The organism is Streptococcus atopicus (genome assembly GCF_049166725.1).
Classification (GTDB): Bacteria; Bacillota; Bacilli; order Lactobacillales; family Streptococcaceae; genus Streptococcus; species Streptococcus hominis.
This window is the reverse complement of sequence record NZ_JBMHFC010000009.1, coordinates 1-57,671: the sequence shown is the minus strand read 5'-3', so window position 1 is coordinate 57,671 and position 57,671 is coordinate 1. Positions and strand designations below refer to the sequence as shown.

General features: G+C 38.0%; 59 protein-coding genes and 5 pseudogenes (1 of these 64 running past the window's edge). 25 read left to right on the top strand and 39 right to left on the bottom strand.

Annotation, left to right across the window (positions count from 1 at the left end; all coding sequences use genetic code 11):
• From ACOMA9_RS07035 to ACOMA9_RS07010, 6 genes and pseudogenes are all read right to left on the bottom strand, one after another.
• Positions 1-203: the 5' portion of a hypothetical protein gene (locus tag ACOMA9_RS07035; protein WP_421425044.1), read on the bottom strand. The gene continues 220 nt to the left of window position 1, outside the view; only the first 203 of its 423 coding nucleotides appear in the window; the start codon lies at positions 201-203; the stop codon falls past the left edge of the window.
• Positions 204-552: 349 nt separating this feature from the next.
• A complete protein-coding gene (locus ACOMA9_RS07030; RefSeq protein ID WP_421425042.1) occupies positions 553-3,855 on the bottom strand; it encodes an Eco57I restriction-modification methylase domain-containing protein in 3,303 nt (1,100 codons plus the stop codon).
• Between the two features lie 44 nt (positions 3,856-3,899).
• Positions 3,900-4,016 carry a hypothetical protein gene (locus tag ACOMA9_RS07025; RefSeq protein WP_421425062.1) on the bottom strand — a complete coding sequence of 39 codons (117 nt, stop codon included), beginning with the start codon at positions 4,014-4,016 and terminating at the stop codon, positions 3,900-3,902.
• A pseudogene (locus ACOMA9_RS07020) lies at positions 4,002-4,500 on the bottom strand (Y-family DNA polymerase); the annotation flags it as partial. The pseudogene ACOMA9_RS07020 and the gene ACOMA9_RS07025, both read right to left, overlap by 15 nt.
• 2 nt (positions 4,501-4,502) lie before the next feature.
• Entirely contained in the window at positions 4,503-5,180 is a 678-nt protein-coding gene (locus tag ACOMA9_RS07015) for a helix-turn-helix domain-containing protein (protein WP_421425040.1), read from the bottom strand.
• A 2-nt stretch (positions 5,181-5,182) separates the two neighbouring features.
• A complete protein-coding gene (locus ACOMA9_RS07010) occupies positions 5,183-6,046 on the bottom strand; it encodes an ImmA/IrrE family metallo-endopeptidase (RefSeq protein ID WP_421425038.1) in 864 nt (287 codons plus the stop codon).
• A 191-nt stretch (positions 6,047-6,237) separates the two neighbouring features.
• On the opposite strand from ACOMA9_RS07010, the gene ACOMA9_RS07005 reads away from it, so the two are divergent.
• Positions 6,238-6,585 carry a hypothetical protein gene (locus ACOMA9_RS07005; RefSeq protein WP_421425036.1) on the top strand — a complete coding sequence of 116 codons (348 nt, stop codon included), beginning with the start codon at positions 6,238-6,240 and terminating at the stop codon, positions 6,583-6,585.
• A 33-nt stretch (positions 6,586-6,618) separates the two neighbouring features.
• Here the strand turns inward: ACOMA9_RS07005 and ACOMA9_RS07000 are convergent, their stop codons facing one another.
• Positions 6,619-7,848 carry a Shedu immune nuclease family protein gene (locus ACOMA9_RS07000; protein WP_421425034.1) on the bottom strand — a complete coding sequence of 410 codons (1,230 nt, stop codon included), beginning with the start codon at positions 7,846-7,848 and terminating at the stop codon, positions 6,619-6,621.
• A 7-nt stretch (positions 7,849-7,855) separates the two neighbouring features.
• Complete coding sequence (locus ACOMA9_RS06995; RefSeq protein WP_421425032.1) at positions 7,856-8,194, bottom strand: helix-turn-helix domain-containing protein; 339 nt, start codon at positions 8,192-8,194, stop codon at positions 7,856-7,858.
• 663 nt (positions 8,195-8,857) lie between these two features.
• Between ACOMA9_RS06995 and ACOMA9_RS06990 the strand changes: the two genes are divergently transcribed.
• From ACOMA9_RS06990 to ACOMA9_RS06975, 4 genes are read left to right on the top strand one after another with little or no spacing between them, the layout of a single operon-like run.
• The gene (locus tag ACOMA9_RS06990) at positions 8,858-9,040 is read left to right on the top strand and encodes a hypothetical protein (RefSeq protein WP_421425030.1); all 183 of its coding nucleotides are present in this window, start codon (positions 8,858-8,860) and stop codon (positions 9,038-9,040) included.
• Between the two features lie 34 nt (positions 9,041-9,074).
• Positions 9,075-9,371 (top strand): hypothetical protein, encoded by a 297-nt coding sequence (locus tag ACOMA9_RS06985; protein ID WP_049488286.1) that lies wholly within the window; start codon positions 9,075-9,077, stop codon positions 9,369-9,371.
• A gap of 21 nt (positions 9,372-9,392) precedes the next feature.
• The gene (locus tag ACOMA9_RS06980; protein WP_421425028.1) at positions 9,393-9,854 is read left to right on the top strand and encodes a conjugal transfer protein; all 462 of its coding nucleotides are present in this window, start codon (positions 9,393-9,395) and stop codon (positions 9,852-9,854) included.
• 13 nt (positions 9,855-9,867) lie between these two features.
• Positions 9,868-11,556 (top strand): FtsK/SpoIIIE domain-containing protein, encoded by a 1,689-nt coding sequence (locus ACOMA9_RS06975; protein ID WP_421425026.1) that lies wholly within the window; start codon positions 9,868-9,870, stop codon positions 11,554-11,556.
• Between the two features lie 305 nt (positions 11,557-11,861).
• Here ACOMA9_RS06975 and ACOMA9_RS06970 read toward each other — a convergent pair whose 3' ends face one another.
• The 4 genes and pseudogenes from ACOMA9_RS06970 to ACOMA9_RS06955 form a co-directional block, all read right to left on the bottom strand.
• Positions 11,862-12,230 carry an EXLDI protein gene (locus ACOMA9_RS06970; protein WP_421425023.1) on the bottom strand — a complete coding sequence of 123 codons (369 nt, stop codon included), beginning with the start codon at positions 12,228-12,230 and terminating at the stop codon, positions 11,862-11,864.
• Positions 12,231-12,256: 26 nt separating this feature from the next.
• On the bottom strand, positions 12,257-12,874 hold the full coding sequence (locus ACOMA9_RS06965; protein WP_049533341.1) for a DNA alkylation repair protein: 618 nt from the start codon (positions 12,872-12,874) through the stop codon (positions 12,257-12,259).
• A gap of 67 nt (positions 12,875-12,941) precedes the next feature.
• Positions 12,942-13,061 (bottom strand): annotated as a pseudogene (locus ACOMA9_RS06960) (type IIL restriction-modification enzyme MmeI); the annotation flags it as partial.
• A gap of 22 nt (positions 13,062-13,083) precedes the next feature.
• Positions 13,084-13,386, bottom strand: a complete 303-nt coding sequence (locus ACOMA9_RS06955) for a helix-turn-helix transcriptional regulator (RefSeq protein ID WP_421425020.1) — start codon at positions 13,384-13,386, stop codon at positions 13,084-13,086.
• A gap of 248 nt (positions 13,387-13,634) precedes the next feature.
• Here ACOMA9_RS06955 and ACOMA9_RS06950 point away from each other — a divergent pair, with 248 nt between their 5' ends.
• The 16 genes and pseudogenes from ACOMA9_RS06950 (at position 13,635) to ACOMA9_RS06875 (ending at position 27,566) form a co-directional block, all read left to right on the top strand.
• The gene (locus tag ACOMA9_RS06950) at positions 13,635-13,817 is read left to right on the top strand and encodes a hypothetical protein (RefSeq protein WP_000204837.1); all 183 of its coding nucleotides are present in this window, start codon (positions 13,635-13,637) and stop codon (positions 13,815-13,817) included.
• Between the two features lie 225 nt (positions 13,818-14,042).
• Complete coding sequence (locus ACOMA9_RS06945; RefSeq protein WP_421425019.1) at positions 14,043-15,035, top strand: replication initiation protein; 993 nt, start codon at positions 14,043-14,045, stop codon at positions 15,033-15,035.
• Positions 15,032-15,235: a DUF3173 family protein gene (locus tag ACOMA9_RS06940; RefSeq protein ID WP_000998327.1), complete on the top strand. Its 204-nt coding sequence runs from the start codon at positions 15,032-15,034 to the stop codon at positions 15,233-15,235. The genes ACOMA9_RS06945 and ACOMA9_RS06940 overlap by 4 nt, the downstream gene beginning before the upstream one ends.
• Positions 15,222-16,361 (top strand): tyrosine-type recombinase/integrase, encoded by a 1,140-nt coding sequence (locus ACOMA9_RS06935; protein WP_002273085.1) that lies wholly within the window; start codon positions 15,222-15,224, stop codon positions 16,359-16,361. Before ACOMA9_RS06940 ends, ACOMA9_RS06935 begins: the two co-directional genes overlap by 14 nt.
• A gap of 212 nt (positions 16,362-16,573) precedes the next feature.
• On the top strand, positions 16,574-17,806 hold the full coding sequence (locus ACOMA9_RS06930) for a replication initiation factor domain-containing protein (protein ID WP_421425016.1): 1,233 nt from the start codon (positions 16,574-16,576) through the stop codon (positions 17,804-17,806).
• 15 nt (positions 17,807-17,821) lie between these two features.
• Entirely contained in the window at positions 17,822-18,055 is a 234-nt protein-coding gene (locus ACOMA9_RS06925; RefSeq protein ID WP_421425014.1) for a hypothetical protein, read from the top strand.
• Between the two features lies 1 nt (position 18,056).
• Positions 18,057-18,614, top strand: coding sequence for a conjugal transfer protein (locus tag ACOMA9_RS06920; RefSeq protein WP_421425012.1), 558 nt, complete (start codon positions 18,057-18,059; stop codon positions 18,612-18,614).
• Positions 18,615-18,625: 11 nt separating this feature from the next.
• Positions 18,626-19,621: a conjugal transfer protein gene (locus ACOMA9_RS06915; RefSeq protein ID WP_421425011.1), complete on the top strand. Its 996-nt coding sequence runs from the start codon at positions 18,626-18,628 to the stop codon at positions 19,619-19,621.
• A gap of 11 nt (positions 19,622-19,632) precedes the next feature.
• The gene (locus ACOMA9_RS06910; protein WP_001091060.1) at positions 19,633-19,857 is read left to right on the top strand and encodes a TcpD family membrane protein; all 225 of its coding nucleotides are present in this window, start codon (positions 19,633-19,635) and stop codon (positions 19,855-19,857) included.
• Between the two features lie 2 nt (positions 19,858-19,859).
• Entirely contained in the window at positions 19,860-20,270 is a 411-nt protein-coding gene (locus ACOMA9_RS06905) for a conjugal transfer protein (protein ID WP_421425009.1), read from the top strand.
• Between the two features lie 12 nt (positions 20,271-20,282).
• Positions 20,283-22,787 (top strand): ATP-binding protein, encoded by a 2,505-nt coding sequence (locus ACOMA9_RS06900; RefSeq protein ID WP_421425007.1) that lies wholly within the window; start codon positions 20,283-20,285, stop codon positions 22,785-22,787.
• Positions 22,788-22,798: 11 nt separating this feature from the next.
• Positions 22,799-24,685 carry a conjugal transfer protein gene (locus ACOMA9_RS06895; RefSeq protein ID WP_421425005.1) on the top strand — a complete coding sequence of 629 codons (1,887 nt, stop codon included), beginning with the start codon at positions 22,799-22,801 and terminating at the stop codon, positions 24,683-24,685.
• Positions 24,663-24,887 carry a hypothetical protein gene (locus tag ACOMA9_RS06890; RefSeq protein WP_045593937.1) on the top strand — a complete coding sequence of 75 codons (225 nt, stop codon included), beginning with the start codon at positions 24,663-24,665 and terminating at the stop codon, positions 24,885-24,887. The genes ACOMA9_RS06895 and ACOMA9_RS06890 overlap by 23 nt, the downstream gene beginning before the upstream one ends.
• Positions 24,888-24,901: 14 nt before the next feature.
• On the top strand, positions 24,902-26,014 hold the full coding sequence (locus ACOMA9_RS06885; protein WP_421425003.1) for a CHAP domain-containing protein: 1,113 nt from the start codon (positions 24,902-24,904) through the stop codon (positions 26,012-26,014).
• Between the two features lie 12 nt (positions 26,015-26,026).
• Positions 26,027-26,299, top strand: coding sequence for an excisionase family DNA-binding protein (locus ACOMA9_RS06880; protein WP_421425001.1), 273 nt, complete (start codon positions 26,027-26,029; stop codon positions 26,297-26,299).
• Positions 26,300-26,309: 10 nt separating this feature from the next.
• Positions 26,310-27,566 (top strand): annotated as a pseudogene (locus ACOMA9_RS06875) (tyrosine-type recombinase/integrase).
• A gap of 70 nt (positions 27,567-27,636) precedes the next feature.
• Here the strand turns inward: ACOMA9_RS06875 and rpsI are convergent.
• The 12 genes from rpsI to pnp all read right to left on the bottom strand — a co-directional run bounded on the left by rpsI (position 27,637) and on the right by pnp (position 38,479).
• Positions 27,637-28,029: a 30S ribosomal protein S9 gene (gene rpsI, locus ACOMA9_RS06870; RefSeq protein WP_003035124.1), complete on the bottom strand. Its 393-nt coding sequence runs from the start codon at positions 28,027-28,029 to the stop codon at positions 27,637-27,639.
• Between the two features lie 19 nt (positions 28,030-28,048).
• Positions 28,049-28,495: a 50S ribosomal protein L13 gene (gene rplM / locus ACOMA9_RS06865; RefSeq protein ID WP_003026230.1), complete on the bottom strand. Its 447-nt coding sequence runs from the start codon at positions 28,493-28,495 to the stop codon at positions 28,049-28,051.
• Between the two features lie 181 nt (positions 28,496-28,676).
• Positions 28,677-29,546, bottom strand: coding sequence for a DegV family protein (locus tag ACOMA9_RS06860; RefSeq protein ID WP_330945379.1), 870 nt, complete (start codon positions 29,544-29,546; stop codon positions 28,677-28,679).
• Positions 29,536-30,060 (bottom strand): NYN domain-containing protein, encoded by a 525-nt coding sequence (locus tag ACOMA9_RS06855; RefSeq protein ID WP_421424999.1) that lies wholly within the window; start codon positions 30,058-30,060, stop codon positions 29,536-29,538. The genes ACOMA9_RS06860 and ACOMA9_RS06855 overlap by 11 nt, the downstream gene beginning before the upstream one ends.
• Entirely contained in the window at positions 30,057-30,785 is a 729-nt protein-coding gene (gene rlmB / locus ACOMA9_RS06850) for a 23S rRNA (guanosine(2251)-2'-O)-methyltransferase RlmB (protein WP_022525159.1), read from the bottom strand. The genes ACOMA9_RS06855 and rlmB overlap by 4 nt, the downstream gene beginning before the upstream one ends.
• 144 nt (positions 30,786-30,929) lie before the next feature.
• Positions 30,930-32,060 carry an ABC transporter ATP-binding protein gene (locus ACOMA9_RS06845; RefSeq protein ID WP_247906174.1) on the bottom strand — a complete coding sequence of 377 codons (1,131 nt, stop codon included), beginning with the start codon at positions 32,058-32,060 and terminating at the stop codon, positions 30,930-30,932.
• Between the two features lie 110 nt (positions 32,061-32,170).
• Positions 32,171-33,043 (bottom strand): helix-turn-helix domain-containing protein, encoded by an 873-nt coding sequence (locus ACOMA9_RS06840; protein WP_330945377.1) that lies wholly within the window; start codon positions 33,041-33,043, stop codon positions 32,171-32,173.
• Positions 33,030-33,434, bottom strand: coding sequence for a Mini-ribonuclease 3 (locus tag ACOMA9_RS06835; RefSeq protein WP_049514571.1), 405 nt, complete (start codon positions 33,432-33,434; stop codon positions 33,030-33,032). The genes ACOMA9_RS06840 and ACOMA9_RS06835 overlap by 14 nt, the downstream gene beginning before the upstream one ends.
• Positions 33,427-34,770, bottom strand: coding sequence for a cysteine--tRNA ligase (gene cysS / locus ACOMA9_RS06830; protein ID WP_330945376.1), 1,344 nt, complete (start codon positions 34,768-34,770; stop codon positions 33,427-33,429). The genes ACOMA9_RS06835 and cysS overlap by 8 nt, the downstream gene beginning before the upstream one ends.
• 83 nt (positions 34,771-34,853) lie before the next feature.
• The gene (locus ACOMA9_RS06825) at positions 34,854-35,621 is read right to left on the bottom strand and encodes a nucleoside phosphorylase (RefSeq protein ID WP_049533180.1); all 768 of its coding nucleotides are present in this window, start codon (positions 35,619-35,621) and stop codon (positions 34,854-34,856) included.
• A gap of 43 nt (positions 35,622-35,664) precedes the next feature.
• Entirely contained in the window at positions 35,665-36,249 is a 585-nt protein-coding gene (cysE, locus tag ACOMA9_RS06820) for a serine O-acetyltransferase (RefSeq protein WP_049533181.1), read from the bottom strand.
• A 49-nt stretch (positions 36,250-36,298) separates the two neighbouring features.
• Positions 36,299-38,479, bottom strand: a complete 2,181-nt coding sequence (gene pnp, locus ACOMA9_RS06815; RefSeq protein WP_421424996.1) for a polyribonucleotide nucleotidyltransferase — start codon at positions 38,477-38,479, stop codon at positions 36,299-36,301.
• Between the two features lie 448 nt (positions 38,480-38,927).
• Between pnp and pepF the strand changes: the two genes are divergently transcribed.
• Positions 38,928-40,727 (top strand): oligoendopeptidase F, encoded by a 1,800-nt coding sequence (gene pepF, locus ACOMA9_RS06810; RefSeq protein WP_421424993.1) that lies wholly within the window; start codon positions 38,928-38,930, stop codon positions 40,725-40,727.
• Positions 40,728-40,803: 76 nt separating this feature from the next.
• On the opposite strand, the gene ACOMA9_RS06805 is transcribed toward pepF, so the two are convergent.
• From ACOMA9_RS06805 to ACOMA9_RS06775, 7 genes are all read right to left on the bottom strand, one after another.
• Entirely contained in the window at positions 40,804-41,850 is a 1,047-nt protein-coding gene (locus ACOMA9_RS06805; RefSeq protein ID WP_421424992.1) for an ArsR/SmtB family transcription factor, read from the bottom strand.
• Between the two features lie 65 nt (positions 41,851-41,915).
• Complete coding sequence (locus ACOMA9_RS06800) at positions 41,916-43,184, bottom strand: MFS transporter (protein ID WP_247906179.1); 1,269 nt, start codon at positions 43,182-43,184, stop codon at positions 41,916-41,918.
• 192 nt (positions 43,185-43,376) lie between these two features.
• The gene (gene trxA / locus ACOMA9_RS06795) at positions 43,377-43,691 is read right to left on the bottom strand and encodes a thioredoxin (protein ID WP_049514583.1); all 315 of its coding nucleotides are present in this window, start codon (positions 43,689-43,691) and stop codon (positions 43,377-43,379) included.
• Between the two features lie 15 nt (positions 43,692-43,706).
• Positions 43,707-43,928, bottom strand: coding sequence for a DUF4649 family protein (locus ACOMA9_RS06790; protein ID WP_003026254.1), 222 nt, complete (start codon positions 43,926-43,928; stop codon positions 43,707-43,709).
• 162 nt (positions 43,929-44,090) lie between these two features.
• Positions 44,091-44,360, bottom strand: a complete 270-nt coding sequence (gene rpsO / locus ACOMA9_RS06785) for a 30S ribosomal protein S15 (protein WP_003026255.1) — start codon at positions 44,358-44,360, stop codon at positions 44,091-44,093.
• 134 nt (positions 44,361-44,494) lie between these two features.
• Positions 44,495-45,223: a pseudouridine synthase gene (locus ACOMA9_RS06780; RefSeq protein WP_247906180.1), complete on the bottom strand. Its 729-nt coding sequence runs from the start codon at positions 45,221-45,223 to the stop codon at positions 44,495-44,497.
• Positions 45,210-46,382 (bottom strand): MFS transporter, encoded by a 1,173-nt coding sequence (locus tag ACOMA9_RS06775; protein ID WP_004224639.1) that lies wholly within the window; start codon positions 46,380-46,382, stop codon positions 45,210-45,212. The genes ACOMA9_RS06780 and ACOMA9_RS06775 overlap by 14 nt, the downstream gene beginning before the upstream one ends.
• 258 nt (positions 46,383-46,640) lie before the next feature.
• Between ACOMA9_RS06775 and ACOMA9_RS06770 the strand changes: the two are divergent.
• A pseudogene (locus tag ACOMA9_RS06770) lies at positions 46,641-47,455 on the top strand (transposase).
• Here the strand turns inward: ACOMA9_RS06770 and ACOMA9_RS06765 are convergent.
• On the bottom strand, positions 47,452-47,685 hold the full coding sequence (locus ACOMA9_RS06765) for a hypothetical protein (RefSeq protein ID WP_421424989.1): 234 nt from the start codon (positions 47,683-47,685) through the stop codon (positions 47,452-47,454). The pseudogene ACOMA9_RS06770 and the gene ACOMA9_RS06765 overlap by 4 nt on opposite strands.
• Before the next feature lie 256 nt (positions 47,686-47,941).
• On the opposite strand from ACOMA9_RS06765, the gene def reads away from it, so the two are divergent.
• Positions 47,942-48,556, top strand: a complete 615-nt coding sequence (gene def, locus ACOMA9_RS06760) for a peptide deformylase (RefSeq protein ID WP_003039413.1) — start codon at positions 47,942-47,944, stop codon at positions 48,554-48,556.
• Between the two features lie 498 nt (positions 48,557-49,054).
• On the opposite strand, the gene ACOMA9_RS06755 is transcribed toward def, so the two are convergent.
• The 3 genes from ACOMA9_RS06755 to ACOMA9_RS06745 all read right to left on the bottom strand — a co-directional run bounded on the left by ACOMA9_RS06755 (position 49,055) and on the right by ACOMA9_RS06745 (position 54,161).
• Complete coding sequence (locus ACOMA9_RS06755) at positions 49,055-49,285, bottom strand: GlsB/YeaQ/YmgE family stress response membrane protein (protein WP_003039588.1); 231 nt, start codon at positions 49,283-49,285, stop codon at positions 49,055-49,057.
• Positions 49,286-49,302: 17 nt separating this feature from the next.
• Entirely contained in the window at positions 49,303-49,500 is a 198-nt protein-coding gene (locus ACOMA9_RS06750) for a hypothetical protein (protein ID WP_003039358.1), read from the bottom strand.
• 266 nt (positions 49,501-49,766) lie between these two features.
• Positions 49,767-54,161, bottom strand: a complete 4,395-nt coding sequence (locus ACOMA9_RS06745) for a PolC-type DNA polymerase III (protein ID WP_330945444.1) — start codon at positions 54,159-54,161, stop codon at positions 49,767-49,769.
• A gap of 99 nt (positions 54,162-54,260) precedes the next feature.
• On the opposite strand from ACOMA9_RS06745, the pseudogene ACOMA9_RS06740 reads away from it, so the two are divergent.
• Positions 54,261-54,393, top strand: a pseudogene (locus ACOMA9_RS06740) (ISL3 family transposase); the annotation flags it as partial.
• A 44-nt stretch (positions 54,394-54,437) separates the two neighbouring features.
• Here ACOMA9_RS06740 and ACOMA9_RS06735 read toward each other — a convergent pair.
• The 4 genes from ACOMA9_RS06735 to ACOMA9_RS06720 all read right to left on the bottom strand — a co-directional run bounded on the left by ACOMA9_RS06735 (position 54,438) and on the right by ACOMA9_RS06720 (position 57,331).
• Positions 54,438-55,295, bottom strand: a complete 858-nt coding sequence (locus ACOMA9_RS06735) for a 5'-nucleotidase, lipoprotein e(P4) family (RefSeq protein WP_003037792.1) — start codon at positions 55,293-55,295, stop codon at positions 54,438-54,440.
• Between the two features lie 212 nt (positions 55,296-55,507).
• On the bottom strand, positions 55,508-56,014 hold the full coding sequence (locus ACOMA9_RS06730; protein WP_421424986.1) for a DUF6287 domain-containing protein: 507 nt from the start codon (positions 56,012-56,014) through the stop codon (positions 55,508-55,510).
• 1 nt (position 56,015) lies between these two features.
• Positions 56,016-56,366, bottom strand: a complete 351-nt coding sequence (locus tag ACOMA9_RS06725) for a hypothetical protein (RefSeq protein ID WP_421424985.1) — start codon at positions 56,364-56,366, stop codon at positions 56,016-56,018.
• Positions 56,367-56,674: 308 nt separating this feature from the next.
• Positions 56,675-57,331 carry a DUF4230 domain-containing protein gene (locus tag ACOMA9_RS06720; RefSeq protein WP_270737118.1) on the bottom strand — a complete coding sequence of 219 codons (657 nt, stop codon included), beginning with the start codon at positions 57,329-57,331 and terminating at the stop codon, positions 56,675-56,677.
• Positions 57,332-57,671 lie beyond the last annotated feature (340 nt).

Here is a 57,671-nt window from a genome sequence, read left to right as displayed (position 1 = left end):
GTCCCTTTATCAACAAGGATTTTCTCAACAATCTCCTTGTCTTTATATCCTAGAGGATTATTTTGTTTTCTCTCCAGTTGTCGTTCGCGGTTTAAATTATTCCCGATTTGACTACTAGTATTGAATATTCCGAAAACCATAATAGCAACTACTACTATAGATATAGCCCACCCTTTAAGCAATTTTCTATTAAACTCTTGCATCTCCTGTGTTTACTCTCTTTCAAAACTCTTCTTATAGGATTCATTCTAGAAGACCTTCCTTATAGAATGAACTTTTCATAATCGAATCATTATATCACAAATTAAGCAGTAGGAAAGGCTTTTTAGGGAATAAAAAAGCGCAAATTAATTAAAACTTGCGCTTCCTACTCTTGATAAATATTATTAACCAACTTTCCGAAAAATTAAGTTTTTCAGAAAGATATTTTTTATTTGTTGATTAATCATTTATTATTACTTATAACACTAAAACGTTCGCTCCTAGTATTTTATGCTAAGTTTTTTAAAATGAGTATCGTATCGACATTCTTCTATTGCAAAAGTTTGATTTTTAATAAAGCATTTTCACCAACGCATCCAGTTCACTTTCTAGTTCAGTGATACTTAAATCTTTTTTGGCATTTAGGTGAATAGCTTCGGATTTTCTTGCAATATCAACATGTAAACTGTTGTTCTCATCAAATTTAGGAATTCTAATGTTTTTCAACACATCTACGCCTCTATTTAAGCCCACTGAATATGCATCAATAATATCTCTTATGCTTTTTGAATTTAATATAGCTGATATATAATACGCTTCCTCCATGGTTTCAGTTGCTAACATTAGAACTTTTGAATCCACTACAACAGGTTTATCATTGCCATCAAACAGAGATAAATCCGCATTAGGTAAAGAACTATAGTTCCCGATTGCAACAGCTGCAAAACTACTTGCTTGTTCTTTCCAAATCACCTTACAATCTGCAAATGTATAGTCACCAACATTGTCCAGTCGATACCATGGTTGCGTGTCTGGATTATAGAATTTCCCACTCTGTATTCTGCTAGCCAAAAGCCCATCTCTATAGTATTCTAACCACATATAGGTTTGTGGAGCCTCTGCAGCTAAAATAGTTTCATCAAGTCCATATGGGGTATCAATTTTGTGAGGAACCAACATAAACTCATTTGAAACTACTTTCCATCTTTGGATATTTCGACCTCCTAACATTGGATATACAAATGTATCTTCTATTATCCCTCTCTGTTCACCCTTTGACTTCAAGTCTTTCCTTCTCTGGCGAGACATATCATTTATTATATTCAACGAGCCATCTTTATTTTTAGATGGAGTCTGTAGTACGTATACTCCTTTAGCACCAGCAGGTTCAATACCTTTTCTTCCTCTGTATTCTGCAGCCGTACCATTTAGTAATACATTGTTGACTAGTGCAATTTCATCTGCTTCCAGAGTTAACCAAGACGATTGAATATCAGACTCATCAATCGGCTTCGCAGATAATTTTCGGCTTTCAATATATTTTGAAACCTGATTCCAACTAAAATGTGCTTCAAATGGAACTTTTTTCTTATAAGACCACTCATACCAGGAGTCCATTGGATAGGACATTAGCTTATTTTTTTCAAATAGCACCCCTATTGTTCTTACGGTGTGTTTTGGTTTGAAAATTTGGATATCGTTATAATCATCTACCGAAGTAATTTTAACCGGAATTTGTTGGTCATTTCTTGTTATGGAAAGTTTCCTAAAACCTTCCCCACCTTTTGTTGACTTCAAAAATGTCCACGGAAGCAGGAAGTACATTTTCCCATTTTCCTTAAGATATTGGTCTAGTGCGACATAAGTTACCGCCATTCCAAAGTCATCATGTGTCGTTTTCTTGTCGTAGGCATTCTTTTCAAAAATTCCATAGCTCTTCCAAACTTCTAAGGTTCCTTCTCTGTAGACTTTACTCATTGATTTCCACGCTATCCACGGTGGATTACCGACTACAAAATCAAACCTTTGTTTCAGCATTACTGGAGCAAAACTATTTTTCAAAATACGTCCCCAAAATGAATCTTGTGCACTTCTATGGTAGCGTATCATATCTTCGTACATTTCTGCAACAGCTTTCCTTTGCGATTCAGAAAGTCCAAATTTATTTAAAATGAGTGCCTCAAAGACTGAAAATGGCCTATCTTTTTCAACAGAATCGCTAATATCATCTAAAAATCTGCTTCCTGCATCAAAGCTATCAAACTTCGGTATTACAAAATCTCCTACAGAAGTCTGAGCTTTAAAAGTTTCTCTATTTTCTTCTGAATATACGATAGGTGATAATACAGAATCTGAAATATATATCGGGATTGAGAGTGGTTCAGGGAAATCAGAGAATTTTCCCTCTATCGATGAAAACAGAGTCAGTATGTAGTTCGCTTTTGCGGAAACTGCTGAAATTGGATTTAAATCAAAACCAACAATGTTTTCTGTAATTACTCTCGCAGCCCCAAAGTTTACACTATTATTTTCGCTATGAATCGTCCTTTTTAGAGCTTGAATCACAAAGGCACCTGAACCACAGGTAGGGTCAATTATTTTTTTGTCAAGTTCCCCTGTATAACCGATTCTATCTAATGAATGTTCAACAACCCAATCAGGTGAAAAATATTCTCCCAAAAGATGTCTGATTTTATCAGGGATAAGAGTCATATAGATTTCTTGTAAAACATCTTGGACGCTTTCCGGCCTTAACTTATAGGTTGCTAAATCGAAATTACTGAGCATCACATAGATATCCTTAACGATTTCCAACATTTCACTTGTATCTGACTTATCATAGAGATAAGTAAACCATTCATAATAGTGGATTTCAAAAAAGTTAGAGATTATTTTTGAATTCTCTGTATTCCTTCCTTCAAACAATGAAACCACTTCACTCCATGTTGGACTAAAATTATTTACTAAAGCTGGATTGACCATCTTATTGATAAAAGAATCAATCAATAATTTCAGAAAAATATTAAAGTATGTCTGCGTTGAAAAAAGGAAAAGCTTAGAATCTATATCAATTTGCTCTTCCACACCATAAAGTTTTTTTATAGCATCAGAAGTTTCATTGAATTCCGTTTCTTGTTCCTCATTACCAAACATAGCTCCGAATGTCCTATCCCATTCATAATAAAGAGTCTTCGTTCTTTGGTTTCCATCCAGCAAGAGTTGGGAATCTATAATATTATAGATTCTCTGAATTCCGTCTGAAATCTTTTGGTTTCTAGGAGAAAAAACTGCTGATAAATTTTCCTTGGTGATTTTCGTTTTTTCTGTTGAATTAAACAGAAGAATTAGTTGCTCAAGACCATCTCTAAAATTATACTTCTTCCATGTAAATTTATATGGACACTTAGTCTCATTACTTTCGTATATTTCCTCAAAACGTGTCCGAGTTAAATCGATACTGTGTTCTTCAACAACTTTTGCAAATCTAGCAAATAACCACTCATTACCATCAAAGCCGACACCGAAAGTTTCTAGAATTGAATCGTCAATTACATCACCTATAACACTATTTAATATATATTGATACAATCCACTATCATTTTTGCTTTGTTCACGCCCAAATAGCGCCTCGAGCTCGCCCTTGCTTTTTTCAAAATAATTATACTTTTTGTACTCAATAACTAAATTTGCTATCGTCCCATCCGCTCTACCACCTTTAACAAAGGTTCTTTCTGATTGAAATGTAGTATGCGGTGCGTACTCTTTTTGAATCGGGGAAAATATATCACTATAAGCATATATCTTTACATCGTCTTCTGTTTTTAGAGTTCTACTCCTAAACTCTCTAAGTAAGTCATCAATATGTATCGACATTTGTTTACTCCTTGTTTATCTTATTACATTCTATTATACCACAGCTAAAAATCGCTAGAAAGAGTATTTCCTCTATATCTAAACTTCCTCACTCCCACTTTATTCCTACTAAACTCAACAGTAAAATAGAAATAGTGGTTTCTCCCGTCCTTACGACTGATATTCTCATCAAGTACAAAGTATTTTAGCGATGATGTAAGGTCAATAAATCCCTCATCAATAGAATAAGGGAGAATGTCATCTGGGCTGGCAAAGTTTTGAAAAATGTGCTGGATTTCCATGTTTTTCTCAATATACAAGTCCATGTGAGGGGGGAACGATATGAGTAATCCTAGCCCACTCTTCGATAAATCGGACATAATCAAGGGTTATAGGCAGGCCTTGTCTGCGTGCTACATAATAGTTGAATTTCTTGGTCTTAATATCAAAAGGCAGGTCATAGGAACGGCTACCAAACACTTTCTTAAACATCGGCGAGGAAGCTAATATCAAGTCATTAGCATTCTCCACTATACTCATGACACAAAGAGAGGTTTTCAAAGGATGCAGTCCACGCTCTACACACTCAACGCTAGCATAGAAGGATTTCATATCCACAAAAGCTATATCACTTTTTGGTTCTCGTGAATAATCAAAATAGCCCATAGTTAGTCCTCCAAAGGCATAAAGTGACCAACAATCTTTCCGACAACTCGTGGGTTCTCATCAAATGGAGCGAACTTGTCAGGATAATCTTTATTGATTGATACCAAGCGGAGGCCTTCTTCCTCACGATAGACTTTCTTGATGTAGGTCTGTGAATCCCAGACGACTGCATAAACAGCACCGTCATAATCGAATCCAGTTTCTCTAATAAGAGCTACTTCTCCATTCTGGTAGGTCGGTTCCATCGAGTTCCCGTCAACCCAAGAGGCAAAATCGTGAGGTAGTTCTTCGTTGTAATAAACCACGTCATAGTCCAGGTCACCATAAACAGAGGCACCAATACCTGCAGAAAGTTTCTCGTAAACATGATACTCTGAACGCTTCTCTGCAATGCTGATAACCTTCTGTGACAATACCAGGTCACGAACGTAGGTAATGGCTTTCTCCTGGTTTGGCTCTGTCAGTTGCTTATAAAGGGATGAGATTTCATCTTCGCTCAAATAACCTTCTGGAACCTTTAAGACTTTTTCCAACTTAGTAATATTGGCTTTAGTTGGTTTTGACAAGCCTTTTTCCCACTTGAAGTACGCCTGCTTTGAAACACCGATGCGTTCAGCCAACTCTTGTTGCTCTATGCCTAGTTCTTCTCGTTTTTGTTTTAATTTATCAGGTTGATACATAACTACCTCTTTTCTAATAGGAGTATTGTTTTTGCTCTTGATTTCGCTTGCTTTGCGGTCAACTTATCTGTACGCCAGGCGTAGCCTACTGACTGCCCAAAGTCATACTCTAACCAAGTATCAATATCATCTTCTTTCTCTAATTCCTTGCGAAAGCTATTTTCTAGCAACTCAGGGAACTCTGTACTTGCCACAAAATAACACTCTCTCAAGCGATTCAGAACTTTAGCAAGAACATCCTCTTCCACCGCTCGGTACTCGTCTTCAATCTCGATATGGGCTTCTTCAAAAAGACTGAGAACAGGCTTGCTTTGACCTGTTTGATATTGATAAATGGCTGAGCTAACCTCTTGATTATCTCGTTTCAAACGATAGCGGAATAAATCTTGTAATCGAAATTTCAAGGCATCTGCTGATACGGATAACTCTGTCATGACCTGTTTGAAACTATCCAAGCGATAATAGATTTTTGACAGCAAGACAATATCAGGCATGAGAATATAAGCTGAGAACTGGTTGGCTTCGCTTTCTTCAACTGTATCTTCTTTACTGCTTAATTGTGTAAACTGTTTACCTGAATGTCCCAAGATATAATGACCTAGTTCATGACATTTGGTGAAGTTCTGCTTTACTTGCGGGTTCTGACTTTCATATGAGATTGAAATACCATCCTCATCAATCATAGTAAGTCCTTCAATCTTCTGATTGGTAAAGTGATGCTCCATTACTTTGATACCGAATTTCTGGATGCAATTATCGAAATAGTAATGAAAGTGATAATTCAGGGGTGACACCTGATTATCCTTCATAAATCGGTATAGTTGTTCTCTTGCAATTTGGGTTACTCTTGTATAAACGTCTCTCACAGCACACCTCCTCACAAATTTATCAGTCAACTATTTGGTTGACTAAGATTATATAAAAAAAGTGGACGATTGTCCACCGAAAATTAGTTTAATAACTAACACGCCTATCTTGCAACCAGATTGAAACCCTATCATTAACACATTTGTAACACGATTCTTGTAAAATAAATTCCATCTATGAGGAAACATTTATGAAAAATTTACTTAGCTTTATTGCACTTGCTTTTACTACCATCGTCTTAGTCGCTTGCTCAAGCAAACCTAATATAGACGGGGAATACTATGAAATCGGCGACTTCGGAACTGACCTGGTCATCACAATTAAAGGCGATAAAGGTACTGTTGATGCCGAAGATTCAACTAGCAGCATGACGATTGATACTGACACACAGACCTTTGAAATCTTAGGATTCGTCAATCCAACGTTCAAATATGAATACAAGGATTATGTTATCACAGCAAATATTACAGGTTCCGAACGCCAGTACTTCAAAAAAGGTAGTAAGACTTATAAGAAAGAAATCAAAAGATTTAATTAATAAAAAGTGGACAACTGTCCACTTTTTATGATACTAGTTATCAACTACCTTATCTAAACCATCCTTCGTAAATCGTTCTATTATATTTTTTAATATATCGAGGAGTTCATCATAACTTATAATACTAATTATGTTTGAAAATTGATTTTTAAGTATCCTATAGCTTTCTTTCTGTCTCTCATTAAAGGTATTCGTTCTACCCATTATTATCATTCCTTTAACATTATTAATTTGAACTTCTTCATCAAAACCAGCCTTTCTCAGCTTCTCTTCGATTTTTTTAATATTTTGACTAGGATTCCCAGTGAGTTGACGTATATAGTATTCTACTTGCATTGCTGTACCTGTTAATTCAAGTGAAGGAACGTAATTGTCTCTATATTTCGCCTTTCTCAAAATAGACTTCTCAGGTCTTTTTATTTCAATGATATCTACATTATTTAGAAAGTCAACTAGGATGAAATCAACCCGTTTATTGTTTCCCATAGTTACTTCATCAATCGCAAATTGGTAGTGAGGATAAATTAATAAAATAATATTCAATATTTCCTCTTGCCATTTTTTTTCACGTACTCCCTCGTTTTCTAGTAGTTCTTCTAATTTTTGAAAAGCCAAATTAAATTTTTGAATTTCATTTTCTGTTATTTGGCTATCAATGTCATCCGAAAACAAAGGTTGATTAATTGACTTATTTTTTACTTTTTCCCTTCTTTCTATATGTCTTTCATAAATTTCTTCATAATTTTTATTTAGTTCAAAATGTTCTTCAATTTTTTCAGATAATACTTTATTCGTATAATGCTCTAAAGTTGTCTTAGTCGGAAATGATTTTATTAATTCATTGTATTCTTCAAATGTGATATGATTTTTTGAATCATCATAAACCTCTGGTACAATAATTAAATCTTCGTTTATTAAGTCGTCAATTTTTTTAAAATTTGATATTCTATTTGTAACAAAATGTTTTAACTTTAATTTATCAATAAAAGAACTATGTATTCTAACTTCATGTTTTAAATTAAATACTTCTGCGTTTAGAATAAGGTATTCATCTTTTAAATCCCCAATTTCAATTGCCCATTCATCTTGATAGTTATAAGAACCTTGTTCTAAATTTCCATATTCATCAATAAAAAAATACAACCCTGGACGTAAATGAAATGTCCCTCGAGATGTGAATTTGCTATCTAACGAATACACAGGACGCCAACTATTTTCAAATGATATATAAATCTTATTGTTTTTTTCAAAAATTCTATTCATAATTATCTTATTTTTTATCCTCTTCAAAAGCTTTCTTCCGTTCTTTCATGAAATCCATCAATTCTTCACGGAAGGCAGCTTTTTCCTCATCCGTCATACCGTCTGATGCCATACGGAATAGAACTTCAACATTTGATAATTCATCTTCATCATCTTTTCCTGACAGGTAGTCCATTGTAACTCCGAAAAAGTCTGCAAATTTTTGAAGTGTCTCTGAGGTTGGCTTTCTTTTTCCTGCTTCCCAGCGGGCATATTGAGGTTGAGAGACACCCACTTTTTCAGCCACTTCCGTCTGTGTTAATTTTGCTTGTAATCTCAATGATTTCAACCGTTCTGCAAATTCCATTGTCTATTCCTTCAAAAAATTTTTATTTTTTACAAAAAACAGTTGACTTTATAACCAGTTGGATATATAATATAAATATAGCCGATAGGATATAAGTATCTTTGAAATAAAAGCCTTATTCCAAAGGCTTCCTATCACTGTTCATTGCAAATTAAATAAAAAGTGCGTCTGACAACCAGAGGACTGACTATCAAACTACACTAAACTTCGTACCTTTATTGTAATTTATTTGATACTAAAAGTCAAGTCCGTTTTATGGTTGAAGTGAAGATAAAAAAACAAGAATCAATTCTTGTGGGCTTCCACGCATTTCGGACTTTCGCACTTTTCCGAATAGTAAAGTGAACTGGCTTCGCCAAAGGGCGTAAGAGAATCTTTTGGGCATGATCATGACTACCTAAAGAGATTGGCTGGGAAAGCGATGGTAATTGACGCAATGCACCTTGCTAAACGTTGCCACCGTGGAAAGAGGGATCTTTCCAACCAAATAACTTTTCTTTACTGCTGTCTATCTTTTGATAGACCTACTCTCAAGCTACTAAGTTCTTTCCTTTTTTCACTTAGTAGCTTTTTTACTTATTACAATAAAGGAGAATGAAATGACAAACTTTTTTCGCATTACAATGTAAACGACTCTATGAAAACTATCTATTTACTTATGAGATGTTTGATAGTTCAGAAAGTCTACTAGCTAAACTATATAGTCAAGCCCTGGTAGATATGGATCATTTGGTCTCTAAGGCAAAAGAAACAGGATTTGCTTATGGAGATATTGATCTCTATAGTCGCATGTATAAACGCAAAATTTTTAATCACTATTACTCAAGAGTGAAGCAACTAGCTTAACTCTTTTTATTTTACACTCAGAAAGGAAACTCTTATGATCTCAGAAACACTTAAAATGAAACCCGAATTTATTGGCCCTGCTTACTATGAACGTTTAGGAGATGCTCCTAAATTTATTTTTAGAAAAGAAGGCAAATACCAACGTCACATTCTAAACAGCGCAGAGCACGGTGCCTTTCATGTCATTACACCAGCCTCTACAACAGTCTTTCCAGAAGATTCTCTAGTAGAAGCGGTTAACCCAATTTTTTTCCCAGACACTGCTCTAAATGGCAATACTGTTGCACCTTATCTCAATGTCTTTGCGGAAAAATTGGTACTTAAAAAATAAGAAATAAAAGGAGAAAATCACATGGCTAAAATTGGATTAAACTACGGAGAAAAACTACAAATTGCTGACAAAACTTATCGTGTCATTACAGATGGGCTAGATGTCCCTGCAGTCCTTGGAAAACTGACTTTCCGAGGCATTGAAGGCCCGGATATCATCTTTGAGGTGGATCGCTCACAACGGAACCCTGATGGATCATTTGTCCAAGTCAATACAGGTGAGATCCGTGGGATTGTTGTAGGGATTCATTCTTCTGTCCAACACGAAACACTTTTTTTCACTATCGCAGATATGTCTGAGTCTGAAATTGAAAATTTAGGCATTAAATATCGAGAAGAGGTTGAACTAGAAGATATTGTTATTACGCATACTCATGTCAATCGTAATGATATCTATAAGCTTTTTGCTTCTAAAATCAAGAAAAAAGCTGGAAGCGCACCGACTAAAGAAAACAAACCGGTAGAAAATAAGAAGGAAAACTAGGAGGTGATGCAGGATGAAACTCTTTACCTATAGAGGAAAAAGAGTTCGCGTTTTTCATCGTAAACTAAAGGGAATCACATGGTTTATCTGGTGGTTTCCTTTTTTGTTGGCTATTAGTTTCAACAGCTACTTACAGTTAGAAGAATTAAAAGTCCATCCCTTACCCCAAGGATATTTTCTAGGAACTGTATTCCTCTTTTCTTTGATCTTCTCTTGGTTTATCAATAGGGTTTGCTACAGAAAGTTGCTCTTTTTTCAAAAGCTCAACAGCCTTCGAATTCTTTCTCGCTTTTTGCTAGAGAATAACCTCTATCTAGTTAAAAAGGTCAAACGAGATAAAGGAATAGTTGAGAAAATCAATCTTCCAAAAGTTTACCTAAAACAAAGTCATTACGAAATTCAAGTCAGTTTTATATTAGAAGGAAACAAGTTTCAAGATCGATTTTTAAATCTTGGCTCTACTCTTGAAGTCATGTTCAATGGGGACTTTCGTGATAAGAGTTTTGATAATTGTTTTGTTAAATACAAAATTGCCATCAATCGGATTGATAGTCGCATTTCAATTGATCAAGTTGAAGTGAAAGGTTCAAAAATCCGACTTATGAAAGATGTATACTGGGACTATGTGAAAGATTCCCACTTACTAGTTGGTGGAGGTACTGGCGGAGGAAAAACTGTTACTCTCATGTCCATTATCTATGCCCTATTAAAAGTTGGCTATATCGATATTTGTGATCCTAAAAACTCAGACTTAGCTTCTTTAAAGAAACTTCCAGTATTTCATGGTCGAGTGTATTCTAGTAAAGAGGATATCATTCATTGCTTTAGAGAGAATGTCGAGTTTATGAAGAAGCGCTATGAAGTCTTAACGTCTTTTCCAGACTATAGACCAGGTACCTTTTATACCCAGTACAATCTAAAGCCTAAATTTATTCTTGTGGACGAGTGGGCAGCTCTTATGGCCAAGATTGATCGAGACTATAGCCAACAATCGGAGCTCATGGAATACCTAACTCAAATCGTTCTGGAGGGTCGTCAAGCTGGAGTATATGTGATCTTTGCCATGCAAAGGCCTGATGGAGAATATATCAAAACTTCTCTTCGGGACAACTTTATGATGCGTCTTTCTGTCGGTCATTTAGAATCAACAGGATATGACATGATGTTTGGAGATGCTAATAAAACCAAAAAATTTAAAAAGCTAGACGAGATTAATGGAGTGAAAGTAGTCGGTCGTGGTTATATTGCTTCAAATGGTAATCTTGCTGGAGAATTTTATTCACCTTATATTCCACTTGATCAAGGATTTTCATTCTATGATGAATACGCTAAAATTCCCATTATGGAATTTGAAGGAGAGGAATTCTCAGTATTTGAAGAATATAAAGCACCGGTTGAAAAAATTGCTCCTATAAAGGAAAAGGAGGCTATAGGAAACGAACCAAACAAGAGACCACTCAAGGAATTTGCGGAGGAGCACGATCTAAAGATGCAAACTCTTCGAAAAATCATCCCTTATATGGAAGAGCACGAGATCTCATTTGAACGGACTGACTCCGCTATTCTCATTGAACCTTTTCAAGAAAAACTTCTTCTTGAAACTCTGGTTCACTTTGAAGAGGGGGGACGAAGATCTTATGCCAAAGCCGTTCAGATGGCACTTAGTCATCAGGAACTAGGACAAGGGCAAGGGCAAGCCTGACACAAGTCAGGCGCAGACCGTAGCCCGAAGTTCCTAGTTTCTGATGATGAAACCCCCGATTTCTAATTCCGAGAATCAATTGGAAATAAAAAAGAATGCTGATAAATCAACATTCTTTTTGTAATGTATTTTATGAAATTCCAATCCTTTGACTGTTTGGCTACCAAAAAGCTACCAAAATAGACCAATCCCTTAAAGTATAGTATACACAACACCTTTCAATTAGTTATCCTAGTCTTCTCCAATCATCATCAATCGAAAATTCCAAATTTACTTAATCTAATAAATAGGGAGTTCAAGATGTACTAAATATCCAGTACTTCTACTATTTCTCCATTTTTTTCTTTAAACATAATTTTTTTGACTACTTCTTCTCCTAAATATTTTGTAAACTTAGTCAATTCTGTTGATACTTCAAATACTATATTATGTTTTATATCACTTAATTCAAAACTCGAATCATATCTTGTTTTATCTGACCAATAGTTCCAATTTATATCTGTCCTTTCATAATAAACATAGTTTCCTTTTGGAGTTACAAATACTCTTTTATTTATTAACTTCTTTTCATCTTCGGATTTAAATATTTCAGAATACAGCTTCACCCCTTTAAATACTTTGTAATTGCTAATTTTATCATTTGAAATATTTAATTTAATTTCTTCATACTTCATAGAAAACCTCCACAAATTCAAATTTGTCATACAATCAATTTACTTGCCAATTTGTAAACCTGTTGTATCTTTTTACTTTCTAATTTCCAGCTATCAAGCTCAATTTTAATCAACTCTGGAAATTTCTTACTAATGTCCCTTAAAGCATTTCCAACAGATTTTCTCACATATTCGCTTGCATCTTCTTTTAAGTTTGCAATTCTTTCAATAGCTTCATTCGGATTATCTTTGAAATATGGTCTACTTGTCCATATTCTTAACCCCTCTGTAACTGCTCTCCTTGTATTAGGATTATTGTTTTTTAACCATTCATCAATTATTGGAAGTGCTTTTTCATATCCTATTTTCTTGCAAAATTCATCAAATGCCTTTGCCAATACTTCCTGAACTCTCCAATTGTCATCCTTGGAAACTTCATCTCTCATAAATGCTAAAATATCAGCTTGTTCTGATAAATATCCAAAAAGAAATACACCGTACATTCTTACTTGATAGGTATCAGATTTATATGCTAAAAATGCCAAATTCTTAGCATATTCATTATCATTAGCTTTATAATCAGTTAAGGCTCTTTTCTCTTCCTCTTTGAAACCATTTTCTATCAAAGAAAACTCTTTTTCTAAACTCGCAATATATTCTTTCAAGTTGCCTCGCCTCCTCATAAAATATCTATTTTCCTACAACGCTTTAATCTTCTCATTTATCAATTCAATAAACAGATTGGAGCAAATCAAGCCAAAATGACTGACTGTCTTGTCTTTCATTGCCACGGTTTTCCCAGCGTTTAATAAATGCTTTAGCTTGCTTTTTTTGTTCTCGGATGTTATTCACTTTTAATTCTCCAACCAATGCATTATTTTGACTTGTTTATTAAGAAGTCCTGTAAAAGACTAATAATTTGGTTTTTATCTTCCTCTGTTAATTCATGCTCTCTCAATAAACTAACTATCTCCTCAAGGCCATCATCTCGTCCTTTAAGAATCTCAAAAGAAGTATTTAAGATTTCAGCTAGTTTCTCTACTGTTTCATCTTTTGGATTTCTCCCACCGTTTTCCCACCTAGCGTACTGGGCTTGAGCTACACCTAACTTTTCAGCAACTTCTAATTGAGTAAGTCCTGCATCTAGTCGGGCTTTTTTTATATTGTCTTTTAACATTTTAAAATTCCTTTCATTTTTCTATTGACTTATAACCAAAATGGTTGTATTATACTTATATAACCAAAACGGTTATATAAAAACAAAGCATACAAAATAAGTGATACTAGTTAAATTTATGAGTATGCAAAAACACCCCTGAAAGCTCTGCAAAGCGTTCTGAGGCTTTCGTTTAAAACCAATACAATTATACCAAAATGGTAATAAAAAGTCCATAAAAAGTGAGATATGGCTAGATTGAGGATATTATGACATCAACACAATTGGCATTTCAAAACAACAAAATTAACAATACTCATTCTTTTTATTCGCCTAGTTTAGAAGAATATATTCAAGTAAATGATGATGTATTTAACGATATTCGAGACGAAGAAATTGAACTTCGAGCACTTGAACTGCTCTCGAGTTTTCTAGACAAGTATTTTGGGTAGTTTAAAAACTAATAAATTAGAGATTGGGAGACAAGTGCAAGGGCGCGGGCCGAAGGCAGAGCGCCCGAAGCTCGAAGTTCTCCCAATCTCTAACATAAAAGCTGGCGTTTCTAACAGCCAGCAATCCGATACACTTAAGGCAACGTCCTAAGTAACGAGCCATTGGCAAAAATCAATAGTAGCAACGAATTACGCAGATTTTAAGCATAGAAAGGAGGCGTTACATTGAAAAATACCATTCAATCTCTACGAGAATATCAAAATAAAGTAGATTTATCAGAACTAGAAAAATCTATTTATATCAGTATTGACCGATTAACAGTAATCTTTGATAGTGAAAATCAATCACTTAGACGAATATTTCGTGAATTACGAAAATCACTCGATAATATAATTCAAGAATTTAGTATTCAAGAAAATCTAAGAGAAGACTATTTTACTCTTTATAAAACGATAAACGAAGATAGTATAAATCTAATTTTCTTTCAACTATCGGATTATGGTGGTTATCAAGTCATACGCCTAGACTTCAACCCAAACTCACTAAAAGAATTTGAGGGGTTACAAGTGTGGAGGCAGATTATGAATTACGCTCGATTAAATCGATTAGAAATTAGACTGTCACGATTAGATCTTGCTTTTGATATCTTTAACAGGCCAGAAATAGTTTTTTTACAACATATCAAAGGAGGGGTTAGTCATAAAATATTCTACGGTAGAGGGGGAAATATAGAAAGTAAATACTGGGGTGCAAGTGGTAGCAACGTTCAAGTACGTTTGTACGATAAGAATATAGAGGTACTAAGTCACAAAAGAGCTGATAAATTAGATATAGAAAACAAACCCTTTTGGTGGCGGTTAGAGTTCCAACTACGAACAAAGGCTATAAACGAGGAAACCATTTCAGAGATTTCTAAACGATTGGAGAATTTTAGCTTTTTTAGTCTTTCAAGTGTTCCAGATGATAGCAAAGCATTTGCCTATATTTTTCTTCATGAACCAGCACTCTTACCCGAATTATTCCCTTATCTGAAACCTAATACTATAAGAGTTAAAAAAACTAGACTTAGAAAACATTTAAAAGCATTTGACAGTAGCTCATTTTCTTTAGAGCTACAAGATGCACTTAAAGAACAAACCCCACGATTAAATAATGAACTCAAACAATTAATAGGAGAATTCCTAGAACTTACTAGTAAAGGAGAAATTGACATATGAACGATAAATTAACTATGACAGTACAAGAAATTATGGACTTAGGTTTTTCAAAATGGACTGCTTATAATATTTTACGGCAAGCAAAACATATTATGGTTGAACGTGGATTCGATTTTTATAATAATAAAGGACTTGGAACTGTTCCAGTATCAGTTGTAGCGGAGATACTTGGATTGGAGGAACTACATGTCAAAAACTAGATATACCGGTGTTACGAAAGATGATAAGACTGGCAAATATACTTATTATTTTAAAGCTGGAGTTGACCTAGCTACTGGTAAACCTTATCAAGAACGTAGACGTGGTTTTCAAACCGCAAAAGAAGCCTTTGAAGCACGTACAAGAGCCTTGAATAAGATACAACAAAAAGGAGGAATTAAGCATACTCAATGGACTTTTAAGCAGTTTATGGAAGAAGTTTTTATGCCAAATTATTACGCTACAACAAGTCCGGATCTAGAACACAGACGTCAAGTTATATTCGATGAATTTATTCAATACTTTGGTAAGAAAAAACCTAGAGAAATTACTACTTATGATGTGATTAATTATAGAAACGGTTTATTAGAGAGATATTCAAATTCATATGCAAGAAACAAGATGACATTGCTTAATCAAGTTTTGAAAACTGCAAAAAAATATGGGTTGATTTTTCATGAAATTCCAACAAGTAATATCAGTCCAATTCCAATCATAAAAAAACATATAGATTTTTGGACAAAAGACGAGTTCCAAAAAGTAATACAATCACTTGATAAAAAGAGTTATTTTGAGCACTTTGTTTATACACTTTTTTGGCTTTATTATTTTACAGGAATGCGTGTAAATGAGGCGACTGCTCTTTATTGGGAAGATGTAGATTTTGAAAAGAAAACTCTAGCAATCAATCACAACTTACAGTACATAAATCGTGAAAATTGGGTTCGGCGTAACAAACTAAAAACTGAAAGCTCCAGACGAACCATTGGCCTTGATGATAATACTCTAAACGTACTTAAAGAATGGAAAGAACGACAAGCAAAAGTTGACAAGATACCATTCATTCTATCGCTTGATGGAAATCCATATCGTAAACGTAGTATTAGAGACCAGATTCTAAAATATTCTAAACGTGCAGGAGTTAAATACATTCAACCAAAAGGTTTAAGACACTCCCATGCGTCATTACTTATTAATGAATATAATGTAAATGCTCTATATATTCAAAGACGATTAGGTCATTCTGATGTCAAAACTACACTTAGCATTTATAGTCATTTATACCCAAACGCTGATTCCGAATTAACAGATAAACTCAATCTCATATCAAGTGATTTTATTGACTAAATCTCTTTGGCTACCAAATTAGCTACCAAAAAAAGAAAATACGCCTCAAAAGCCTCATTTTAAAGGGCTTTTTTTCATATTTTCCCACTATTTCTAATAGGGGGGTTACATTTGGCAAAATGGCAAAGTCCAACCCTCCTCATTCCTTGTGAGAGTTGGGATTGCGAATTTTAGAAAGTGTGTCACTCATTAAAAAGGAGGTGTCCCCATGAATGGATAAAATAAGCCCATTCAATCTTAAGAAATTCCGTCAAGAAACAGGCATGAGCCAAAAACAATTTGCAGAAGCGGTTGACCTACCTACTAGAACCTATCGCTCCTACGAAGCTGGCGAAAGAGGATTGAGCATTGAAAAGTTCCGTGACCTAAAAGCCAAACTAGGCTTTCATAGAGAGCATGAAAAACAAAGTTTGCGTGCTCGGATTGACTACTTGCGAATCTCTTTTCCTGCTCTACGTGACTTAGAGTCTTTCTGTGAAAACTTTCTCTTTTGTCATCTGAGCGAATTTAGCGCTCAGGAAACACGGCTCATGAACTACACCCATCTTTGGCAACGAGGCAATATCTGGATTTTTGATTTCTTTGATAAAGCAGAAACCAAAGACTACCAATCCTGTCTTCAACTATCAGGGCAAGGGTGCCGTGAGTTGGAAGTACTCCTAGAATACAAGGGAATCACTTGGCAGGCCTTCCTTCAAAATCTCTTCTATGCTTATGAGAATTGCCGAATTAAGAGGTTAGATATCGCTCTAGATGAGCTCTACAAAGGCTTTGGAAAAGAAGACCAACAGATTCATATCCCTAAGTTAATTGAGAAACTCTACGCTAAAGAAATAGTTCTTAATACCTTTCGGAAATGGAATGTAACAGGGGGTGGCTCTTTTATTGATAATGAGGATATGGAAGCCAATCACGGTTTATCTCTCTACTTTGGCTCAAGGCAAAGCCAACTCTACTTTAACTTTTACGAGAAACGCTATGAACTAGCCCGTCAAGAAAATATCTCCTTGGAAGAATCCTTGGAGATTTTTAGTATCTGGAATCGCTACGAACTTCGCTTTTCAGACCAGAAAGCACAAGGAGCTATTGAGGAATACATCAACGGTGTAGACCTTGGGGAAATCGCCCGTGGGGTTATCAATCATGAAATGCAAGTCTATGATGGAATCAATCAATTTGGAGCCTATAAGCCTGACCAAAAATGGCAACAACTTTTTGGTGGGGTAGAACCCTTGAAACTCTCAACCAGTCCCCAACCCTACTCTATTGAACGAACTATTCGCTGGCTGACCTATCAAGTAGCGAACTCTCTTGCTTTAGTTTCAGAAGCTGATCGTATCATGCAGACCGAATACATGAAGATGATACAAAATAGCGGGGAAATTACAGATCGTGGGAAGGCAATGTTAAAACTACTCAAAGCTAGTAAACATTATGAACATTAGAAAGGAAAACAACCTATGGAATACAAAGTTGAGATTAATTCACTAGAAAACTTTAAAGCTTGGTCAGGCGGATTAACAACTCTAAACACTGTTCGTGAACGTGGAGGATTGGATACCCTCAACATTATTTGTGAAGATATCTTCTGTGGGGATACCCCAACGGAAACTCAAATCAATGATTGGCTCTGGTTTGATTCTGATTTTATCTTCCAAGCACTTGGCTATGATGATCTTTTAGAGGCTTCTTAAATTGCTTAAGAAAATCTATCAAGCAGACTTCTTTCTCTTACCTGACAAAGAGTTTTGGCATTTCTACATTCTTTTAAGAAAAGGAAAGGAGTTCTACTATGAATGTGCTGGAAGATGCACCGAAAAGGAACCAAATTCTATGGGTCTGTACGATTACGAACATGCTTGTTTCACGTTAGAGGGACAAGTTCTTACTATCAATCAAAAGATGCGTCCCTCACTTATTGCTTACATCCAACAAACCATCAAGCAAAATCAAGAACGGTTTAGAAAGGAAATCGAAATGGCAACAAAAACAACCTTCACCCGACAAGTCGAACAAGTCGCTAATGAATTAGGAGAATTACTCAAAAAGAAAGATTACAAAGAATCTTGGACAAAAGCAGGTGAATTAAATAGCTTGTTGAAAAAAGAGGAAGCAAATACTTTAGCTCCCCAATTACTGGAACAACTCCAATACGAGTTAAAAGGCTATTACTTTATTAATTCAGAAATGGAAAAACTTAATAAACGATTCTATACAAAAGGAACCAAACTTATTGAGTTAGCCCAAGTGTAACAGGAGGAACTATGGACAATTTAAAATCCTATCTCTTAAAGGTGAGGCAATTTCTAGAACAATTTAAAAAGGTTGAACAGAAAAAGAAACCTCCAAAAATTAAAACCCTCACCAAAAAACAAGTTAATCTTGCCGTAGTTGGCGGAACTTGCTGCCTTCTCTTTATTGGGCTCATGGGTTCCATTCGAGCTATCACTCTATCCAATCAGGTTTCAAGTCTAAAAACAAGCATTGAAAACTTTGAAAAGGAAAAATCAGACACCCCTTCAACTACTAGGCAATATGACTACCGTCTACAATACTATCTAAATAATTTTGTTTATGCTTACTTTACCCTCTCACAAGAAAATAATAAGCAAACCGAACAAATTAATCACCTGAATTCCTTTTATGGTACCCTTCCTGACACCAAGTCACAAGGACAAGTCCGAAACCCTAGCGAGGTGATTTATTCGCAACTCGTCACTGTAACGGATAAAGTGGCAACCTACCGTGTCAAATACAGGGAATGGATCAAAAAGGACAACAACACCGAAAAAAAGGAAATCACAACAGGATTTAACATTCCTTTTGAGGAGGTCAATGGTAAATATCGTATCGCTGGTCTACCTTGGTTTTCAAGTCTTGACTCCTCACAAGCAACTCCATCTTCAAAAGACGAGCAATTGACCCTGTCAGCAACCGATCGTCTATCGGAGGATGAACACAAGAAAGTAGACAAGTTTTTAACTGTCTTTTTCACCAACTACACTACAAATCAAGACAATCTGAATTTGATTGCTAAAAATGTTTCTGTAGTCGCAAATACTACCTTTAAAAGTATTGACTACACCTATCTAAAAGAGGATGGGGAAAAGCTCATCGCAACTGTTCAAGTTACTTTTGAAGTAGGGGCTTCAACTCATTCAGAGAATTTCACTCTCACTCTTACTCAAAATAACGGGACTTACTTTGTAGATGAGTTAGCCCACACCATTCCTCTTAACTACGCAAAACAAGAAAAATAAAGGAGAACAACATGAACACAGAAAATCTACGAGCCTTCCTACAAGGAGATGCTGTTTGGGTACTAGGAGCAATTGCCGTCCTACTTGCAGTTAAAGCTTGGCGCAATAGTTCTTGGATCCAACTCTTTTCAGTAGTTTGTTTTTATGCTGTCATTGTCTCACTCACAAAAGGACAAGACATTCTAAAAGCATTTGGCTGGTTCCTTCGTCTCTTTGGGATTGAAACAGGACTCTAACTATGAAAGATGAAAAACTATATGATTACGCCAAGGGGCTTAACGCCCCTTATTGGATTCAAGAGATAAAAACTAAAAAAGGCACTCGCATTTGGTACTTTGCTACTCCCATGCAACTGTCTTTTTTTATAGTCTTTATCTTCATCTTTGTAACCATGCTCTTAGCTGGTGGTTTTATTCTTGTGCCTCTAGCTAAAGCTACTCATTCTATCTCGTTAATTCTCTACTGGTTTATCCCTTATAAGCTAGCAAAGTTTTATACAGAATACGAACCACATGGAAAGAAAATGCATCTCTTTCTAGCAGATTATCTAATCTACTGTTGGGATTTTAAACTTAACAAAAAAGCAATCTACCACGAAGATCGTATTGAACCAATTGAAGAAATCGTCTTTGAAAAAACAAACCTTTAGAAAGGAGGAACTATGTCTCTAACACTAACTTATCCCATCCTACAAACTCATGACAATCTTGTCTTGAAACGAGATCGGTCAGTAATGGCCTACTACCGTATTCCGAATACCCCAATCACCATCACGGATGACGAACGAAAAAACAAGCACAAATTAACCGTCGCTCAAATGATGAAGAAACTTCAAAAAAACCAATATTTTGAGGTTTCCCTCATTCCTAAGGACTATCTTTTAGAGGAAAAATTAAAGGACTTTTCAGAGGCACTAGCGGATGATAGTAGAGAGCTCGGTGAAGAACTCCTCCTCTACACCGTTGACCATTTAACAAATGAAATGGAAATCCCCTATCAATTTGATTGGGTGATTGGAGTTAACCTAAGAAAACAAAATCATGGGCAAACAATCAAAGAACTAGCTCTTGAAAGCTTCACTGATTTTTCCGAAAAAATCGCTCAGGGGTTTGGCTACGAATATGAACTCGCTGAAAACTGGTATGAGGACTACCGTGCAGATGAGTTTACCATATACCAAGCCCTTGCTCCCTTACGAGCAAAAGCCTTAGCGGATGAGGAATTGTTCTACTACCAACGGATGCAATATCTCCGCTATATTCCCCACTACAAAAAGGAAGTCCTCGCCAATCGTTCCCAATTTAACATCACGGATACTCTAATCAAAGTCACCAAGGGTGGCTTTTTAAAACTAGAAAGTCCTTATGGTTCTTCTTTTGTTACCATTCTTCCTGTTGGAAAATTTCCCATTCAGTTTAACGGCTTTCATCTAGGAGAATTTGTCCAACGGCTTAACTTCCCTGTTGAATTGCGTATTAAGGCAGAATTTATTGATAACAATAAAATCAAAGGGAAAATGGGACGATCCAATACCCGCTATCGCAATATTATGGAAGAGGCAGAAAATACTGATACTGTCCAACAAGATGAAATCATCATGGGGTCGCTTTCTCTGAAAGACTTGATGAAGAAGGTAGGAAATAAGGAAGATATCATCGAATATGGAGCTTATCTTATTGTCTCTGCCTCCAGTATTGGACAACTACGACAACGTAGACAAGTAGTTCTCAATTACTTTGATGATATGGGCGTTGAAATTAGCGAAGCTAGTCAAGATGCACCCTACCTTTTTCAAGCCCTCCTCTATGGTCAGCATCTTCAAAAGAAAACGAGAACTTGGACTCATATGGTAACTCCTCGTGGTTTCTCAGAACTGATGCCCTTTACCAATAGCTCTTCAGGAAATCGGATTGGCTGGTATATCGGACGAGTAGACAACTGGACAGGGCGTTGGGATTCAATTGAAAAAGCTATCGAATCCTCCAAAAACATTGTCCTATATAATGCCACTGTCGGAAACAAAGAGGATATTGCTGGTAAAATCACCAAGAACCCACACATCATCATCACAGGTGCTACAGGACAAGGAAAATCTTTCTTGGCTCAGATTATTTTCTTAAGCGTTGCCCTGCAAAATGTCAAAACCCTCTACATTGACCCGAAACGAGAGCTCAGAAATCACTACCAACAAGTGATTCACTCGCCTGAATTTGAAAGACTCTATCCGGAGCGCAAGAAACAGATTGAGGCATTTAACTTTGTCACTCTTGATAGTTCGCTACCTTCTAACCATGGCGTTTTGGATCCTATTGTCGTTCTTGAGAAAGAACAGGCAGTCGAAGTCGCAAAAAATATGTTGGAATTTCTCCTGCAAGCCGTAGATGATGTTACCATGGATCAAAAAACAGCTATTACAGAGGCTATAAACATCATTGCAGAGAAAAGAGAGCAAGGTCAAGCTGTTGGATTTAAACAGGTCTTAGAACGCCTAAAAAAGGACGAGAAGGACGATATTGCTTCTGTTGGACGTTATCTAACTTCTATTGTCACGAATTCCATCTTGGAACTTGCCTTTTCAGATGGAACCACTCAAGGACTCAACTACGATTCCCGAGTCACTATTCTAGAAGTTAACAACCTTAAGCTCCCTAAGGATAATTCCACAAAGATTTCAGACCACGAAAGAAATTCTATTGCTCTCATGTTTGCGCTTGGTGCCTTTTGTACCCACTTTGGAGAGCGCAATGAAAATGAGGATACCATCGAATTTTTCGATGAAGCATGGATTCTGATGAAATCCGCAGAAGGAAAAGCCGTTATAAAAAACATGAGACGTATTGGGCGCTCAAAAAATAATACCCTTGCTCTCATTACTCAATCTGTACATGATGCTGAAAATGACGATGATACGACGGGATTTGGAACCATATTTGCCTTTTATGAAAAGTCAGAAAGAGAAGATATTCTTCGTCATGTCAACCTAGAAGTCAACGAACAAAATCTAGAATGGATTGATAACATGATTTCAGGGCAATGCCTCTACTATGACGTCTATGGCAACCTCAACATGATTTCTGTTCACAATCTTTTTGAAGATATTGATATGCTACTAAAACCTATGAAAGCAACAGTTTCTTCAAGTCTTGAAAATAAATACGCTAGTTAGGAGGTGAAACCATGCAAGAAGCTTTTGAGAAATTAAAAGGCGTTGATATTTTCTCGCTCAAGTCCTATATGGAGCCAACTGGGTTCGGTTCCTTTAACGGTGCATGGGTAATGATTAATGAAATCTTCGTCAATTTTTTCTTTTTCCTGCTCAATGCCATTGTCGGTTTCTTCTCTCTTCTAATTCGTATCTTAGAACAAGTAGATCTCTACTCCGCCTACAAGACCTATGTCTTTAACGGTGCAAGTTCTATCTGGGAGGGATTCACGGCTTCAACCACTAACGGAGTTGGAAAAGATTCCCTCATTTCAATGTCCCTACTTATTCTTGGGATTTATCTATTTTATCAATACTTCTTTTCTAAAGGGAGTTTCTCAAGAACGGTACTTCATGTCTGTTTAGTAATTCTCTTAGGATTTAGCTACTTTGGAACAATCGCAGGAACTTCAGGCGGACTTTATCTGCTTGATACCATCCACAATGTTTCAAAAGATGTCTCCTCAAAAATTTCCAAAATTGAAGTCAACTATGATAAAGATAAGTCTATCAAAATTGGCGATTCAATGGCTGATAGCTATATTGCTGAAACTTCCTATAAAGCCTATATCTTTGTGAACACTGGGCAAGAAAACGGCAAATACAGGAATAGTCAAGATGGAAAAGAAGAAGAATTTGATAATAGTAAAGTATTAGGTACTTCTGATTCAAACGGAAACTTTACGACAGTAAAAGCGAAAGAGCGCTCTGACTATCTAGATAAAATCGGAAATGGTGCTAATGAAGATGGCGAAAAGAATCGCTGGGTCTCTGCAATGCCTGACTTCATCTTTATTCGTATGTTTTATATCATCTTTAAAATTGTGGAAGCCATTGTTTTAGCTATCCCGGTTATATTGATTCAAATTCTAAATATACTCGCTCAAGTTCTAGTTCTCATGATGATTTTACTATTCCCAATTGCTCTTCTTGTTTCCTTTATTCCTCGTATGCAGGATTTGATTTTTGGAGTTCTTAAAGTCATGTTTTCAGGTTTAGCCTTTCCAGCGATTACTAGCCTCTTAACACTATTCATCTTTTACATTGAGCAATTAGTTGAAAACTTGATAACGTCTGGCTTTGATGGTGTTTTGAAGACTCTCCCTTCTCTTCTGCTTTTTGGGCTCGTCTTTAAACTCTTAGTTTCTGTTGCTTCTAAAGCTATGATCTTTTTCCTCCTTTGGAAATACAAGGCAGATATTATTCAGTTTATTCTTGGTTCTAAAGCTCGTATGGTAGCAAATGATATCGGAAACAAGGTCACGCAAACAGTTGGCCAAACAAAGGAATTAGCTTCACAAGTACCAACTAGAGCACTTTCGTCTGCTCAAGGATTAGGAAATTTTGTCCTTTCAAGCGCTGGATATGGAGCTGGTGCAGTCATGAATGCAAGGAGCCAATTCCAACAAGTTGGATCATTCTTTACTAGCAAGCAACCAGATGAGGAAGAGCCTTTACCACCCATAGAAACAGAGCAAGTACAAGAAGATGGGGCTAAATTATATCCTAGGGTTCAGCATAGCACGACACAACAAGAAGCAAAACCTTCATCTAACTTTGAACCAGTTTTACAACCAAACAATGAAAAAGTCAACCCAGAAGAAGAATTTGAAACTCTCAAGGAAGAATGGATTTCTCCTATCAAGCAATATCGTATCAATCGTATAGAGGCAAAACTAGAAGATTACAAAGATCCTCAATCCATGTTCAAAGCGCAAGGGTCAAACGCCTTTACTCGTGCATACAGAAAAACTATGACAAGGGATGATAAAATCAAGGCTAATATTGAACGCAGAAACAGACTAACCGAAAGACTAAACCAATTACGAGGAGAAGCAAATGAACACAAAAATTCGTTCTAGAACCTCATTCCCAAGAGTTCTAGAAGATACACTCTATCAAGCCTATCAAGAAGGAAAACGCTCAGTCGATTTCCTTCTTTTATTTCCAGTAAAGGATACTGAAAGAGAAATGATTATCTCCCAAGTAAAAGCCCATGCAATTGTCTTAGATGCTAAATGGCGCTTTGGAACAGTTCTCTTTACTGCCTACATTCGCTATTAAAAAGAGGAGGGTTTATGAAAAAAATCAAATGGTTTCTCATCTTTGGTCTCCTCCCTCTACTCATGCCGATTCTTGTTATTCTCATTCTTGCCTCTGCCATGGCTGGGGGATCCATTGGTGGAAATTCCAACAGTCAAAATGGGGTTACCTATTCTGAACACTGGTCAGACGGGGACGCCTATACACATAATCTATTAGTTCATCGTTACGGAATCACGGCTTCACAATTAGATGGATTCCTAAAAACTCTAGGAATCAACTATGATTCAAGTCGCATCAATGGGACAAAATTGCTAGAGTGGGAAGCCAAGTCAAATCTGGATGTTCGAGCGATACTTGCAATCGCATTGAATGAAAGTTCACTAGGAACTGCTGGGGTTGCGACAAATCCAGGAGCCAATATGTTTGGATATGGAGCTTTTGACTCCAATCCTGAAAACGCCAATAACTTTAATGATGAAGTTGCCGTAGTCGCTCTTACCCAACAAACTATCATTGGCAATAAAAACCAAACTTTCAAAATCCAAGATGACAAGGCAAAGAAGTTCGCTTCTGGTACTTTGAACACTGCCGTTGATGGAGGCGTCTACTTTACAGACACTTCTGGTTCAGGAAAAAGAAGAGCTGAAACCATGCAAAAGCTGGATACTTACATTGATGAAAACGGAGGAACCTCAAAAGCACCTAAACAAACTACAGGCAAAACAAGAGACGGTGGCGGTGTTACTTCAAGCGATATTCCAGAAGGCTATAGTCTTACCCAAGCTATTGATACTACTAACTATATTGCAAGCTCTTATCCATGGGGACAATGTACTTGGTTTGTCTATAACCGTGGAAAAGAAGTTGGTGTCAACTTTGACCCTTATATGGGGAATGGTAATCAATGGATGGAAAAACCAGGTTATACAACTACAAATACACCAACCGAACACTCTGCCTTATCCTTCTCATCGAGTCAAGCTGGCGCAGACCCAGTATATGGACACGTAGCCTTTGTGGAACAAGTCAAATCAGACGGTTCTATTTTAATCTCTGAAAGTAACTATAAGGGGCTTGGGATCATATCTTATAGAACTTTTGATGCAGAGACAGCAAAACAATTTACTTATGTAATTGGAAAATAGAAAGGAGAAAATATGTTAGTACAACTACCTGAAGAACAAACTCAAGAAATTCAGCAAATGATTGCAACTCTCTTGAAAAATGAAATCCATCACTTTAAAGAAGATATCGGGGCAGACAGTCCTTTTCTTAATAAAAAGCAAACTTGTAATTATCTGGGTGTATCTAATAACACTTTAGACATCTGGATTGCTATGGGACTCCCTTATATTAGAATTGGAAAATCAATTCGTTTTAACAAAGAAAGTATCAATCAATGGATGATAAGATTAGAAATTAGTGCATAAGGAGTCAACTGTGGCAATTAAGAAAACAAAAAATGGGACATATCATCTTAAATTATATATTCCATTAGAAGTACAAGGAAAACTGGGTATAGGGCAATATTTTGAGAAAAGATATAAGAGTAAACGAGAAGCAAAAGAGGCCGAAATCAAGTTTAACATCGATATAGAAAATGCTCGATTGGGAAGACAACCTATCTCTTCAAAGAATAAGGGAAGTATTTTGTTCAAAGAATTTTATCAAGAGGTCTGGTTAGAACCTTATAAGGCAGGACAAACAACAACAACTATAAAACCTCCTACTAAAGCAACCATTTTTCAAACAGAGAGTCTCTTTAGGTTACATATTTTACCAATACTAGGGAATTACTCACTAGAGCATTTAAACAATAATAAACAACTCGTTCTATCACTACTCACTCCTAAAGCAAATAGTTATGCTAATTTCAAAGTAATTAGGAGCTATGTAAACTCTGTTTTTGATTGGGCTGAAGAACTTGATTATATTTCTTCAAATAAGCTTCGAAAAACTATCAGTAGAATAAAAGCTAATAAAAAAATCCTCCTCAAAGAGAACAAACGAGAGGAGGATCTTTCTCTTGATGAGGAAGAATTAAAATTATGGTTACAAGCTTTTGATACTGATCTTGCAAAGGGTGATATTGATTTCAAGGATTATACGCTATTTTACACAACATTCCTCTTATCCGATCGTAAATCAGAAAGTTATGCACTACAGTGGAAACACATTGACTTTTCTACTGGAGAAATACTAATAGAGCAAGCATTAGACCGCTTTGGAAATGTAAAATCTACCAAGGGAAATAAAAGAACAATCTTTAAAGCTCCAGTCGAGCTACTAGAAATACTAAAAAAATGAAAAATTCAACAACAAGAAGAGTTAAAACTTTTTGGAATTCGACAAAGCCAAAAACAATTTGTATTTACATATAACGATAGAACAAATAATATTAATAAACCACTCCATACTGACTATCTCAACTATAGAATGAAATCAGTAAGAAAGAGACACCCTGAACTCTCTCCAGCATCTCCCCATAAACTAAGACATACAGGCGCCACATTAGCTAAACAAGCCGGTGTTTCACTAGAGGCTATTTCTGAAGCACTGACTCATAGTGATAAACAGATTACCAAAATGTATGTAAACACAGCTGATACTGTTAATCAGACAGTTGGTGAGATTGCTTTTAGAAACCTAAAATATGACTCAGGGAAATCTCAGGGAAATTTTAAGGGAAATTCCTGATTTTCAGATAAAAAAAGACATCCAAGAGTAAATTCTTGAATGTCTGTAAACGTTGATATAATCGTATTGATTAACGTTTTGAGAATTGTGATGCTTTACGAGCTTTCTTAAGACCTGGTTTCTTACGTTCTACCATACGGGCATCACGTGTAAGGAGACCAGCGCGTTTGAGTGAGTCGCGGAAGTCTGGGTCTACTTGGAGGAGGGCACGGGCGATACCGTGACGGATAGCTCCTGCTTGACCAGCGTAGCCACCACCGAGAACGTTTACGAGAACATCGTATTGACCAACAGTTGAAGTAACCGCGAATGGTTGGTTGATGACAAGGCGAAGATCCGCGTGTGGGATATATTCTTCAACATCTTTTTTGTTTACAGTAATTTTACCAGTTCCTGGAACAAGGCGAACGCGTGCAACAGCGTTTTTACGACGTCCAGTACCTGCATATTGTGCTTGTGACATAGCTTATTTGTTCCTTTCCTTAGATAAGTCCTGAAATATCAAGAACTTCTGGTTGTTGTGCAGCGTGCGTGTGTTCAGCGCCTACAAATACTTTCAATTTCATACCTTGAGCACGACCAAGAGTATTATGTGGAAGCATACCTTTAACTGATTTTTCGATCAAACGAACAGCGTTCTTAGAACGGAGTTCACCAGCAGTAATAGATTTCAATCCACCTGGGTACATTGAGTGAGTGTAGTAAACTTTATCAGTTGCCTTTTTACCAGTTAATTTTACTTTTTCAGCATTGATAACAATTACGAAGTCACCTGTATCAGTATGAGGTGTAAAAGTTGGTTTATTTTTTCCACGAAGTACGCTTGCTACAACAGCAGAAAGGCGTCCAAGAGGTACATCAGTAGCGTCTACTACATACCATTTACGTTCAACTTCACCTGGCTTAGCCATGTATGTTGTTTTGTTCATGATTTCTCCTATATGAATATCGTTTTTGTTTACAAGGCGGATGTTCCGGTCCGCAAGTTATTTGGAAGGTTCCGGGGCCTTACAAATGGGGTAAACAATACCGTTTACTATCATACCAAATTTTAGGGGTAAAAGTCAATATATTTGATAAATTATTTATGAAAGAACGGTTTCATTTCGCTTAATCTTGATTTTCATGGGCAATACTGAATAGTCCCAAAGTTCCAGGACCCGTGTGAGTGGAAATGACTGGTCCTAATGGTAAAATTAAAACTTCATTGACTTGCTCTGACATAAGAAGTTGCTCTTTTAAGACTTGAGCCACCTCTTGGCTGTCTGCTCCAGCATAAGCAATCACCACGCGTGGATCGGCAATATCCTCCAAGGTCATGCGCACCACTTCAGCATGGGCCTTTTTCTTTCCACGGACTTTAGCCACAGAATCCAGCCTTCCATCTCCCTTAACTGCAATTACTGGCTTAATATTGACTAAACTTCCCATAAGAGCTGCGGTCTTTGAAATTCGTCCGCCCCGCATGAGGTGATTTAAGTCATCTACTAGAAAATACGTTTTCACTTTTGGCACTAAAGATTTTATTAAGGCTACTACTTGTTCCAAACTTTGACCGACAGCTTTCGCTTCCACCGCTTTCATCACCAGAATACCTTCTCCCATAGACGCCGCCTTGGTATCAATAATCCGAATAACCGCTTCTGGAAAATCTTCTAAAACCATATCCCGTGCCATGACCGCACTCTGATAAGTTCCTGACAAGACTGAAGCAAACGCAATATAAAGAACGGGCATACCGATTTCAGCGTAACCACGAAATATATCTTCAAACTGACCAACATTGATTTGGCTTGTTGTTGGTTGACTGCCTGCTTCCATTTTAGAGAGGAGCTGCTCACTCGTTAGCTTCTTCTCTCCGACTGTTTCATAAGTTATTCCGTCCAACTGAATAGTCAAACCAAGGATTTGAACATCATTTTCCAAAGCCCAGCTTTCTGGAAGGTCTGCGGTTGAATCCGTTAAAATTTTAAAAGCCATCTTTCTTTTTCTCCATCATTTTCTGTAAATCGCGCAAGGTTGGATTGTCCATAGGACGCAAAGGTGGTTTTCCCATTTGAAGCTGTTGGCTCATTTGATTCAGATCCGACTTTGTAACAGCTACTCGCTTTTCTAGTTCACGAGCCGATACACGTAAAGCCCTTTGTGCGAAGACAGTCCATTGCTCATTTAAGTCGCTCGTTGCCACAGATACTTGATTTATAGGGGTGTTGAGTTCAGCTGCCAAACGCTCAATGTAATCGTCTGCTGTTTCTTCTTCCTCAGTGAACACAACCATAACATTGAATTCATCATAAGTCTGGCGAATTCCCGGCATATACTGAGCATCAAAAACACAGATAATTTCCAACTGTTCAAAACTGGCGTAATTACTGAGTCTATTGAGCAGAATAGTTCGTGCTGCATCTAATTCCCCTTTGTTAAAGAGAGAACAAGTCTCCTGCCAAAATGCTACCATATTGTAGCCATCTACTAATAAAATTTTCCGTTTCATAGGCGATTTCTAAATACTTCATACATGAGAATAGCCGCCGCCACACTAGCATTAAGGCTCTGCACATGTCCATTCATAGGAATGGTAATCATTTCATCAACTTGCTTTTTAATATTAGCAGAAATGCCCTTGCCTTCATTGCCGATAATCAGAGCCAGTTTACCTGCCGTATTCCACTTAGTCGAAGGGGTGCCATTCATATCTGTGCCAAAAATCCAAAAACCTGCATGTTTTAGTTTATCCAGAGCTTGGCTGAGATTGGTCACACGAGCAATGGGAATATGCTCCACCGCACCAGTAGAGGTCTTTGCGACGACCGGCGTAACACCAACCGCCCGATGCTTAGGAATAATGACGCCTGTAACATTTGTCGCGTCAGCTGTCCGCAGAATCGAGCCCAAATTATGTGGGTCTGTTAGACCATCTAAAATGAGCAGCAGAGGATTCTCTTCTCGCTCCGCCATTTTCAACATCGCTTCAAAGTCTGTATAGGCAAATTCTGAAACGCGCAAGACAAAACCTTGATGAACGGCACCGTCTGTCATTTCTTGCAGTGTTTTTTTGCTTGTCCAAGAAATAGAAACCTTTTTTTCTGCTGCCAAATCTTTCATCTTAGCAACATTTTTCCCACGTAGGTCATCTTGAATATAGAGTTTATTCCCAGTATTGGCCATGAGAGCTTCCGTCACAGCATGTACACCGTAGACAATATCGTTATTTTCCATAACTTTAGTATAACATAAATTTTAAAATGCTTCTTCTTATTTATAAATCACCTTATAGTTAACTTCTATAAAAAAACGCAGGAGTCTTACATAAAACAAGGCATCCTGCATTTTCTTATTAATTTATTCTAGAGGCGTTGTAAATTAGTAAACTGTCTTTTCTGTTTCTGGATCAAAGAAGTGTGCTTTGTTCAAGTCAAAGCCAAGGTCAATACCTGCTCCAGCTTTGAGGTAATCACGAGCATCTACTTTAGCAATAAATTCATTGTCTGCAACTTGGCAATACAAGTGGGATTCAGAGCCAAGCAATTCAGATACAGAGATTTTAGCATGAACTACTGAATCTGGGAATGTTTCAAGGAAAGCACCTTCTGTATTGATGTCTTCTGGACGAATACCAAAGATGAGTTTCTTGCCTTCATAGCCTTTTTCACGAAGTACCTTCAAGGCACCTTCTGGTACTTTCAAAGAAAGGTCTTGTGCAACGATTTCATTACCTTTCAAGGTAACATTGATGAAGTTCATAGCTGGGCTTCCGATGAAGCCTGCGACAAATTTATTGACTGGATTTTTGTAAACTTCTTGTGGGGTACCGATTTGTTCTACACGTCCGATTGTACCTGTACCTGAAGGGTTTTTCGTTGCAGACATGATAACGATACGGTCAGCCAAGGTCATCGCTTCTGTTTGGTCGTGAGTAACATAGATAGTTGTTGCTCCGATACGACGGTGAATTTTAGCGATTTCTGCACGCATGGATACCCGCAATTTCGCATCCAAGTTAGAAAGTGGTTCGTCCATAAGGAATACCTTTGCATCACGGACAATGGCACGTCCCATGGCTACACGTTGACGTTGACCACCTGAAAGGTCAGCTGGTTTACGATCCAAGAATTCTTTCAAACCAAGAATGTCCGCTGCTTCATTTACACGTTTTTCAATATCATCCTTGCTGTATTTACGAAGTTTCAAACCAAAAGCCATATTGTCATGCACGGTCATGTGTGGATACAAAGCATAGTTCTGGAAAACCATAGCAATATCACGGTCTTTTGGTGCCACATCGTTCACCACGCGTCCGTCAATTGAACATTCACCTTCTGTGATGTCTTCAAGACCAGCAATCATACGAAGCGTAGTAGATTTCCCACATCCTGAAGGACCTACGAAAACGATAAATTCTTTATCTTTAATATTCAAGTTGAAATCCTCTACAGAGTAGTGTTCGCTGTTTGGATATTTTTTGTAAATGTTTTTTAAATTTAATTCTACCATAAGATGGAACTCCTTTGTTATTATGATTTTATTATATATGAAAACGCTTCATTATCCTATGGCAAAGTGAACAAAATAAAAAAAATGTTTTGTGCAGGGTGCACAAAACATTACACTAAATCATTGATGACAATTTGGTAACACAAAGTCAAATCTGTCAGGTCTTTTAGCTGTAAGCCCGTCAATTCTTCCCATTTATCGATGTGATACTGTAAAGTATTCCGATGAATATACAACTGTTGGGCAGCTTTTGTCACAACTGCCGTGTTTTCCCACAAAGCTGCAATAATATCAACGAGCTGATCTTGACTTTCAATCAATTGATGAAGTTTTTTCGTTAAAATTGGCAATATGAAATCCTTTTGACCAATCCCCCACAAAAAGAGTTGAGAAAAAGAATGCACATTGGAATGTTGAACCTGCTCCCACCATTTGACGAAAAGAGCATGTTCCGCTTGAAAAAGTTCTGAATAACTTTCTTCAAAAATTAGAGGCCAAATTTGCCCGATTTTAATCGTCAGAGTTAAGCTAAAGTCATATTCGATAGCCGATAAAGTATCACGAAGCACATCTTTTACAGGAACTAACCGCGTTTGATCCAGCACAAAGATGTAATCCTGAGAGGATAGCTGAAAATCTGCTATTCTATTGGGCAGTATGGTTCGCATCATTTCCAACCAAGACCCAATCGTTTCATTTTCATAATGGAATAAATGACAATGAACGAACTGTATCTTTTGAACATTTTGTGGCATTTTACCACGATTATGAACCAAATAATCATACCAAGGTCCACCATCAAATGCAGACTCTTTCTCAAGCAGTAAAGAAATAAGCTCTTGCTCTCGCTTTGTCAAACTGCTCTTCTTAAATAACAACCATTGATTACTTGAAATGGGAATTGCCACTTCATTTTCGTTTGCATTTGGATTGGATTGAAGCCTCCCTTGAGGGAACCATTTTAAAAAATCAGTTTTTATCATGCTGTGCGCCCTCCACTCTCACAATACACCAATCAATCAGCTCTTCTAAACGCTTGATTTGATCGGTCATGTGTAAATATCCCAGAACGGCTTCAAAACCTGTCGACATGCGATAGGTCACAATATCAGCATTTTTAGCTTTTGTATGGCTATTGGCATTGCGTCCACGCTTGTAAATATCTTCTTCCTTTTCGGTCAGAATTTTTTCTTCCAACATTTGAGAAATGAGGTTAGCTTGCGCGCGAGCTGACACATACTTAGTTGCTTCTCTGTGTAGCTGGTTCGGCTTGGTTAATCCTTGAAAAATCAAGTGACGGCGGACATAAGTTGAGTAGATAGCATCGCCTTCAAAAGCCAAGGCAATACCATTTATGAGATTGACATCAATCACGCATCCACCTCACTCCGTCCTTGGTATCTAAAAGCTTAATCCCTTTAGCTGCCAATTCATCACGGATTTTATCAGCTGTTGCAAAGTCCTTGGCAACACGCGCAGCTTGGCGCTGCTCAATCAAGGCTTCAATATCCGCATCCAGTACTTCTGCTGTAAAGACAATACCAAAAACTTGCAGAAGCTCAGCAAAAGCGCTTTTCACCTCTTGATTGTAGTGACCGGAATTAATCCACTTAGCTAGTTCGAAAACGACTGTAATGCCATTTGCTGCATTGAAATCTTCATCCATAGCAGTGGTGAATTTATCCAGAAAAACCTGCAAGTCTGTCAGATCGACTGTTCCCGTAAAGGGTTGCTCGTAAGTATTTTTCAGATATTTCAGATTTACTTCCGCATCGTGAACGGCTTTTTCTGTAAAATTGATAGGCTTGCGGTAGTGCTGAGTCGCAAAAAAGAAACGCAAGACTTGTCCGTCAATGGTTTTAAGGGCATCGTGGACGGTAATGAAGTTACCCAGAGACTTAGACATCTTGACATCATCAACATTGACAAAGCCATTGTGCATCCAGTAGTTGGCAAAAGTCTTTCCAGTTTTAGCCTCTGATTGAGCGATTTCATTAGTATGGTGCGGAAATTCTAAATCAGCTCCACCGCCATGAATATCAATCGTATCTCCCAGAATTTCTGTCGCCATGACGGAACATTCGATATGCCAGCCTGGACGACCGGGTCCCCAAGGGCTATCCCAGAAGATTTCACCGGGCTTAGCAGCCTTCCAAAGAGCAAAGTCAACAGGATTTTCCTTGCGGGCCGTTTCTTTATCTGTCCGACCAGAAGCTCCAAGCTCTAAGTCTGCTAGGGTTTTATTGGCTAACTTAGCGTAATTAGGGGACTTTTCAACCCGAAAGTAAACATCCCCTTCTGACTCATAGGCAAATCCTTTGTCCACCAAGACTTGTACAAAATCAATGATGTCCGTCATATAATCCACTACGCGCGGGTGCCGGGTCGCTGGTTGAACCCCCAGCGCCGTCACATCTTCCCGAAAAGCAGCAATGTACTTGTCTGCCACTTCCTGAGGTGTGATCCCCTCTTCTTTAGCTCGATTGATAATTTTATCATCCACATCGGTGAAATTGGATATATAGTTGACTTCAAAGCCTTGATACTCAAAATAACGGCGAATCGTATCAAAAGCTACTGTTGAGCGAGCATTGCCGACATGGATATAGTTATAAACGGTCGGCCCGCAGACATACATGCGGATCTTGCCCTCCTCAATGGGCACAAATTCACGTAGGCTGCGAGTCATAGTATCATAGATTTTGATCATATTTTACGATACTGAGAGTGACTGGAAAGTAGATAAAATCAACTGCAGAAGCAGTCATCTAGTGTCAAACTTTCTGTTTCTACTCAGTTCCTTTCTAGTTCCTTTGCTATTGTCAAAGCGATCGTGAAAAAAGTCATGGCATCAGCCGTCCGCTCTTCACGGCGGGCATCCCAGATTTTATTGTGGTGATCCACATAATCTGCTGTATAGAAGAACTGATAAACCTGAGCTTTACGAAATTGACTCCAAGCCATAATAGCAGAAGCTTCCATATCTACTACTTGGGCTCCCGCTGTTAGACGGCGTTTAACTTTATCAGGTGTTTCCCGATAAAAAGCATCTGTCGTCCAAGACTTGGTTCGGATATGCTCGATATCGTGCTTACCAAAGATAGCTTCCAGCTCAACCAACAGGGATTCGTCATAGGCGATTTCATCACCCGGCGGGGCATAGTGATAGCTAGTCCCTTCATCTCGCAAAGCAGCAGCAGGCAAGATAATCTTGTCCGCCTCAATCAAGCGATCCAAAACGCCACAGGAACCTAAAATGACGAAATTCTTGAAACCTCTAGCTGCCAACTCCTCTAGCTGACCGACTACCATCGGAGCTCCAATAAGTGCCGTCATGACCGCCACTCGATTTCCATCACATTTATATATATACCAAGGAAATTGACCGTTAAGATTTTTTAAATAGCCTCCCAGATAGACTTCTTCTGATTCAATCAAGCCTTGCAAAATTTCCCCGTTAAAGGACAAGATGATAGTTTTACAAACCTCTCCCTTATCAATAATCTGCCTATCTGTTGGTTCGATAACCCCAACTACATCTTCAAATTCTTCTAATAGCACGCTATATACACCTTCTTTTGAGCCTACATTCAACCATCTCTCACTACAATTTAGATGAGTAATAACTTTCTTCGCGGATTTCTTCTAGATTCTTGATTGTTGGAGCATCTTTTTGCCCGTGAACTCGGACAATTTTAGCTGGAATCCCAACAACAGTCACATCACTTGGCACGTCTGCTACCACAACCGCACCCGCTCCGACTTTGGCATTTTCACCAATTTCAATCGGACCAATTAGCTGCGCATGAGCTGAAATAAGCGCACCTTGACGAACCGTCGGATGACGTTTCCCACAATCTTTCCCTGTTCCTCCAAGAGTGACACCATGATAGAGCATCACTCCTTTTTCTACAATGGCCGTCTCTCCAATCACTAAACCACTCCCGTGGTCAATAAAGACACCTGAAGCAATCTGTGCCCCCGGATGAATCTCAATCTGAGTCCAAAATCGCCAAAATTGGCTATGCATCCGAGCTAAAAGTTTACATCCATGATTCCACAGAAAGTGAGAAAGTCGGTGAGCAGCCAAAGCCTTAATCCCAGGATAAGTCAACAGCACCTCAAGTGAGGAGCGAGCTGCCGGATCATTTTCTTTTACAATACCTATCGTCTCTTTCCACCAACCCATGATGACTCCTTTCTAGCTTTAGACTGAAGGCAAACACTTAGCAACCTCTCTAGTCTTGCGCCCTTTCTTCTTGAACAGCTTTGTGCTCTTTATGTGTTTTATGATGATGTTTTTTTGCTTTCTCTTCTTTAGGAGTACGTGGTAGAAGAGCTTTCATAGAAGCGTCCACACGACCTTTTTCATCAATCTTAATAACTTTGACATCTACTTCATCACCAAGTTGCACCAAATCTTCAACCTTATTGGTACGCGTCCAAGCCATTTCAGAGATGTGCACCAAGGCGTCTGTCTTGTCAAAGAGATTGACAAAAGCACCGAATTTCTCAATCCGAACAACTTTTGCATGATACACTTCATCTACTTTTGCTTCACGCACAAGCGCTGTAATGATTTCTTTGGCACGGTTAATCGCATCTTGATCGCTAGAGTAAATAGAAACATTTCCTTCTTCGTCAATATCAATCTTGACACCTGTTTCTGCGATAATCTTGTCAATCGTTTCACCGCCTTTACCGATGACAATCTTAATTTTATCAACATCAATCTTGATTGTATCGATTTTTGGAGCGGTTGGAGCGAGTTCTGGACGAGGAGCTGGAATTGTACGCTCAATCAAATCCAAAATTTCAAAACGAGCTTTTTTCGCCTGTGCAAGCGCTTCTTGCAGGATTTCAGCGGTAATTCCTTCAATCTTGATATCCATTTGAAGAGCAGTAATCCCTTCACGTGTACCAGCCACCTTGAAATCCATGTCTCCAAAATGATCTTCCAGGCCTTGAATATCTGTTAAAATTGTATAATTGCTGCCATCAGAAATGAGCCCCATAGCAATTCCGGCTACTGGTGCCTTAATTGGTACCCCACCAGCCATAAGCGCCAGCGTCCCAGCACAAATTGAGGCCTGTGAAGAGGAACCATTTGATTCGAGGACTTCTGCTACCAAGCGGATAGCATAAGGAAACTCTTCCAAACTTGGTAATACTTGCGCAAGTGCACGTTCGCCAAGGGCTCCATGACCGATTTCACGACGACCTGGTGCACCATAACGACCAGTTTCTCCTACGGAGTATTGTGGGAAGTTGTAGTGGTGCATAAAGCGTTTCTTATATTCTGGATCCAAACCGTCAACGATTTGCGTCTCTCCCATTGGCGCAAGCGTTAAAACTGACAAAGCTTGAGTTTGACCGCGAGTAAAGAGACCAGATCCATGCACACGTGGTAGGTAGTCAATTTCAGCATCCAATGGACGAATTTCATCTACCTTACGACCATCCGGACGAACTTTATCCTCGGTAATCAAGCGACGTACTTCTGCATGCTCCATTTGCTCTAAAATTTCAGCTACATCACGCATGATACGGTCAAATTCTTCATGGTCAGCATATTTTTCTTCGTAAAGGGCTATAACTTCGTCTTTAACAGCTTGAGTTGCGGCTTCACGCGCTAATTTTTCTTCTACCTGAACGGCTTTTTGAAGGTCAGCATTATAGCCTGCTACAATTTCTGTTTGCAATTCTTCATCCACATGAAGAAGCTCAACCTCTGCTTTTTCTTTTCCGACTGCTGCCACGATTTCTTCTTGGAAAGCAATCAATTCCTTAACTGCTTCGTGACCTTTCAGAAGGGCTTCCAGCATCACTTCTTCTGATAATTCTTTGGCACCAGATTCCACCATATTAATCGCTTCTTTAGTTCCTGCAACGGTTAATTCCAATAACGAAGCTTCTTTTTGTTCTTGACTTGGATTGATAACCAATTCTCCATTGACATAGCCGACCTGCACGCCAGCAATTGGACCGTTAAAAGGAATATCTGAGATTGATAACGCGAGAGATGAACCAAACATAGCTGCCATAGGTGCTGAAGCATCCGCATCATAAGAAAGAACGGTATTGATAACCTGCACTTCATTGCGGAAACCTTCCGCAAACATGGGACGAATGGGACGGTCAATCAAGCGAGCTGTCAAAGTCGCGTCCGTCGAAGGGCGTCCTTCGCGCTTGTTAAATCCACCAGGGTATTTCCCAGCTGCATACATCTTTTCTTCATAATTGACTTGAAGTGGGAAAAAATCACCAGTCGCCATTTTCTTTGACATGACGGCTGCTGTCAAAACAGTGCTTTCACCATAGCGCACCACTACGCTGCCGTTTGCCTGTTTTGCCACTTGACCTGTTTCAACTACCAAGTCTTTACCAGCAAAAGTAGTTTTAAATACTTGCTTTGTCATATATATTCCTCGTTGAGCTTATGCTCAATTTCTAATTTTTTTATACGTCTTGCCTACAAAGATCAAGATATAAAGCATTAAAATTGATTGGTACTGAGTACCTAATCAGTTTACGCTAATCGCTAAATGCCTTGCTAAGTCAAAGCTTCTTGCCGAATAGTATTGATTTAACAAGTTCCTGTCGCAAATCTCGTTAAACGCTCACAATGTTCATCTGCTGTACTTTTGAAATAAACAAGGATTGTCTCCAATAAGCCTTTAAATCCTCATCTTTGTATCAAGCACGTATAAACCTTATTTTATCATATTTTCAACTAAAAGAAAAAGCCTTAAAACAGCTTTTTACCAAGAAATTTTGAGAATTTAGCGATAATTTTTGAAATGCTGTCTATTTATTGCGTTTTTCTGCTATACTAGAAGAAAGTTAATGACAAGGAGAAATAGATTTATGGTTGAACAAAAACAACGTTCTGAATTTCCAGAAAATGAACTGTGGGACTTAACAGCCCTCTATCAAGACCGAGAGGATTTCTTGCGTGCGATTGAAAAAACGCGCGAGGATATCAATCAGTTCACACGTGATTATAAGGACAACCTTCATACTTTCGAGGATTTTGAAAAAGCCTTCGCTGAGTTGGAGCAAATCTACATTCAAAGAAGCCATATTGGCAACTACAGCTTTATGCCGCAAACAACGGATTACGGTGATGAAAGCTTTGCACAGATTGCGCAAGCTGGTACAGATTTTGAAACAGAAGCCAGCGTTGCGCTTAGCTTCTTTGACGCAGCTTTGGTAAATGCCGATGAAAAAGTACTCGACCGTCTCGGACAACTACCGCATTTGACTGCTGCAATTCGTCAAGCAAAAATTCAAAAAGCTCACTATTTAGGTGCTGATGTCGAAAAGGCTCTGACAAATCTTAGTGAAGTTTTTTACAGCCCACAAGACATTTACACCAAAATGAGGGCAGGTGATTTTGCCATGGAAGATTTTGAAGTAGACGGAAAAGTTTATAAGAATAGCTTTATCAGCTACGAAAATTTCTACCAAAATCACGAAAATGCTCAAGTCCGTGAAAAGTCTTTCCGTTCTTTCTCAGCTGGACTTCGTAAACATCAGCATACCGCTGCTGCAGCTTATCTGGCTCAAGTAAAATCTGAAAAACTGATTGCTGATATGCGGGGATATGACTCTGTCTTTGACTATCTTTTGGCTGAGCAAGAGGTAGACCGTTCTATGTTTGACCGGCAGATTGACCTCATCATGACTGAATTTGCACCTGTTGCACAAAAGTTCCTCAAACACGTTGCTAAAATCAACGGTCTTGAAAAAATGACCTTTGCAGATTGGAAATTAGACTTGGACAGCGCACTCAATCCTGATGTCACTATTGATGACGCTTACGAACTAGTGATGAAGTCTGTTGCTCCGCTTGGAGAAGAATACACGCGCGAAATTGCCAATTATCAAAAAGAACGTTGGGTGGATTTTGCAGCTAATGCCGGTAAGGACTCCGGTGGTTATGCGACCGACCCTTATCGTGTGCACCCTTATGTGCTCATGAGTTGGACGGGTCGTATGAGTGATGTATATACTCTGATTCATGAAATTGGTCACTCTGGGCAATTTATCTTCTCTGACAACAGCCAAAGCTACTTTAACACCCACATGTCAACTTATTATGTAGAAGCTCCTTCTACTTTTAATGAGCTGCTGCTTAGCGACTATTTAGAGCATCAATTTGACAATCCACGCCAAAAACGTTTTGCTCTTGCGCATCGCTTAACTGACACCTACTTCCATAACTTCATCACTCACCTCCTAGAAGCCGCTTTCCAACGTCGGGTTTACAATCTGATTGAAGCAGGCGAAACCTTTGGTGCCAATAAGCTCAATAGCATTATGAAAGAGGTTCTGACCGAATTCTGGGGTGATGCGGTGGAAATTGATGACGATGCTGCACTCACTTGGATGCGGCAAAGTCATTATTACATGGGACTATATAGTTATACCTATTCCGCAGGTCTCGTCATCTCGACTGCTGGCTATCTCCATTTGAAAAATAATGAAAATGGTGCTCGCGATTGGCTCAACTTCCTCAAATCTGGCGGAAGCAAAACGCCTCTTGAATCAGCTCGCATCATTGGTGCGGATATCTCTACTGATAAACCACTCCGTGATACCATTCAATTCTTGTCAGACACAGTTGATCAGATTATTGAATACAGTAAAGAATTGGAAGAATAACAGAAACTACTCAAAAATCCGCTTAGAAATTCTAAGTGGACTTTTTCGTCTGTAACTAATCCAAAGATCTTTCTGTTCACTTTTCTTCCAAGCCAAAGTCACTAGTCAGCTTGGCAATGATTTCTCTAAGTAAACTTTTATTTACATCATATTTCACATCTTTATGGTCACGATTAAAAAGTAGGAGTTTTGCATTGATGAGCTTTTGAGTATGAAAAGAAACCGCTGCTCCAGTAATATCTAACTCTTCAGCAATCCGTTTGCTCTTAGCATACGGTTTAGCTAATTCTACCATAACATTATAGCGTGTGCTGTCACTAAGTACCTTGAGAACTGCGGCAAACGTATCCATATCCAGTTCTGTTCCGCTTTTAAGTAGTTGATCAATGCGACAAGAAACGATAAAATAATGACTCTCTTTCGGTTCTGTTTCACTGAAGTAAGATAAAAACTGCACCACCCATGGACTGACAACATACAGCCTAATAAATTGATTTTCTTTAAAATTCCAATCAAAATGAGACAGACTAGCAGACTCTGTAATGGTATCCTCCAATGAAAAGGATGCCGCATAAGCTCTACGTTCGGCAGTACTTTTTTCCAAGTAAGGCTGGTAAAGCGGAATAAGTTCCCGAGACAACTCTATTAACTCTTTCATAGCTTCAAGTGGCTTCCGATAAAATTGACTGAAATACCACTTAGTTTCTGATTTAATAGATGATGCTTCTAAATAATCCCAAAAATCTCCACTTTTAGCCATGTGCTCAGGACCTGTGTTTAAGAGATCTTTTAACTGTTCTCTTATCGCTTCGGCATCTAGCTGCAAACAATAGGCATGTACCGCTTCAACCGATTTGGGCATCAGCCCCTTATCTACCATCTCCAAATAGCAACTTTGCAGCAAGGTGATTCCATAACCAGTCAAATAATAGGTTTCCATTTTTTCCTTATAAGGTTGAAACAAAAGGCGAAGCTCCTCCATCACAGGAAAAACATCTTTTAAAAGCTCACGCTCTTTGCCGCTAAGGCTTTCGATAGTCTCTCTTCTATCCTGTATCAGAGTAGATAGAGAAAATTGCTCCATTAAATCACTTGCTTGTTCTGAATACTGTACTTCCACCATTATCTTTACTCCTTCTTTAGTGTTATCTTATCAAATTCACCCTAACAAGTAAACTGTTTGGAAAGCTATTGCATCACTTGTTTAGCATTTTTTCTGGGCACTTTCAGTGTATAAAAGAATAAAATTGATGATAATATTAAAAATAAGAAAGCAATTTGGGCTGATGACAAGAACGTTACCAAAACTGCTACCAGCATTTGACAAAGAACTAAACCTAATGTGGAAAAACTACTAATCCCCGCACTGATTGTCGCCAAACGCTCCTCAGGAAGTGATGAAATGACAAAAGCATTCATCTTCGGCTGAAAAATGCCTACGATAACCATTGTCAAAAAATTAACCAAGAAAATAATATAAATACTGTGGAGTAAAAAACCAATAAAGAGAGCAGGAGGCATGAATACGGAAATCTTCAGTAAAAACTCCATACTTACTTTTTTTAATAAGGTCGTTACCAAAACACTCCCCAAAATATTTCCTACCAAAGTTACAACTGTAACGGTTGCTATAGTTGTAGCTGGATTGATAAATACAAAACTGGGATTTTCTTTCATATTTAGGAGGAGCAGTGCATTCTCTGCTGCAAACACAGCATTTAAACCAGCAATGGTAAAAATAGAAGTCTTTAAGATGAAGATATTCTGAATAGTTTGATAAGATTGCTGCAAACTATTCCATGTATTTTTAATAAAATGTCTCTCTTCCTCACGATTCTCAACAGAAGAATGAATTGGATTGTCTTTGAGCAGTTTATTTAAACTAGGACGAAGTATCATCATTATCAAGGCACTAACTACAAAAGTTCCAGCATTAAAAAATGCAAGGTGTTGGTAACTCATCAGCCCAGCTAAAATTGCTCCACTGGATTGAAAGAGAATCTTTAGGATAGAGCTTGCTCCTTGACGAAAGGCATACATGGCTTCACGATCTTCCATTGGAATAATACGAAGGCTGAGTGGTATGTGCAAAGCATCTTCATATTGACCAGCTAGATCAGATAAAAGATTGACCAATACAGCTAAAATCACTACCCATAAAGCTGGCTGAAAGCCCATAGCCAGACCAATGAGCAGATATAGCCCTATCCGAAACAGAAGCGTCGCCAAAATCGTATCTACTTTCTTCTTAGTACGATCGCCCCACATGCCCATGAAAATCATCGTCAGAAAAGGCAAACTTTCAGATAAAGTCACTAAAGAGATTGCAAATTTTGCTTTTGGCAATAGCAGAACATAATTCATTAAAGCCAAATAATAGAGTACATCTCCAAAATTAGACAACATATCCGAGATGAAAGTTCCCATAAACAGTTTATTTTGCAATATTCGTTTCATTTTATATCCACTTTCTTTTTATTAAGCAATCACTTAATTTTTATTAAATATAATTATACGCTTAATTTTAAATAAGTCAATACTTTATTTTAAGTTTTATTATGGCTCCTCAAGAATCTCTTTTTTTAAGTATCTGACTAAAAGTTTTCAGGCACCTAAAAATCCGCTTAAAAACTAAGCGGATTTTATGCTTTATCCTAATTCTGCCACAATTTGCTTGATTTGTGCTGCTGTATGTACCCCAGCGACTTGTTTTACAACTTGACCGTTCTTTTTAAATAAGAGAGTCGGAATACTCATAATGCCGAATTGCCGTGCAGTAGTTGGATTTTCATCAACGTCTATCTTCACAATTTTCAATTCATCTTCTGGAATTTCTGCGGAAAGTTTTTCCAAAATAGGAGCTTGCATGCGACAAGGTCCACACCAAGTTGCCCAAAAGTCAATAAGAACAAGACCGTCCTTTGTTTCTGCTTCAAACGTTGCATCAGTAATAGCTTTTGTCATCATTTTACCTCACTTTTATTTGTATTGATTTAAATCTTGCTTCATTAAATAAAAGAAAACATCGCCGTAAGTCCCTTGGTAATCCAATTCGTGTCCATTAACAAGCAGCTTTTGAACCGGGTAATAATCTGCTACATTAATCAAGCAGGCTTGCTGCGATTGCTCAAATTCTTGATAGCTTTCAAACGTTATAACCCTCTCTTGCTTACTAGCATCCAAATAAGTGATTTCAATCATGGTCATTCTCCTTTTTATTATTCAATTACATTTGTAATTATTTTTATAAATACATTGTATCAATAGCTGTTACAACAGTCAAGGGATATGCTTACTCTGCCACATTTCTATTTCTAATGGTAGAAAAAAAGCTCTCATTTTCATGAGAGACTTTTAATTGAATTAACGACGAAGTCCGAGTGAGTTGATCAATTCACGGTAACGGTTAACATCGTTCTTACGCAAGTATGCAAGAAGGTTACGACGACGACCGATTTTTTTCATCAAACCACGGTAAGTAGCGTGGTCTTTTTTGTGTACTTTGATGTGTTCGTTAAGGTGGTTGATTTCCCAAGTAAGAACAGCTACTTGTACTTCAACTGAACCTGTGTCACCTTCGTGACGTGCATATTGTGCAATAATTTCATTTTTTTTCTCTTTTGAGATTGCCATGATAGACTCCTTTTCTTTACGCTTCATCCGAGTGTTAGGCTTGGCCCACCTAATACCAAGAAAAAGTTATTTGTCTTTAACGACATACTTATTCTACCAAGAAGGAAAGGTTTTGTCAAATGGGACATTCCGGCTTAGAGTTCTACACCAAAAATAGTGAGTTTTTCTAATTCTTCTTTTGTCAAACGACGGAAAGTGCCTAATTCCAAACGCTCATCCAGCATAAGCGGTCCCATAGAAAGGCGTTCCAAATCTGTTACCGTTTTTCCGCAAGCCTGAACCATTCGTTTTACTTGATGAAATTTTCCTTCAGAAATTGTAATCTCTACAAGAGAAGTCTGTTGCTCTTCATTTACTTTTACTATGGTCAACTTTGCAGGCTGACAGGTAAAGTCCGTGAGCTCTATTCCTGCTTCAAAATGCTCCACATCTTTTTCAGTTATAATCCCATCTACCTTTGCACGATAAACTTTTGCTACATGCTTTTTAGGAGACAACATCGCATGTGCCAAAGCACCATTATTGGTTAATAACAAAAGTCCGTGAGTGTCAATATCAAGTCGTCCAACTGGAAAAACTTCTTTCTGGCGTGCACTTTCATCTAACAAATTCAAAACTGTTTGATGGTTAGCATCTTCAGTAGCTGAAATGACTCCTTTCGGCTTATTTAAAAGATAATATACAAATTTTTCATAGTCCAATACTCGCTTATTGACTGAAATTTCGTCCTGATTTTCATCTATTTGAATTTTCGCAGATGTTTCTATTTTTCCATTAACCAAAACTTGCTTCTTTTTCAATAGGCGTTTGACTTCTGTTCGTGAACCAAGCCCCATTTCTACTAAAAACTTATCTAATCGCATCTTTTTCCTCATTTTGTTGATGAGTGACAAAAGCAGCTAAAATGGATACTGCTATCATGAGAACCCCTAGTACACTAAAAATAAAGGTTGGAACAGAAGAAATGCTTCCAATCAAGGATAGGACGAATGTTGATACTGAAGCACCACTACTGCAACCCAAGACAACAATCGCTATTGCGCGATTGACCAAATGGGCAGGAATTTTCTCTGATACAATATGAAATACAGCTGTTAGAGATACGCTATAAGCAAAACCAGCCAACAGAGCACTTAAACTTAAGAACCAAATGTGGCTCGAAAAACCAATCATCACTTGACTGAAACCAAAAACAATTCCCGTTACTGTCAATAAGCGATTTTTCAACATACTCACTAAGCTGGCAAAGCTAACGCCAGCTAGAATCCCGACAAGCTGCATACAGCTGAGAATTAAGCTCGCTGTTTCAGCACTTCCCATTTTATTCTGTAAGACAAGACTTGGAATACGTAAATTGATAGCGACATTAGTACACACAATCATTCCAGCTATAAAAGCCAACAATATGCTTAAATGCACTTGTTTTGTGGTCATTTTCTGAGCAGACTTGAGATGCTCATGTTTATCGACTTTGCTTTTTTCATAAGGAACAAACAAAAGATATAGGGCTAAAATAATAAAGCCAACTGTATAAACCAGAAAAGTAGTTGTCCAGCCAAAACGCAAGAGTTGCCCGACCGCTAAAGTCAACAAAGCCATCCCAACAACTTCTGCTGACCCACGGTAGCCCAACATCTGCACACGCTCTCTCCCTTGGAATCGCTCACTAATAATCGCAATTGCTCGAGGGTTCATCATACCTAGCCCTAAACCAAAAATAAATCGCGAAGCAAAAACGAGACCATAAGCTTGATTGAAAAATGGGATGAGGCCACAAAGAGAAAATAACAATAGCCCTAGTATAATCATTTGCCGCTCAGATAAGAAACGCTCTAAAATACTATTAAAAAGCAATAAAGACATAATCCCAATAGACGGCAAGGAGACTAATAACTCTACCTGACTAGAAGAATAATTCTTATAAAACTGAAACATTGCCGGTAAGGCGCTGGAAATTGAAAATGCCGTTGTCAACACAAATGATAAAGCCAGAATACTAGCCTTCTCCATGAATCTTTTCATCTTATCTTCTTTCTAAAATCACACTATCCCTATCATACAGTTTTTTATGAAAAGACGCAATCTGATAATCCACAAAGTTAAAGCAAACACCCCCTAAGTTGCTATTTTTATATCAACTTAAGGGGAAACTTTATAGGCTCTATAATTTCTGTAGTGGGTAACACCACCGCAGAGATTATGGAGCTATTTTTGTGTATACAAAAAGTCCCATATGACCTATAATGAAAAGCATCTAAACTACTCATTAGAAAGACTCATATGGAACAACTCGATTTTATCACAAAACTTCTTGGAATTGAAGACCAAAATATCAAAATAGACAATCTTTTTGATACCGGTACTCACAAAGAAATCCTGGCCCACCTTGACTATGATGCTCCTCCATGCCCTGCCTGCAAGGGACAGATGACCAAATACGACTTCCAGAAACCTTCTAAAATCCCTTATCTGGAGACAGCAGGATACAAAACCCTTATCCGACTCAAAAAGCGGCGCTTTCGCTGTAAGAACCGTGGAAAAATGGCTGTCACCGAAACCTCCTTCGTCCAGAAAAATCACCAGATTGCCGTCGCAGTCAAACAGAAAATCGCTCAATTATTGGTTGAGAAGCAAGCCATGACTGATATTGCCCACAGGCTCTCTATCTCAACTTCAACCGTCATTCGCAAGCTCAAGGAATTCAAATTTGAAACGAACTGGCAGAGACTGCCAGAAATCATGAGCTGGGATGAGTATGGCTTCAAGAAAGGGAAGATGAGCTTTACCAGCTTCTGCTCTTTCACTTTCAGGAAAAGCAAGCTAATCATTTCTTCGATCTGATTGAGGAGGTTATTTCTGATGTTCACCCAATTTTTCAGACAGTTTTTCGAACTTTTCTGAAGGACAGAGACAAGATTCTCAATGCCTTGGAACTGCCCTACTCCAACGCCAAGCTGGAAGCAACTAACAATCTCATCAAGGTCATTAAGTGAAACGCTTTTGGATTCAGGAACTTTGACAACTTCAAGAAACGCATTCTCATCGCTTTGAACATCAAAAGAGAGAGAACGAATCTCGTCCTCTCTCAATCTTAGCTTTTCATCAACCCACTACAGTTGACAAAGAGCCCAATTTGGTCAAATTGATAGGTTCTTAAAACTTCTACTAAAATGGTTTCTTTTGTTTTCGGAAAAACTGTCAATTTTAATTTTTTTGAACTTTTTAAATCTGTTTCTCCCAAAAGATAAACCGTATCCTTTGGAAAAGCTTCTTGTATAAACTCTTTGGTTACATATCCCGTATTTCCAAATAGTAGAATTTTCAATTTTTTGTCCCTCCTAAAAAGTAATTTATTTTGTTACTAATAATATTTTAGGTATCCAACTAAATATCATACATATTTTTGCTAAAAATATCAAGCAAAATAGACTAATTTTTTACTAATTTATTTCGTGTTTTCTCCACATATTTATTACACGCTATTTCGATTCCTTTCTTTCTCCTCTATTTTGTGTTATATTTATCATATACAAAGAATTTAATTTGGAATAAAAATCCATTTTTAGAACGAAGGAGAAAACATGTCTGTTATTGAAAAATTAACAAAACCAGCTCATTTGATTGATATGAATGACATCATTCGCGAAGGAAATCCAACACTTCGGGCAGTCGCCAAGGATGTCACCTTTCCACTTACCGAGCAAGAAGTTATCTTGGGTGAAAAAATGCTCCAATTTTTGAGGAATTCACAAGATCCTGTGATGGCTGAAAAAATGGGACTTCGAGGCGGCGTTGGTCTAGCTGCACCTCAGCTAGATCTGTCAAAGCGGATTATTGCCGTATTGGTCCCAAACCTGCCAGATAAAGAAGGCAATCCACCAAAGGAAGCCTATGCTTTGCAAACGGTTATGTACAACGCTAAAGTAGTGGCACATTCTGTTCAAGATGCCGCACTAGCTGAAGGGGAGGGCTGCTTGTCAGTTGACCGCGAAGTGCCTGGTTATGTCGTGCGCCATGCACGCGTCACTGTTGAATATTTTGACAAAGAAGGTGAAAAACACCGTATCAAACTCAAAGGATACAACTCAATCGTGGTTCAACACGAGATTGACCACACCAACGGCATCATGTTCTATGACCGCATCAATGAAAAAGAACCCTTCGCAATCAAAGACGGTATGTTAGTGATTGAATAATAAATAAAAGGGAATCTCTGATATAACAGCATTCCCAATTAAAATTTCTTTATAAAAGCACTATAACTCAAGAATACAAATAAAAAGAACAACTTTGGCTTCTGATAAACAGAAAATCAAGGTTGTTCTTTTTTGTAGTTATCGTGTGAATCTGTCTCAGACTCATGACTTTAGGATGACAAGCAATTTTAACGCAACTGCTATCGCACAAAACAAAGCACTATTTTGAGGTGGTAGATAGAACTTGTGAAGCAAGTCTCATCTTCATTCGCCTTTGAAACTCCAAAGAGTAATTTTGATGAAACCTTCGTTTTCTGCATTCACTATCTAAACAGTCTGAAAAACAGTTAAGTCGCCTTGTGGGGCGAGACTATACAGAACATTTTGTACCGAAGCCTTGAAATAAGAAAGCTGAGATTAACATTTTCAAATGTTAATTCCTTTGTGGGCGACTACACTAGCAATCGTAAGTATCGGTCTCAATCCTATTTTTAGAAGTCAGCTTCCCCTTTCCCAGAAAATAGCTAAAAGAATAATCGCTCCCAACACAGATGGAATAATCGCTGTATCTGACAGATGAGGTCCCCAATTACCAAAGAGCATTTGCCCAAGCCAAGCTCCAAACCAACCTAGTAAAATCTTGCCAATACAGCCCATTCGTTCTCCACGATTGGTGATTGCTGCTGCAATTAGACCAATAATGAAACCGACAAACATACTCCCAATCATTTAGTTATCCTTCCTGATTATTTTATTATTCTCACTTTTGCACTATTTTTATGCAAACAGCAGCTTTTCTTCTTTTTGGAAGAACAGGCACGACTTGCTAACACAGCCAAACTGACCAACGCCACCGAGGCAAGTACTACTTTTCCAGAAAATTCTAGTGAATAATGAAAATCTCTTAGGGCTTTTTTATCTTCAGCTGAAATCATTAACTTCATAATGTATCCTTTCTATTTGTAAATGGCTTACAAAGAACAACCGTAATCTATAAAATTTTGTAAAAAACTTTACAAGTAGTAAAATTTCCACTCTACTTTGACTATTTTAGTAGAACCTTTCAAAAAACAGCCAGCTACTCGCAGGAAGTCCTTACCATGAAAGAGCTGCAAAACCAATCATATTTTGCAAACAAACGAGCGAAAATTTTAGTCTAATGGCAACTGTCTCTGATGAAAGTTTCCCACATTCATCAAAAGAAAAGATCTTAGAATAAATCATCAAAGAGACTGAGCTGATTGTCTTCTGGCATATTGCCTAGAATCCCCATTTCATCCATTTTATCAACTAGAGTAGTGGATAAGCCACCGCGCTTGCGCAATTCGGTTTTTGAAAGAAACTCTCCTTCTGCACGCGCTTTAACCAATTGTTTTGCAACGTTGTCTCCCAAACCATCCATAGCAGAAAATGGAGGAATTAAGCTATCTCCGTCAATAAGAAATTCTGTCGCATCACTCTTATAAAGATCGAGTTTGCCAAATTTGAAGCCTCTTTCCAGCATTTCATTGACGATTTCTAGAGTTGTATAAAGGTCAATTTCAACATTGGAAGCTTCATTATTTTTGCGTTTTTCAGCGATTTCGTTCATCTTGCGCTTCACTGCATCTAGCCCACTACTCATGACTTTGATGTCAAAGGCTTTGGCACGAATAGAAAAGTAGGCACAGTAGTAATAAATCGGATGATGCACCTTGAAGTAGGCCACCCGCAAGGCCATCATCACATAGGCAGCCGCGTGAGCTTTGGGAAACATGTACTTAATCTTTCCACAAGATTCAATGTACCACTCAGGCACATTGTTTTCCTTCATGGCAGCGATATAGCCATTTCTCTCTTCATCAGAAATTTTGAGCCACATGCCTTTCCGCACCCGTTCCATAATGGTAAAGGACATCTTGGGCTCCAGCCCCTTGTGCATCAGATAGACCATGATGTCATCCCGACAACCGATAACAGTAGACAGGTCAGCAATTCCCTGCTTAATCAAATCTTGTGCATTGCCCAACCATACGTCAGTACCGTGAGACAATCCTGATAATTGAAGCAATTCCGCAAAGGTCGTTGGATGAGTTTCATCCACCATACCCCGCACGAAGTTGGTTCCAAATTCAGGAATCCCCAGCATACCAGTCGGCGTACCTATTTGCTCCTGCGTTACTCCGAGAACACCTGTCCCAGAAAAGAGAGCCATAACTTCTTGATCATCCATTGGAATTTCATTTGGGTCAATGCCGGATAAATCCTGCAACTTCCGAATCATGGTCGGATCATCATGACCGAGAACGTCAAGTTTTAGGACATTTTCATCAATATCATGGAAATTAAAGTGAGTAGTTTGCCACTCTGCCGTTAAATCATCCGCCGGATACTGAACTGGTGTGAAATCATAGACATCCATATAGTTTGGAATAACCACAATTCCTCCAGGGTGCTGTCCAGTCGTCCGTTTGACACCTGCTGCACCTTGCGCCAATCGCTCTACTTCTGCGTCACGGTAAAATTTATTGTAATCCCGCTCATACCCTTTCACAAAACCATAAGCTGTTTTGGCAGCGACTGTACCAACCGTACCAGCACGAAAGGCATATTCCTCACCAAAAATATCTCGGACATCCAAGTGAGCACTCGGTTGATCTTCACCAGAAAAGTTCAAGTCAATATCAGGCACCTTGTCACCATCGAAGCCAAGGAAGGTTTCAAAAGGAATATCCTGTCCATTTTTACTCAACTTATGTCCACAATGCGGACAATCTTTATCTGGCATATCAAAGCCTGAACCGTAAGAACCGTCCGTAATAAATTCTGAATACTGGCATTTGCCACAAACATAGTGAGGAGATAAAGGGTTTACCTCAGTAATCCCAATCATGGTCGCCACAAAACTAGAGCCGACCGAACCACGTGAACCCACCAAATAGCCGCGTTCATTTGAACGCTGTACCAACATTTGCGAAGCCAGATAAATCACGGCAAATCCATTCCCCAAAATGGAGGATAATTCCCGCTCAATTCGTCGGTCTACAATATCTGGTAGTGGATTTCCATAAATTTCAAAGGCTTTGGCATAAGTCATTTCAGCGACTTTTTCCTCTGATTTGTCAATAAATGGCGTATAGAGGTCACCTTTCACCACTTCAATCGGTTCAAAGGTTGCTGCCAATTGATTTGGATTGTCAATAACCACTTTGTGAGCTAATTCATCACCTAAGAAGGCAAACTCATCCAGCATTTCATTGGTTGTGCGGAAATGCGCTTTTGGAAGTGGAGCTGGTTGAGCATTTTCGCCATGTCCAATGGTACGATTAATCATTGCCCCTTGCCCTAAACTGCGGACGATAATTTCTCGATAAATTTCTTCTTCAGGCTCGATATAATGCACATCACCTGTAGCAAGAACAGGCTTGTCTAATCGATTTCCCACTTCAATCAAATTCTTAATAATGGTATGAAGCTCTTCGATATCCTTGACCTGCTCTTTAGCAATCAACGGTGCATAAATTGCTGGCGGCATGATTTCAATAAAATCGTAGTATTTCGCAACTTCTACTGCAGCATCAACACCTTGCGAAACAACCGCGTCAAACACTTCTCCTTCTGAACAGGCTGTTCCTAAAATTAAACCTTCTCGGTGCGCATCCAAAACTGTTCGTGGAATCCGCGGTACGCCCTCAAAATACTTTGTATTAGACAAACTGACTAATTTAAAAATGTTCTTCAAACCCGTTTGATTTTTTACATAAATCGTAGCATGTTTGACCCGCGCTTTTTTATAGGAGTTTTCATCCACCAAATCTGTGTTTAGCTTTTGCAAATTGGTAACGCCTCGTTTTTCTGCCGCATCGTTAATGAAAATAAAGAGTAGGCGTCCTGTCGCTTCCGCGTCATAATTAGCCATGTGATGATGATCAAGCGATACTTGAAAACGCTTAGTCAGTGGTCCCAAACCGTGACGCTTGTATTCTGGATAGAGATTGCGAGCAAACTCCAAAGTATCAATGACTGGCTGCGTAATTCGTGGAAGTCCATGCCGCTCATAATTGACATTCATAAATCCCACGTCAAAGGTAGCATTGTGGGCAACGAGTACCGTATCTTGGCAGAAGTCTTGAAATTCTTGCAAGACCTGCTCCAGCGGCTTCGCATTTTTGACATGCTCATCTGTAATCCCCGTCAGATCTGTCGTAAAAGCACTCAAAGGATGCCCCGGATTGATAAACTCGTCAAACTCGGCAATGACATTGCCCTTGTACATCTTACTTGCCGCGACCTGAATCAAGTCATTGTAAATAGCAGACAAACCGGTAGTTTCCACGTCAAAGACAACATAAGTGGCTTCCTTGAGCTCCATATCCACTTCGTTATAAGTAATAGGAACTCGGTCTTCCACGATATTAGCTTCCATGCCGTAAATCAGCTGAATACCTGCTTTTTTCGCAGCTTTATAACCATGCGGAAAGCTCTGCACATTCCCGTGGTCTGTAATAGCAACTGCCTGATGTCCCCACTTAGCGGCTGTCGCAATCAATTCCTCCACTTCTGGAAGAGCATCCATAGTTGACATATTGGTGTGCGCGTGAAATTCAATCCGCTTCTCACCTTCTGGCATCAAGTCTTTCCGCTCATAATGTGTCACTTCTTGCACATCTTGGACATTCATGGTCAAGTCATGCGTGAAGTTATTCATTTCAATATTTCCACGCACACGCAACCAAGAATTTTTCCTAATGATGTCAAATTTTTTGGCTTCTTCTTCGTTTTTAAACCATTTCTGAAGGGCGAAGCTAGAAGTATAGTCGGTCATCTTAAAGTTAATCAGCACACGCCCTGTGCGGGTAACTTTTTGCTCAAGATCAAAGACCATACCTTCAAAGACAATGCGATTTTCCTCGGTCTGGATGTCAATCATCTGCGTAATCTCTGCCTTGTCCAGCTTTGGTCGGGCAGCCGCTTTTCGTGCTTGAAAATCAGAATAGTTGGATTTTTCTTCAGCTGGTGGTGGGGCCATTTGTTGCAGCGCTTCGATAGCTTTTAGTGCCTCGTCATTAGCCGCTTGCACAATCTTTTCTTTTTCGACTTGGAAAGTTTCGACTTGTTGCTGAGTCAAGGCGTCACTTGCTTTGACCTGACAGTGAAAATGCGGAAAGCCAAACTTCACCAATTGCTTGGCTAAATTTGGCAAATGGATTTTCCGAAAATGCTCCGTATCAATACTGGAGGGTCCCTCAATCCAGAGCTGATCGCCGTCCGCATGCACCTTTAATTGTTGGTACATACTACGAAAGCCCTGACTGGCACAAGGTCCTTCTGTAAAAGCCTCTTTGTAATAAGCCTGCAACAGCTCCTCTGTAAAATCTTGATTGGCAGCCTTAATTTCAAAAATAGCTTGGTTGCCCGTCTTAGAAAATTCTTCATTTAAACGTTTTTTTAATTCTTGAAACAACTCAATGGGTAAAATTTCTCCAAAAGCAAACTGAAATTCCCAGACATGACTGACGGTATGCACTAAAACTTGCTCAATTTCTGCATGTAAAAAGGCACTTGATTGTCTCATATCAAGTGGCATATTGATTTGATTCATTAAAATTTCAAACGTAGATGACATCTTTTTTCCTCGTATGGTAATGAAACTATTTTACCATAAAACAAATGAATTTTCGATTAAAAAATAGATAAGGAATATCCCTCATTGTTTTTAATATAAACCAATCATCTCATCAAGGACGTCAAATGCTAAGCTTTTGGTTTCTCGGAACTTTGACAATTTTAAAACGAAAGTTCTCATCGCTTTGAACATCAAAAAAGAGAGAACCAATCTGATTCTCTCTCGCAGTTAGCGATAGGTTACCCACTACAGTTGACATTGAGTCTGTTTTCCCTTTTATTTTTTATATCCTTCTAATGCTTTTTGACGTTCTTCAGTTTGACCTTTCGCATCTAATTTTTTACCTTTATAAACAGTGCTTTCCCATGAACCGTACATTGGATTTGGGAAGATGATGAACTTTCCACCGAATTCGTTCTTTAATTCTTCTAATTTCTTACTACGTTCTTCTGCTGATGTTTTTGAGAAATCCGCAAAGTCAACGAGGTTATCACCTAAAAGCATGGCCAAATTCGTCGTTTCTTGTACTTTCTGACGGCGACCTTCTTTTGATTTCACACCTTTTTCTAAGAACATCAAATGGTCTTTCCCTTGTACTGGAATGCCTTCTTTTTCCAAATTCTTAATTGTCGCATCTACCTGACTCGCATCACGGTCAGAAACATAGTAGATTTGAACGCCGTTTTGATGTGCATACTGGAGAAATTCTTTGGCACCAGGAACCGCCTTAGCTGAAGCCTTTTTCACCCATGCATCCCAATTTTTAGGATTAAAGGCCGTACCGTCTTTGACATTTTGAACTTGATAAGGACTGTTGTCTAATACTGTTTCATCTAAGTCAAGAACGATTGAGTAAGGCTTATCTGTCGGTTTTTGCAGCAATTCTTTCAAACGATTCGTTGCAACATTATAACCTTGCAGGTACAGCGCTTTAGCTTCATCTGACTTTTGATACCAAAGAGTGGACATGGTATTTTCCCTTGACCGCAATTGGTCATAAGTCATGGTGACTTTACTGTCAGATGTGTTACTTTGCGCAGCCTTATTGTCTGTCGTCTTCGTTCCACAGCTGGTCAATAAAATAACCGAAGCAAGAGCAGAGAAAATTGTGATTGTGGCTTTAGATGATTTCATAAAACCAATCCTCCTAAAATTAATCTGTCAAAATTATAGCGCTTTCATATTAATTTTGCAAATTATCTGACCAAATGTAGGAGAAAAGTAGATTCGCAAAAAATGGTGAACTGTTGGAAAACTAGAATCCCTATACCACTTATTGTTGATTACAAGTCAAGAGCTTTTCATTATCTTTTCTTCAAGAAAGAAAAATAACTTAGTATTTATCCTTATTGCCTATAATAATACTGATCAGCAGGTTCATTTCCAATATTTTGACCGAGCAACAATCTTGGTCTGCTGGTATCCGATTCATCACCACACGGATTTTTAAAACCAATTTTAAATAAGGCAATCAGAGCCCCTGTATTACCCCATCGTATATTGAGTGTTGGAAACTTGGAAGTGGAGATTAAATTGGGAGAGATATTCTCATTTCTGTTTGTTTTTCCGTCTGCGCTTATAGTTATTTCTCTGCCTTCCTCATTCTTCCAGTATCCTGCCAAAGTCCTATAATCACCTTTCATAATGGCTACAATATCTAAATCTTGTTGATTAGGGGACTCTTTTTTACTCTCCTTGCTTGACTCAAAGAAATTCTTTTGATTTGCAAAAGCCATTTCATGGTTTGGGTTTCCATCAGACATAGTGATGGTAATCAGATGATTCTTTTTTGCTTTATATTTGAAAATACGTATCGTTATTGTAAAATCTGTATTTCCATCTGACTTTTTCATTTTATCCGTTGCAACTAAAGCATCCCCTTTCCGTTTTCCACTCTGTCGTAAATTGTCCTGAAACAGCACCATCAGGAGTCTGGTAGCCAATCGTCCATTGCTTACCATTCTGCTTACCATTCCTATCAAGTCGGGCTTTATCACCTGTATTGGCCATATAATCCCCTGTGATGTTAACTTGATTGTCAGAACTATCCGACAGCGAAGATGTTGTAAATGACGCCACTTGTTTTTCATTAGGAGTGCCATCTATCCTAGAATGAACAAGAAAATAGACTATGCTCCCTAAAACCAGTAGCAATACTGTACAGATCATAAATAAAAATTTATGTTTATCCCATTGATGATTCATTTAGCATGTCTCCAATAAAATATGTTATACCTAATATACCGTAATTATGCAACAAAGTAAAATAAAATAGTAAACATTAAACCTTCTAATACTTAACTTATCCCCTAGACGCCGTCATTCTAGTCAGTGTTGAGAAGACTGTTTATTCTAAAGAGATCGGACAAAAACGCCATTTTGGGGCATAAATAGATAACCAACGACACTATAAAAGGCTTAAAATCAAGGTTTATTTAAACCAGATTCTAAGCCTTTTTTGCTTTCATACTAATCTTTGCCCAGCCATTAAAACTCATTTTCTTACTATCCATTCACCCATTCACGTTTTTAAATGTGACTTTAGCTTCTGGATCAATACTCCTCACAATATTTGTATAGTAATGTTCTGCTGATTCTGTGATAAGTTTTTTATACTGCTTGATATACCCTTCTTGCTCCTTACTACTATGCCCTCTGGATACATATTCTCCCGTATCAATATTTTCGGTTGCTCCACTCAACAGCTGTCCTCTTGTATCATATAGTTTATATCGATATTTTGGATTATCTGGAACCTCTACTCCTATCACTTTATATTTAGGAATAGTTAATTCATACTGATGTTCCGCAAGTTTTCTAACCTTCACTGCTTCCTTAATCCCAAATTTAGCATTATAATTAAGAATAATAATAGCCTTCTTTATAGACAGTGGAATGCTGATATTAGTTCCAGGTATTTTCTTATCTTTCTCAATCGTTTCAACCCTTTGAATTCCGACATTTAAAAAGACACTTTCGTTGACTTTCTCTAGATGCGTGATTTGAGTATAAATCTGACTCCGCTCATCTGAAGCATTTTTCCCTTGGAAATACCCAATAATATTATAAGTTTTTGCGACGACAAAAAAAGTAGCAAGAACGGCTAACACAATCCAAACGTAAATCTTAGCCCCTAAAACTTTTTTTATGAAATTCTTCACTATTTTCATGTTCTATTTCCTCCGAATCAAAAATGCTATCCCTAGACTCATCACAGCGATAAAAGCTGCTATATAAGGATTCAGCGGAAAAAGAATGACAATCAAAAGCAACAAAACAAATGGTACAATTTTCCCTATTTTCATAATATAATTAAAACCTCTCCAGTACAAATTATATATATATATATATATAATTTGTCAAGTAATTTAATGCATTTTTATATGATAAATTGTAAAATATAGTGCAACAAAAAAACTCATAGCGTTTCATTGGTGTAAACTGTAAGTAACCACACAAACAGAACCCGAGGAAAAACTATGAGCTACTACCATCTTACCATAACTGACC

Coding starts and splice junctions, on each gene's coding strand:
- ACOMA9_RS06845 (WP_247906174.1), bottom strand. CDS start 32,060: ATGGTAGAATTAAATTTAAAAAACATTTACAAAAAATATCCAAACAGC.
- ACOMA9_RS07005 (WP_421425036.1), top strand. CDS start 6,238: ATGAAAAATTTACTTAGCTTTATTGCACTTGCTTTTACTACCATCGTC.
- ACOMA9_RS06980 (WP_421425028.1), top strand. CDS start 9,393: ATGGCTAAAATTGGATTAAACTACGGAGAAAAACTACAAATTGCTGAC.
- ACOMA9_RS06995 (WP_421425032.1), bottom strand. CDS start 8,194: ATGGAATTTGCAGAACGGTTGAAATCATTGAGATTACAAGCAAAATTA.
- ACOMA9_RS07015 (WP_421425040.1), bottom strand. CDS start 5,180: ATGTATCAACCTGATAAATTAAAACAAAAACGAGAAGAACTAGGCATA.
- rpsO (WP_003026255.1), bottom strand. CDS start 44,360: ATGGCAATCTCAAAAGAGAAAAAAAATGAAATTATTGCACAATATGCA.
- ACOMA9_RS06750 (WP_003039358.1), bottom strand. CDS start 49,500: ATGAAGTTAATGATTTCAGCTGAAGATAAAAAAGCCCTAAGAGATTTT.
- ACOMA9_RS06790 (WP_003026254.1), bottom strand. CDS start 43,928: ATGATTGAAATCACTTATTTGGATGCTAGTAAGCAAGAGAGGGTTATA.
- trxA (WP_049514583.1), bottom strand. CDS start 43,691: ATGACAAAAGCTATTACTGATGCAACGTTTGAAGCAGAAACAAAGGAC.
- ACOMA9_RS06730 (WP_421424986.1), bottom strand. CDS start 56,014: ATGAAAAAGTCAGATGGAAATACAGATTTTACAATAACGATACGTATT.
- ACOMA9_RS06805 (WP_421424992.1), bottom strand. CDS start 41,850: ATGGTGGAAGTACAGTATTCAGAACAAGCAAGTGATTTAATGGAGCAA.
- ACOMA9_RS06905 (WP_421425009.1), top strand. CDS start 19,860: ATGAAAGATGAAAAACTATATGATTACGCCAAGGGGCTTAACGCCCCT.
- rlmB (WP_022525159.1), bottom strand. CDS start 30,785: ATGGAAAATAACGATATTGTCTACGGTGTACATGCTGTGACGGAAGCT.
- ACOMA9_RS06930 (WP_421425016.1), top strand. CDS start 16,574: ATGGATAAAATAAGCCCATTCAATCTTAAGAAATTCCGTCAAGAAACA.
- ACOMA9_RS06985 (WP_049488286.1), top strand. CDS start 9,075: ATGATCTCAGAAACACTTAAAATGAAACCCGAATTTATTGGCCCTGCT.
- ACOMA9_RS06910 (WP_001091060.1), top strand. CDS start 19,633: ATGAACACAGAAAATCTACGAGCCTTCCTACAAGGAGATGCTGTTTGG.
- ACOMA9_RS07030 (WP_421425042.1), bottom strand. CDS start 3,855: ATGTCGATACATATTGATGACTTACTTAGAGAGTTTAGGAGTAGAACT.
- ACOMA9_RS06880 (WP_421425001.1), top strand. CDS start 26,027: ATGTTAGTACAACTACCTGAAGAACAAACTCAAGAAATTCAGCAAATG.
- ACOMA9_RS06720 (WP_270737118.1), bottom strand. CDS start 57,331: ATGAAAATAGTGAAGAATTTCATAAAAAAAGTTTTAGGGGCTAAGATT.
- ACOMA9_RS06755 (WP_003039588.1), bottom strand. CDS start 49,285: ATGATTGGGAGTATGTTTGTCGGTTTCATTATTGGTCTAATTGCAGCA.
- ACOMA9_RS06860 (WP_330945379.1), bottom strand. CDS start 29,546: ATGGCTTTTAAAATTTTAACGGATTCAACCGCAGACCTTCCAGAAAGC.
- ACOMA9_RS06735 (WP_003037792.1), bottom strand. CDS start 55,295: ATGAAATCATCTAAAGCCACAATCACAATTTTCTCTGCTCTTGCTTCG.
- ACOMA9_RS06940 (WP_000998327.1), top strand. CDS start 15,032: ATGAACGATAAATTAACTATGACAGTACAAGAAATTATGGACTTAGGT.
- ACOMA9_RS06895 (WP_421425005.1), top strand. CDS start 22,799: ATGCAAGAAGCTTTTGAGAAATTAAAAGGCGTTGATATTTTCTCGCTC.
- ACOMA9_RS06855 (WP_421424999.1), bottom strand. CDS start 30,060: ATGAAACGGAAAATTTTATTAGTAGATGGCTACAATATGGTAGCATTT.
- def (WP_003039413.1), top strand. CDS start 47,942: ATGTCTGTTATTGAAAAATTAACAAAACCAGCTCATTTGATTGATATG.
- ACOMA9_RS07000 (WP_421425034.1), bottom strand. CDS start 7,848: ATGAATAGAATTTTTGAAAAAAACAATAAGATTTATATATCATTTGAA.
- ACOMA9_RS06975 (WP_421425026.1), top strand. CDS start 9,868: ATGAAACTCTTTACCTATAGAGGAAAAAGAGTTCGCGTTTTTCATCGT.
- ACOMA9_RS06935 (WP_002273085.1), top strand. CDS start 15,222: ATGTCAAAAACTAGATATACCGGTGTTACGAAAGATGATAAGACTGGC.
- ACOMA9_RS06745 (WP_330945444.1), bottom strand. CDS start 54,161: ATGTCATCTACGTTTGAAATTTTAATGAATCAAATCAATATGCCACTT.
- ACOMA9_RS06990 (WP_421425030.1), top strand. CDS start 8,858: ATGTTTGATAGTTCAGAAAGTCTACTAGCTAAACTATATAGTCAAGCC.
- ACOMA9_RS06915 (WP_421425011.1), top strand. CDS start 18,626: ATGGACAATTTAAAATCCTATCTCTTAAAGGTGAGGCAATTTCTAGAA.
- cysS (WP_330945376.1), bottom strand. CDS start 34,770: ATGATCAAAATCTATGATACTATGACTCGCAGCCTACGTGAATTTGTG.
- ACOMA9_RS06925 (WP_421425014.1), top strand. CDS start 17,822: ATGGAATACAAAGTTGAGATTAATTCACTAGAAAACTTTAAAGCTTGG.
- ACOMA9_RS06725 (WP_421424985.1), bottom strand. CDS start 56,366: ATGAATCATCAATGGGATAAACATAAATTTTTATTTATGATCTGTACA.
- ACOMA9_RS06840 (WP_330945377.1), bottom strand. CDS start 33,043: ATGATAAAAACTGATTTTTTAAAATGGTTCCCTCAAGGGAGGCTTCAA.
- ACOMA9_RS06800 (WP_247906179.1), bottom strand. CDS start 43,184: ATGAAACGAATATTGCAAAATAAACTGTTTATGGGAACTTTCATCTCG.
- ACOMA9_RS06950 (WP_000204837.1), top strand. CDS start 13,635: ATGACATCAACACAATTGGCATTTCAAAACAACAAAATTAACAATACT.
- ACOMA9_RS06775 (WP_004224639.1), bottom strand. CDS start 46,382: ATGAAAAGATTCATGGAGAAGGCTAGTATTCTGGCTTTATCATTTGTG.
- ACOMA9_RS06885 (WP_421425003.1), top strand. CDS start 24,902: ATGAAAAAAATCAAATGGTTTCTCATCTTTGGTCTCCTCCCTCTACTC.
- ACOMA9_RS06780 (WP_247906180.1), bottom strand. CDS start 45,223: ATGCGATTAGATAAGTTTTTAGTAGAAATGGGGCTTGGTTCACGAACA.
- rplM (WP_003026230.1), bottom strand. CDS start 28,495: ATGAACAAAACAACATACATGGCTAAGCCAGGTGAAGTTGAACGTAAA.
- ACOMA9_RS06970 (WP_421425023.1), bottom strand. CDS start 12,230: ATGAAGTATGAAGAAATTAAATTAAATATTTCAAATGATAAAATTAGC.
- ACOMA9_RS06955 (WP_421425020.1), bottom strand. CDS start 13,386: ATGTTAAAAGACAATATAAAAAAAGCCCGACTAGATGCAGGACTTACT.
- ACOMA9_RS06890 (WP_045593937.1), top strand. CDS start 24,663: ATGAACACAAAAATTCGTTCTAGAACCTCATTCCCAAGAGTTCTAGAA.
- pnp (WP_421424996.1), bottom strand. CDS start 38,479: ATGACAAAGCAAGTATTTAAAACTACTTTTGCTGGTAAAGACTTGGTA.
- cysE (WP_049533181.1), bottom strand. CDS start 36,249: ATGGGTTGGTGGAAAGAGACGATAGGTATTGTAAAAGAAAATGATCCG.
- pepF (WP_421424993.1), top strand. CDS start 38,928: ATGGTTGAACAAAAACAACGTTCTGAATTTCCAGAAAATGAACTGTGG.
- rpsI (WP_003035124.1), bottom strand. CDS start 28,029: ATGTCACAAGCACAATATGCAGGTACTGGACGTCGTAAAAACGCTGTT.
- ACOMA9_RS06900 (WP_421425007.1), top strand. CDS start 20,283: ATGTCTCTAACACTAACTTATCCCATCCTACAAACTCATGACAATCTT.